Source organism: Streptomyces sp. NRRL F-2664 (assembly GCF_000719345.1).
Taxonomy (GTDB): Bacteria; Actinomycetota; Actinomycetes; order Streptomycetales; family Streptomycetaceae; genus Streptomyces.
The window spans coordinates 113,473-168,402 of record NZ_JOFX01000039.1 but is presented as its reverse complement, the minus strand read 5'-3'; the positions used below and the strand labels follow the sequence as shown (position 1 = coordinate 168,402).

The following is a 54,930-nucleotide window of genomic DNA, read 5'->3' as shown; positions in this document are numbered from 1 at the left end:
AAGGCTTCGAGCTGGAGCGTGATCGAGGGGTGGCCGGGCTCGTCGGCGCAGGCGAAGTGCGACCAGAGGCCGGTGACCTTGACGGTGCCCTCGGCCTGGGCGGCGACGGCCGCGCCGACCAGGGCCTCCCAGTCGGCCGGCTGGCAGCCGTTGCGGCCGAGGCCGGTGTCGGCCTTCAGCTGGATGCGGGCGGTGCGGCCGGCCGCGCGGGCGGCCTCGCGGACCTCGTCGAGGGCCCACATTCCGCTGACGGAGACGTCCAGGTCGGCTTCGACGGCCTCCCGCCAGGGCCCGCCCGGGGTCCACAGCCAGCACATGACGGGGCCTTCGAGTCCGGCGGCGCGCAGCGCGAGGGCCTCCTCGGGGGTGGCGGTCCCGAGCCAGGTCGCGCCGGCCTGCCGGGCGGCCCGGGCGCACTCCACTGCCCCGTGTCCGTAGGCGTTCGCCTTGACGACGGCCATCAGCGCGGAGCGGGGCGCCCGGTCGCGCAGGGCGCGCACGTTCTCCCGTACGGCGTCAAGATCGATCTCTGCGTACACGCGCGTCGGTGTCTCGTTCATCGCGGACAGTCTCTCAGAATCCCTGTCGGGTCCTGGTGCGGGCGGCCGAAGAGTCTCGCGGGGCCGGGCGTGCGGGGCGGGCCGGGTGCGGTTCGCCGCTGCGCGGAGCCTTCTCCCCGCCCCGCCCTTTCCCCGTTTCCCGGGCTCCGCCCGCACCCGCGCCTCAAACGCCGGCGAGGCTGCACCAGCGGCCCCGCCGGGCACCGATCAGCCCCGCCGGCGTTTGGGCGCGGGGTGCGGGGTGGAGCCCCGGGAACCCGGCCCCGCCCAACAGATCCGGCCCGCCCAGCCCACACCAGCCCCCGCCTGCGTTTGAGGCGCGGGGTGCGGGGTGGAGCCCCGGGGGTCAGGGGTGGGTGGTGTCCTGCCAGGCTGCGGGGAGGGCTTCGGCCACCTCGTGCGCCAGCAGCGGGCGGCTGCCCGAGCGGCGGGCCGCCAGGCCGTGGAGGTACGCGCCCACCGAGCCGGCGTCCGAGCCGGACAGCCCGGCCGCCAGGAGGGAGCCGGCCAGTCCGGACAGCACGTCCCCGCTGCCGGCGGTGGCCAGCCACGGCGTGCCCGTCGGGTTGACCCGGACCGGCCCGCCGCCGGGTGAGGCGACCAGCGTCGTGGACCCCTTCAGCAGCACCGTCGCCCCGTACCGCTCCGCCAGCCGCCGTACGGCCCCCAGCCGGCCCGCCTCCACCGACTCCCGGGAGACTCCCAGGAGCGCCGCCGCCTCCCCCGCGTGCGGGGTCAGCAGGGTCGGGGCGGTGCGCGCGCGCAGCACCGCGGGGTCCAGGCCGCGCAAACCGTCCGCGTCGACGAGTACCGCCGCGTCACCCGTCAGGAGGTCGGCGACCTCACCGGCGCGCCCCTCCCCCAGCCCCGGGCCGATCACCCATGCCTGGACCCGCCCGGGCCCGATCAGCGTCTCGGGGTAGCGGGCGAGGACGGCGTCCGCCGCCGGGCCGACGTAGCGCACCGCGCCCGCGCCGCCGCGCAGGGCCCCGGCCACCGCCAGCACCGCCGCTCCCGGGTACTGCACCGATCCGGCGACGATGCCGACGACACCGCGCCGGTACTTGTCGCTGGACGCCGCCGGCTCCGGCAGCAGGCGTGCCGCGTCCGCGTGCTGGAGGGCCTCCAGCTCCGGCTCCGGCAGCTCCAGCCCGATGTCGACGAGGTGCAGCGCGCCCGCCCGGGTGGCGCCGGGGTCGATGAGCAGGCCCGGCTTGTACGCCCCGAAGGTCACCGTGACGTCTGCCGTGACGGCGGGGCCCGCCACCTCGCCGGTGTCGGCGTCCACTCCGCTGGGCAGGTCCACGGCGACCACCGGTGCCCCGGCCGGGATCCGTTCGGCCAGTGCGGCGCCGGCCGGCCGCAGACCGCCCCGCCCGCCGATCCCGAGCAGGCCGTCCACCACCAGGTCCGCCCGGTGCGGCAGGTGGCGTTCCACCCGCCCGCCGGCGGCCCGCAGCGCGGCCAGGCCGCCCGCGTGCATCCGTTCGGGGTCCATCGGCACGGCCGTCACCCCGGCCCCGCGCCGCGCCAGGCGCGCACCGGCGTACAGGGCGTCGCCGCCGTTGTCTCCGGGGCCGACGAGCAGCACGACGCGCGCCCCGTAGACGCGGCCGCGCCGCCGTGTCAGCAGTCCCGCGCACACGGCGGCCAGTCCGGCCGCCGCGCGCAGCATCAGGGCGCCTTCCGGCAGCCGGGCCATCAGCTCCCGCTCGGCGGCCCGTACGGTCTCCACGCTGTAAGCAGTACGCATGGGATCAACCCTCGGCGATCACCACGGCGGAGGCCACACCGGCGTCGTGGCTGAGCGAGATGTGCCAGGACTTCACGCCCAGCGCCAGCGCCCGTGCCCGGACGGTCCCCGACACCCGCAGCCGCGGCTGTCCGCTGTCCTCCACGTAGACCTCGGCGTCGGTCCACAGCAGTCCGGCCGGTGCGCCGAGCGCCTTGGCCAGCGCCTCCTTGGCGGCGAAGCGGGCAGCGAGCGAAGCGGTCCCGCGCCGCTCGCCGCTCGGCAGCGTCAACTCGGCCTCGACGAACAGCCGTCCGGCGAGGCCGGGTGTGCGCTCCAGCGCCGCGCCGAACCGTTCGATCTCCGCCACATCGATCCCGACGCCGACAATCACAAGGACTACCCCACTACCCGACTACTCCACGGTCACGGACTTAGCGAGGTTACGCGGCTGGTCCACCTCGTTGCCGCGGGCGGTGGCCAGTTCGCAGGCGAACACCTGCAGTGGCACCGTCGCCACCAGCGGCTGCAGCAGCGTGGGCGTCGCCGGGATGCGGATCAGGTGGTCCGCGTACGGGACGACGGCTTCGTCGCCCTCCTCGGCGATCACGATGGTCCGTGCCCCGCGGGCCCGGATCTCCTGGATGTTCGACACGATCTTGTCGTGGAGGACGGAGCGGCCGCGCGGGGAGGGGACGACCACCACCACCGGCAGGTCCTTCTCGATGAGGGCGATCGGTCCGTGCTTGAGTTCGCCCGCCGCGAAGCCCTCGGCGTGCATGTACGCCAGCTCCTTGAGCTTGAGCGCGCCCTCCAGCGCCACCGGGTAGCCCACGTGCCGTCCGAGGAAGAGCACGGTGTCCTTGTCGGCGAGGGAGCGCGCGAGCCGGCGTACCGGCTCCATGGTCTCCAGGACGGTGTCCACGGCCGCGGCGATGTCCGACAGTTCGCGGACGACGGCCTCGATCTCGTCGCCCCACTTGGTGCCGCGGACCTGCCCGAGGTAGAGGGCGACCAGGTAGCAGGCCACCAGCTGCGTCAGGAACGCCTTGGTGGAGGCGACGGCGACCTCCGGGCCGGCGTGCGTGTAGAGCACGGCGTCCGACTCGCGGGGGATCGTCGATCCGTTGGTGTTGCAGATGGCCAGTACCTTGGCACCCTGCTCGCGTGCGTGGCGCAGCGCCATCAGGGTGTCCATGGTCTCGCCGGACTGGGAGATGGCGACCACGAGCGTCCGCTGGTCGAGGATCGGGTCGCGGTAGCGGAACTCGCTCGCCAGCTCCGTCTCGCACGGGATGCGGGTCCAGTGTTCGATGGCCAGCTTCGCGATCATGCCGGCGTGGTAGGCGGTGCCGCACGCCACGATGACGACCTTGTCGACCTCCCTGAGCACCGAGGCGGGGATGCGGACCTCGTCCAGGCTCAGCGAGCCGCCGGCGTCGATCCGGCCCAGGAGGGTGTCGGCGACGGCCTTCGGCTGCTCGGCGATCTCCTTGAGCATGAAGTAGTCGTATCCGCCCTTCTCGGCGGCGGAGGCGTCCCAGTCGACGTGGTAGGCGCGCACCTCGGCGACCGAGCCGTCGAAGTGGGTCACCGTGACGCCTTCGCGGCGGAGTTCGACGACCTGGTCCTGGCCCAGCTCGATCGCGGACCGCGTGTGGGCGATGAACGCGGCCACGTCGGAGGCGAGGAAGTTCTCGCCCTCGCCGACGCCGACCACCAGGGGGGAGTTGCGGCGGGCGCCGACCACCACGTCCGGTTCGTCGGCGTGCACGGCCACCAGGGTGAACGCGCCGTCGAGGCGGCGGCACACGTGCCGCATGGCCTCGGCGAGGTCGCCGGTGGCGGAGAAGTGCTCGGCGAGCAGGTGTGCGACGACCTCGGTGTCGGTCTCGGAGTCCAGCCGGTGTCCGCGCTCGGCGAGTTCGGCCCGCAGCGCGGCGAAGTTCTCGATGATGCCGTTGTGGACGACGGCGACCCGCCCCGCATTGTCGAGGTGGGGGTGGGCGTTGGCGTCGGTGGGTCCGCCGTGGGTCGCCCACCGGGTGTGCCCGAGTCCCGTGGAACCGGCCGGCAGCGGGTGCGCGACCAGTTCCTTCTCCAGATTGACGAGCTTGCCGGCCTTCTTGGCGGCGGCCAGGCCGCCGTCGGCGAGTACGGCGACGCCGGCCGAGTCGTAGCCGCGGTACTCCAGTCGCTTGAGTCCGGCGATGACCACATCGAGCGCAGACTGCGCTCCCACGTAACCCACAATTCCGCACATAGGGCGCAGCGTACGCCCCGTCCGGCCGTCTGCCCCGTAGCCGAACAAGACGAAAACCCCGCTCCGGCGGGTGGCCGGAGCGGGGTTGACGGTGTGTCGGGCGGCGCCTCAGCCGAGCTTCTTCACCTGGGCGTCGATGACGTCCTTCGGCAGCGCCGGCTTGCCGCCGACGTTCTGCACGGAGAACGTGGCGAGGGTGTTGCCCTTGCGGACCACGATCAGCTGGGCGGCCATGGGGGCCTCCGCGTCGCCGAAGTCCGCGAGGAACGAGGCTGCCTCGTCGCCGGCCGCGACGGCCTCGCCCGGCGTGACCTTGTTGACCTTCACGGTCTCGCCGTCCTGCGTCATCGTGTAGCCGCCGGCGCAGGCGGTGCCCGCGGTCTTGAAGGCGGCGAAAGCCTCCGCGGCGCCCTTGCCGTCGTAGGACGTCAGGGTCACGGAGGTGCCCGTGGCACCGGTGAGCATCTCCAGGCCGGCCTTGAGCTTGTCCGCCTCCGAGGCGCTGGGGTCGGCGGCCTTGCCGGACGTTCCCCCGACCTGGGTGCGGGCCACACCGGTGGAGGTGCCCTGGGGGGCCATCGAGGCGGCCTGGACGACCGGCTTGCACTCGGCCTTGTCGGTCGTGGCCGTGAGGGCCGCGAGCTGGGCCGCGGTGGGCGCCTTGACGACGGAGTCCTTGGGCGCCTCGGCCTGGGTCAGCAGGAGCGCGGCCAGCTCGGCGTCGGTCTTGCCCTTGGCGGCCGGGGCGGCCGACGTCGCGGCGGCATCGGACGGCTTGGCGTCGGCCTTGTCGGCCTTGTCGGAGCCGCAGGCGGTGGCCAGCACGGCCAGCGACAGCGCGGACGCGGTCATGACAGAACGACGGACGAAAGCGTTACGCACGAGAAGACTCCCCCACAAACAACGAAAACGGCGCGCAGGAGCGGCACCCGTCGCCCGGGCGCGGCTCTGAACTGCTGTAGGAGCAATCTACTGGTCCGATGATCAGCGGCCCGCGCATTTCGCGGGCCGCCCCACATCGTGACCTGCATGAGACCTGTCAGCCGAGCTTCTTCAGCTGGGCGTCGACGAAGGGCTGCGCGGTGGCGGGCTTGGCGTCGAACCGGACCGCGTGGACGACGACGAGGTTGTTGCCCTTGCGGAAGGCGACCATCTGGCTGCGCAGCACTTCGCCCTCGTCCTCGGAGGTGATCGCCCAGGCCGCGGCCTCGTCGCCGGCGGTCACGGCCGACGGCGTGACCGACTTGACCGTGGTCTTCTCCCCCTTCGCCGTGGTCACGAACCCGCCCCCGCAGGCCTGGCCGGCAGCCTTCAGCGAGGCGAGCGCCTCCTCGGCACCCTTGCCGTCGTAGGAGGCGAGCTGCACGGACGTCGCGGCGATACTCATCGGATCGGCCGGGTCGGACGGCTTGCCGATGCCGATGCGCTCCGTCGTGGTGACCGCCTTGCCCGTCGGGGCCAGGCCGCCCGCCTGGGCGAGCGGCATGCACTGCGGCTTGTCGGTGGTGACCTCGGCGGCCGTGGCCACGTCGTCCGCCCCGGCCTTCCTGATCTTGACGTCGCGGACGTCCCCGTCGGCCAGTGTGAGCTTCTCCAGCTCGGCGGCGGCGAGGGCCTTGACCTCGGGCGTGGGCGAGGGGGACGGTGCGGCCGCGGACGGCTTCGCGTCCTGCTGCGCCGCGCCGCCGCCCGAGGGGCCGCAGGCTGCGGCCAGCAGGGCCAGGGACGCACAGGAAGCCGCCAGGAGGGCGCGGCGGGCGGAGGCGGTGGGCAAGGAGGGCTCCCGGAAAGCGGCGGAACGATCAACTGGAATGACGCGCTCCGCACTCTACGTTTCACCCGCCCGCCCGCCACCGGCGTGCCTGACCTGCGGGCGGATCGTGATCCGAGCGAAACCGCGATCGCCCCGAATCGAGACGGGAGGGCCGGTCCCGGCCTCCACCACGTGACCGACCCCACCACCCACGACGGCCCCCGAGCCCCGACAATGGCGGTGTGATCACTTCGCCGCCACGAAGCAACACGCCCGAGGGTGCAACGGAGCACGCCGGCCGGGAGGGGCAGCACCCGCGCCCCGCGCACCGCCGGGGCCCGGAGGTCTCCCCGTACGTCGACCTCACGCGGGCCGAGTGGAGCGCCCTGCGCGAGCGGACGCCGCTGCCGCTCACCGCCGAGGAGGTGGAGCGCCTGCGCGGTCTGGGCGACGTCATCGACCTCGACGAGGTCCGCGACGTCTACCTGCCGCTGTCGCGCCTGCTGAACCTCTACGTCGGTGCCACCAGCAACCTGCGCGGCACCCTCAACACCTTCCTCGGCGATGCCGGCAACGGCCACGGCGCCCAGGCCGGCACCCCGTTCGTCATAGGCGTCGCCGGTTCGGTCGCCGTCGGCAAGTCCACCGTGGCGCGCCTGCTCCAGGCCCTCCTCGCCCGCTGGCCCGAGCACCCGCGGGTGGAGTTGGTCACCACCGACGGCTTCCTGTACCCGATGAAGGAGCTGCAGCGGCGCGGGCTCACCTCCCGCAAGGGCTTCCCCGAGTCCTACGACCGCCGCGCGCTGACCCGTTTCGTCGCCGACATCAAGGCCGGCAAGGACGAGGTGCGGGCCCCGGTCTACTCGCACCTGATCTACGACATCGTGCCGGGCGAGGAACTCGTCGTACGCCGCCCGGACATCCTCATCGTCGAGGGCCTCAACGTGCTCCAGCCGGCGCTGCCGGGCACCGACGGGCGCACCCGCGTCGCCCTCGCCGACTACTTCGACTTCAGCGTGTACGTGGACGCCCGCGCCGAGGACATCGAGCGCTGGTACCTCAACCGCTTCCGCAAGCTGCGCGGGACCGCCTTCCAGAACCCCTTCTCGTACTTCCGCAAGTACACGCAGGTCTCCGAGGAGGAGGCCATGGAGTACGCGCGGACGATGTGGCGGACGATCAACAGGCCCAACCTCCTGGAGAACGTGGCGCCCACCCGCGGCCGCGCCACCCTCGTGGTGCGCAAGGGCCCGGACCACAAGGTGCAGAAGCTCAGCCTGCGCAAGCTGTAGTGGCTAGGGTGCGGGGATGCTGCATCTACGGATGATCACCCCGCACCACCTGACCGAGCAGGTGGTGGAGCTGATCGACCGGACCGTCGGCACCGCGCACCTGGTCGTCCTCGCGGGCGCCGCCCGCGACCCCGCGGGCGATCTCGTGCTGTGCGACGTGGCCCGCGAGTCGGCCGACGAGCTGCTCCAGGAGGTGCGCGCGCTCGGCATCGACCGGACCGGTTCGATCGCCGTGGAGAACATCGACCTGTCGATCTCCCGGCGCGCCGACGAGGCGGAGAAGGAGGCTCCGGGCGAGGCCGCCGACGCGGTGGTGTGGGAACAGCTGGCCGAGTCGACGCACGAGGAGTCCACCCTCACCATCACCTACGCCGCCTTCATGGTCATCGCGACGATGATCGCGGCCTGCGGTGTCGTGCTCGACAACGCCGTCCTCATCGTGGGCGCCATGGCCGTCGGCCCCGAGTTCGGTCCGCTCGCCGGTGTCTGCACCGGCCTCGTGCAGCGCAGGCCCCGGCTCGCCTGGCGTTCCCTCATCGCGCTGGTGGTCGGTTTCACCGCCGCGATCGTGACGACGACCGCGTTCAGCCTGGTGATGGACGCGCTCGGCCTGTTCCACGAGCACATGCTGGAGAACGACCGGCCGAACACCAGCTTCATCTGGCAGCCCGACCCGTTCTCCTTCGTCGTCGCGCTGCTCGCCGGCGTGGCCGGCATGCTGTCGCTGACATCGGCGAAGGCGGGCGCCCTGGTGGGCGTGGCGATCTCCGTCACCACCGTGCCGGCGGCCGCCAACGCCGCCGTCGCGCTGAGCTACGGCGACCTCGGCCAGATGTGGGGCTCGGGCATCCAGCTGGCACTCAACCTGGCCGGCATCATCCTCGCCGGGACCCTCACCCTCGTCTGCTGGAAACTGCTGTGGCGCACCCCGCAGAACCGGGTGATCCGGAAACCGGGTGCGCCACGCAGGCCTGGAGCGGGTGCCTTCTAGCCGAGCGCCGATTTCACGGCGTCCGCGAGCCGGCCCGCGACGGCGCGGGCCTGCTCGATGTCGGCGGCCTCGACCATCACCCGTACGAGCGGCTCCGTACCGGACGGACGCAGCAGCACCCGGCCGGTGGTGCCCAGCTCCCGCTCCGCGTCGGCCACCGCCGTCGCCAGCTCGGCGGACGTGCCGACACGGGACTTGTCCACGTCCGGGACGTTGATCAGGACCTGCGGCAGCCGCTGCATGACGCCCGCCAGCTCGGCCAGGGACCTGCCGGTGGCCGCGACCCGGGCCGCGAGCAGCAGGCCGGTGAGCGTGCCGTCGCCGGTGGTCGCGTGGTCGAGGATGATCACGTGGCCGGACTGCTCGCCGCCCAGCGCGTAGCCGTGCTCCTTCATCGACTCCAGCACGTACCGGTCGCCGACCGCGGTCTGCACGACCTGGATGCCCTCGGCCTCCATGGCCAGCTTGAAGCCCAGGTTGGACATGACGGTCCCGACCACGGTGTTCTCGCGCAGCTGGCCGGCCTCGCGCATGGCCAGGGCCAGCACCGCGAGGATCTGGTCGCCGTCGACCTCGGCGCCGCTGCCGTCCACCGCCAGGCAGCGGTCCGCGTCCCCGTCGTGCGCGACGCCGAGGTCGGCGCCGTGCTCGACCACGGCCGCCTTGAGCAGGTCGAGGTGGGTGGAGCCGCAGCCGGCGTTGATGTTCAGGCCGTCCGGCTCGGCGCCGATCGTGATGATCTCGGCGCCGGCCCGGGCGAACGCCTCGGGCGAGACGTAGGCGGCCGCGCCGTGCGCCTCGTCCAGGACAATCTTCAGGCCGTCGAGGCGGTTGGGGAGGACCCCGATGAGGTGGGAGACGTACTTCTCGAAGCCCTCGGTGTAGTCCGAGACCCGGCCGACGCCGGCGCCGGTGGGACGGTCCCAGGGGGCGCCGGTGCGGTGCTCCTCGTAGACGGACTCGATGCGGTCCTCCAGCTCGTCGGCGAGCTTGTGGCCGCCGCGGGCGAAGAACTTGATGCCGTTGTCGGGCATGGCGTTGTGGCTGGCGGAGAGCATCACGCCGAGGTCGGCACCCAGCGCACCGGTGAGATACGCCACCGCCGGGGTGGGCAGCACACCGACGCGCAGGACGTCCACGCCCGCGCTCGCGAGGCCGGCCACGACCGCGGCCTCGAGGAATTCACCGGAGGCCCGCGGGTCCCGGCCGACCACGGCGGTCGCCCGGTGGCCTTCGAAGGTGCCCGCCTCGGCGAGTACGTGGGCAGCCGCCACGGAGAGGCCGAGCGCGAGCTCCGCCGTCAGATCCGCGTTGGCGACGCCGCGTACACCGTCCGTCCCGAAGAGTCGTCCCACTGTTGTCCTCCCGAGTTTGCGCTTCGCGTATGACCGCTTGTGTCAGGTATGTGCCGCTTGTGGCGGTAAACGAACCGCCCCGGCAGCACAGAGAGTGCTGCCGGGGCGGTTTCGTTGCAGAACAGCAGGCGCAGATTAGCGCTTGCTGTACTGCGGAGCCTTACGGGCCTTCTTGAGACCGGCCTTCTTGCGCTCGACCGCACGGTCGTCGCGGGAGAGGAAGCCGGCCTTCTTCAGCGCCGGGCGGTTGTTGTCCACGTCCGCCTCGTTCAGCGCGCGGGCCACGCCGAGGCGCAGGGCGCCGGCCTGACCGGAGACGCCGCCACCCGAGATGCGGGCGATGACGTCGTAGCGGCCGTCGAGCTCCAGGAGCTTGAAGGGCTCGTTGACTTCCTGCTGGTGCACCTTGTTGGGGAAGTAGTCCTCAAGGGTGCGACCGTTGATCTTCCACTTGCCGGTGCCCGGAACGATCCGGACGCGGGCGATGGCGTTCTTGCGACGGCCCAGGCCGGCAGCCGGCTGGGGGTCGCCGAAGCGACCGGCAAGGGACTCGGAGGTGTAGTCGCCCTCGACGACGACCTCGGACTCGGTGGTGTACTCCTCGACGCCCTCGAACTCGTCGACGGGGGTCTCGGCGGTGGTCTCGGCCACGATGCTCCTCAGAATTCTCTGTGACTTAGGGGGTGGCCGGAACTACTGCGCGACCTGGGTGATCTCGAACGGCACCGGCTGCTGCGCAGCGTGGGGGTGCTGGTCGCCCGAGTAGACCTTCAGCTTCGAGAGCATCTGACGGCCCAGGGAGTTCTTGGGGAGCATGCCCTTGACAGCCTTCTCGACGGCCTTCTCCGGGTTGTTCGCCAGCAGGTCGTCGTAGCGCACGGAGCGCAGACCGCCCGGGAAGCCGGAGTGGCGGTAGGCCATCTTCTGGGAGGCCTTGTTGCCGGACAGGTGCACCTTGTCGGCGTTGATGATGATGACGAAGTCGCCCATGTCCATGTGGGGGGCGTAGGTCGGCTTGTGCTTGCCCTTGAGGAGGGTGGCGGCCTGGGTCGCCAGACGGCCGAGGACAACGTCCTGGGCGTCGATGACGAGCCACTGGCGCGAGATGTCGCCGGGCTTGGGGCTGAACGTACGCACGCGTATGCCTTCGCTTCTTCAGTGGTGGGTCGTCCCAAAGGGCGCTAGCCCCACGGGAAGGGTCCTGACAGGGTCACCACGGACGATCACGACAGCCCTCGCTCGCTCCGGGGACGCAACCCGTGTGAGCGGCCAACTGCTGGTCATCGGTCCGGTGGACCGGCGCAAGGCCCTTTCACGTGAGAATGAGAGCCAATACGCATAACAAACCAGCAGGATACCCAAGCAGACCCGTACGGGTCAAAACGCGGTCCGCGATGCCGATTCTGCTGGCGTCGCGGCGCACTCCGGTTCGGTCCTGGGTGGGGACCCCGCAGTTGTTACGGGCTCCAGAATAACCCGACCGGAGCGCAGCGCACGACGCGCCAGCAGGATCGCGAGCCCGCACAGGGTGGCGCAGTCCTTGAACGCACGCCGTTTGTGGGCCAGCTCCGACGGCCACGGGACCAGGGCCAGCTGCGGCGTCAGGGCCAGCCAGAACCAGGGCGAACGGGCCGTCGAGCCCCTCCGAACCACCGACGCCAGCAGCAGCGGCAGCACCACGAGGAGGTAGTGGTCGAAGGACGGCCGCGACACCAGGAATGCGGCGAGCATCACCATGCAGGCGGTCTCCACGAGCCGCAGCTCACCGCCGTCCCCGTCCCCCTCGGGACGCCGCCAGCGCACGCGGGCCGCCCACAGCCCCACCGCGGCCCCCGCGAAGGCCACCAGCACCGCGAGCGGCTGCGGCACCCCCAGCCGGGGCAGCACCGCGATCGGCGAGGCGTCCCAGGGCAGCGCGTACGCGTCCTGCCCCTGGAGCAGGAACGGCAGGGTCTTGGTGAAGAACAGCGACGGACTGGGCATCATCAGCGCCCCGGCCAGTGAGATCGCCAGCGGCACCAGCACCAGCGCGGCCAGTCCCCGCCACTGGCGGGCCAGCAGGAACAGCAGCCCGATCGGCACCAGCATGGGCTTGCACGCAATGGCCAGCCCCACCACCAGCCCCGCCCTCCCCCACGACCCCCGGTGCGCGAGCAGCAGCGCCACGGGCAGCGCGGCCGCCGAGATCGCCGTCCAGTTGCCGATCAGCACCAGGTTCACGTACGGCTTGTAGGCGAGGGCGAACACGGCGAGGACGCCGACCGCGAAGCGCGAGCGCAGCGGCACCGAGAACAGCCGCAGCGCCGCCAGCCAGCCGATGCCCAGCAGTCCCGACATCCCGACCGGGAGGATCCAGCGCAGCACCCCGCGCGGCACCAGCGCCTCCGGCACCGCCATGAGCACGGCGCTGGGCAGGTAGAGGAAGCGCTTGTCCTCGTACGGGGACCCGCCCTCCAGCAGGGTCTGCGCCGCTTTGACGACGAAGGCGTTGTCGGAGCCCCAGTTCGCCCGCAGGCTCGTGGAGACGCAGATCCCGAGGAGCACCGCGAGCGAGACCACCTGCAAGGACCGGGGGGCCGGCCTCAGCAGCCAGTCCACCGGCCGGTCCCAGGACCTCGGCGCCTCCCACCTCATGAGCCGGATGCCAGGCCTCAGGCCCACGACGCCCCTCCCTCTCCGCTAGCGCTTGCGTTCGACCCTGCGTTCGTCCCAGACGGGCTCCTGAGTCTCCCGCACAACACCGTCCGAACCGAAGACCAGGTAACGGTCAAATGTGCGCGCGAACCATCGGTCGTGCGTGACGCACAGCACGGTCCCCTCATAGGACTCCAGACCGTCCTGCAGGGCCTCCGCGGACTCCAGGTCGAGGTTGTCGGTGGGCTCGTCCAGCAGCAGCGCGGTGGTGCCCGCCAGCTCCAGCAGCAGGATCTGGAAACGCGCCTGCTGACCGCCCGAAAGCTTCTCGAACGGCTGCTCCGCCTGGCGCTCCAGCTCGTAGCGGCGCAAAGCCCCCATCGCCTGCCCCAGGGGCTTGGCCGCCTCCGTCCACAGGATCTCGACGAGGGTGCGGCCGAACAGCTCCGGATGGGCGTGGGTCTGTGCGAAGTGGCCCGGGACCACCCGTGCGCCCAGCTTCCAGTCGCCGGTGTGCTGGACGTCCTCGCCCGCCAGCAGCCGCAGGAAGTGCGACTTGCCGGAGCCGTTGGAACCGAGGACCGCGACCCGCTCCCCGTAGAAGATTTCCAGGGAGAAGGGCTTCATCAGCCCGGTGAGTTCCAGGTTCTCCACGGTCAGGGCGCGCACACCGGTACGACCGCCCTTGAGCCGCATTCTGATGTCCTGCTCCCGGGGCGGCTCCGGCGGCGGGCCGGCCTCCTCGAACTTCTGGAAGCGGGTCTGCATCGCCCGGTAGCGGGAGGCCATGTCCGGGCTGCTCGCGGCCTGGTTGCGCAGCCGCAGCACCAGGGCCTTCAGCCGGGCGTGCTCCTCGTCCCAGCGCCGCTTGAGCTCCTCGAAGCGGGCGAAGCGCTCCCTGCGGGCCTCGTGGTAGGTGCCGAAGCCCGCGCCGTGCACCCAGACGTCGGAGCCGGTCGGGCTCGCCTCCAGGCTGATGATCTTCTCGGCGGCCTGGGTCAGCAGCTCCCGGTCGTGGGAGACGAAGAGGACCGTCTTGCGGGTCGCCCGCAGCTGCTCCTCCAGCCAGCGCTTGCCCGGGACGTCGAGGTAGTTGTCCGGCTCGTCGAGCAGCAGCACCTCGTCCGGCCCGCGCAGCAGCGCCTCCAGCACCAGCCGTTTCTGCTCACCGCCGGAGAGCGAGCGCACCTCCCGGAACTGGGCGGAGTCGTACGGGATGCCGAGCGCGGCCATGGTGCAGACGTCCCACAGCGTCTCCGCCTCGTACCCCTGCACGTCGGCCCAGTCGCTGAGGGCCTGGGCGTAGGCCATCTGCGCGGCCTCGTCGTCGACCGTCATGATCAGGTGCTCGGCCCGGTCGACGGCCTTCGCCGCCTCGCGGATCCGCGGCTGGGCCACCGAGACCAGCAGGTCCCGTACGGTCGTCTCGTCCCGCACGGAACCCACGAACTGGGACATCACGCCGAGGCCGCCGCTGATGGTCACGCCGCCGCCGTGCGGCTGGAGCTCCCCGGAGATCAGCTTCAGCAGGGTGGTCTTCCCGGCGCCGTTCGCCCCGACCAGGGCGACCACCGCCCCCTCCCCCACACGGAAGGAGACGTCGGGGAGCAGTACCCGCCCGTCGGGAAGGTAGTACTCCAGATGGCTGGCTTCGAGGTGTCCCATGCCGGGCATTGTCCCGGTCGGCGCGCGATCCGCCCAAACCATTTGCCTCTGCTCAGCAGCAGCCGGCGCCCGGCAGGGTCCGCATGTTGCGCGCCTGCCTGCTGCGGGCGGCGAGCAGCTCGTCGGCCGGGTAGCCGACCTCCTCCAGGGTCAGCCCGTGCGGCTTGACCACGTGGACCGAGGAGTCCCGTACGCCGGCCGCGAGCACCTTGCCGGGCCAGTCGACGGGCCGGTGACCGTCGCCGACGTGCAGCAGGGCGCCCACGAGGGAGCGGACCATGTTGTGGCAGAAGGCGTCGGCGCGGACGGTCGCGGTGACGATGCCGTCCTCGGCGCGCTCCCAGCTGAGCTGCTGGAGCGTGCGGATGGTCGTGGCGCCCTCGCGCTTCTTGCAGTAGGCGGCGAAGTCGTGCTCGCCCAGCAGCGCGGTGGCCGCCTCGTTCATGGCGGCCACGTCGAGGGGCCACTGGTGCCAGAGCACGTGGCCCCGGCGCAGCGGGTCCACTCCGCCCTGGTGGTCGCCGACGCGGTAGGCGTAGCGGCGCCAGATGGCGGAGAAGCGCGCGTTGAAGCCCTCGGGGGCCTCGGCGACCCTCCACACCCGTACGTCGTGCGGCAGCCGGCCGGCGAGGCGGCGCAGCAGCTTGTCGTGGTGCTCGGCCCACACGTCCTCGGCGAGGTCGAACTGCGCGACCTGCCCGCGGGCGTGCACGCCCGCGTCGGTACGCCCGGCCACGGTCAGCTCGACCGGCTCCTTCAGCCGCATCACGGTCTGCAGGGCGCTCTCCAGCTCTCCCTGGACGGTCCGCAGCGTGCGCTGCTTCGCCCAGCCGGAGAAGTCCTTGCCGTCGTAGCTCAGGTCCAGCCGTACCCGGACGTGCCCGGGCTCCACCTCGTCACTCACGCGACCGATCCTCTCAGAATCACCCATATGCAGAACGGGCCCGCCCCGGAAGGGGGCGGGCCCGTTCAGAGCCGGTCAAGCAAGCTCGATCCCTTGGCGGGATCAGGCCTCCTTGGTCTCCTCGGCCGGAGCCTCGGTCTCGGTGGCCTCGGCCTTGGCCTCCGCCTCCTTGACCGCGCGCTTGGTGGCGGCCTCGGCCTCACCGGTGGCCTGCTGGGCGACCGTCAGGGCCTCGACGAGCTCGATCACGGCCATCGGGGCGTTGTCGCCACGACGGTTGCCGATCTTGGTGATGCGCGTGTAACCACCGGGGCGGTTCTCGTAGCGCGGGGCGATCTCGGTGAACAGCGTGTGCACGATGCTCTTGTCCGTGATCGTCTGCAGCACCAGGCGACGGTTGTGGATGTCGCCCTTCTTGGCCTTGGTGACCAGACGCTCGGCGTAGGGACGCAGGCGGCGGGCCTTGGCCTCGGTGGTGGTGATGCGGCCGTGCTCGAAGAGCGCCTTCGCGAGGTTCGCGAGGAGGTGCTTCTCGTGTGCGGCGGAGCCGCCCAGGCGGGCACCCTTTGCGGGACGCGGCATTGTTACTCCTTCATATCTGCACCGGCCGTGTCAGGTACCGGTGTCAGTTCCCTCAGGCGGTCGCGAGAGGGTGGGTGCGGGGGGCGGGGCCCCCCGCAAGCTTTCTCAGTACTGCTCGGTCTCGACGAAACCGGCGTCCGCGTCGTCGTCGGCGCCGAAGGCGTCGGCGGCGGCGGTCGGGTCGAATCCGGGCGGGCTGTCCTTGAGGGCCAGGCCCATGCCGGCCAGCTTCGCCTTGACCTCGTCGATCGACTTCGCACCGAAGTTGCGGATGTCGAGCAGGTCGGCCTCGGAGCGGGCGACGAGCTCACCCACGGAGTGGATGCCCTCGCGCTTGAGGCAGTTGTACGACCGAACGGTGAGCTCCAGCTCCTCGATCGGCAGCGCCAGGTCGGCGGCCAGGGCGGCGTCCGTCGGGGACGGGCCCATGTCGATGCCCTCGGCGTCGATGTTGAGCTCGCGGGCCAGACCGAACAGCTCGACCAGGGTCTTGCCGGCGGACGCCATGGCGTCGCGCGGGCGCATGGCCTGCTTGGTCTCGACGTCGACGATCAGCTTGTCGAAGTCGGTGCGCTGCTCGACTCGGGTCGCCTCGACCTTGTAGGTGACCTTGAGGACCGGGCTGTAGATGGAGTCGACCGGGATGCGGCCGATCTCCTGGCCCAGCTGCTTGTTCTGGACGGCGGAGACGTAGCCGCGACCGCGCTCGACGGTCAGCTCCATCTCCAGCTTGCCCTTGCCGTTGAGCGTGGCGAGGACGAGGTCCGGGTTGTGCACCTCGACACCGGCCGGGGGCGCGATGTCCGCGGCGGTGACCAGGCCGGGGCCCTGCTTGCGCAGGTACATCACGACCGGCTCGTCGTGCTCCGAGGAGACGACCAGCTGCTTGATGTTGAGGATGATGTCCGTGACGTCTTCCTTGACGCCCGGCACGGTGGTGAACTCGTGCAGGACGCCGTCCACGCGGATGCTGGTGACAGCGGCACCCGGGATGGAGGACAGGAGGGTACGGCGCAGGGAGTTGCCGAGGGTGTAGCCGAAGCCCGGCTCCAGCGGCTCGATCACGAAGCGCGAGCGGTACTCGTCAACGACCTCTTCGGTCAGCGACGGACGCTGAGCGATAAGCATGTCTGTGTTCCTTCATTCGTGGACGCCCACTATTTGACGCCCGACGGGGGCCGTACCCGGGGGTACGGCTACTGCAAGGGTACGGGCGGCACGTCCCCCGAAGGGGTCGTACCGCCCGGACACTCAAGAACGCACAGGTGCGTCCGCTGCGTCAGACGCGGCGGCGCTTCGGCGGGCGGCAGCCGTTGTGCGGGGTGGGGGTGACGTCCTGGATCGAGCCGACCTCGAGGCCGGTGGCCTGGAGGGAGCGGATCGCGGTCTCACGGCCGGAGCCGGGACCCTTGACGAAGACGTCGACCTTGCGCATGCCGTGCTCCTGCGCGCGGCGGGCGGCCGACTCGGCGGCCATCTGCGCGGCGAAGGGGGTGGACTTGCGCGAGCCCTTGAAGCCGACGTGGCCGGCGGAGGCCCAGGAGATCACGTTGCCGGACGGGTCCGTGATCGAAACGATGGTGTTGTTGAACGTGCTCTTGATGTGGGCGTGCCCGTGAGCGACGTTCTTCTTTTCCTTGCGGCGCACCTTCTTGGCAGCGCCCTGACGACCCTTGGGGGGCATCTAAATCTCCTACGGGAGGTGGTCGGTCCTACAGCGCAAGACCGCTGAACAGGACTACTTCTTGCCCGGCTTCTTCTTACCGGCGATCGCGCGACGCGGGCCCTTGCGGGTACGCGCGTTCGTGCTGGTGCGCTGACCGTGCACCGGGAGGCCGCGACGGTGGCGGATGCCCTGGTAGCACTGGATCTCGATCTTGCGGCGGATGTCGCCCTGGATCTCGCGGCGGAGGTCACCCTCGGTACGGAGGTTGGCGTCCACGTACTCGCGGATCTTGACGAGGTCCTCTTCGGCCAGGTCACGAACGCGGGTGTTCGGGTTCACGCCGGTGGAGGCGAGGATCTCCTTGGACCGGGTGCGCCCGATACCGAAGACGTAGGTGAGTGCGATCTCCACACGCTTTTCGCGCGGGATGTCAACACCGGAAACGCGTGCCATTCAATGGCTCCTGTGTGTTCGGGGGTCTTCCACAGAACCGATCCCGACCGCCGACCACCCGTGCCGGGTGGTGGTACGTCCGGGTCCCCGGCCCCCGCCGGAGGTGCCGCCGGCCCGGTGAGGGGCTGGGCGGGTTCTGCGTATGTACGTTTTCTTACGTCGCGCGAAGAACTGCGTTAAGGCAGGTCGGTCGGCGTGCGTCAGCCCTGGCGCTGCTTGTGGCGCAGGTTGTCGCAGATGACCATGACCCGGCCGTGACGGCGGATCACCTTGCACTTGTCGCAGATCTTCTTGACGCTCGGCTTGACCTTCATGTGGGTGAGGTTCTCCGGGTCAGTGCCACCACCCGCACCGGGACGGACGCCCAGGCAGGAGTGAGAGCAAGATCTACTTGTATCGGTAGACGATCCGGCCACGCGTCAGGTCGTAGGGAGAGAGCTCCACGACGACCCGGTCATCGGGAAGGATGCGGATGTAGTGCATGCGCATCTTCCCGCTGATGTGCGCGAGGACCTTGTGACCGTTCTGAAGTTCCACCTTGAACATGGCGTTCGGGAGGGACTCGATCACGGTGCCCTCGATCTCGATGGCACCTTGCTTCTTGGCCACGCTTCGCCTTTCGAATCGGCTACCTTGATCGGCTCCATGCACCATGCGGACATGGAAGTGCACGAGAGCCGACGAGTCAGTCTACGTCAGGGCACCCAGAAAGACGAATCCGGAAAGTTTGCCCCAGAGTCTAGATCATTAACCGAGGGGGTCCGGGGCCGTGGTGACCCCGTACTCCGCCAGCTTCGCCCTGCCGCAGTCCGGGCTGGTCAGGACGATCGGACCGGCCTCCGTCAGCGCGACCGAGTGTTCCCAGTGGGAGGACCAGGTCCCGTCCGTCGTGATGACGGTCCAGTCGTCCGAGAGGACCTCCGTCTGGGCGGTGCCGAGGGAGACCATCGGCTCGATCGCCAGGCAGACGCCCGGAACCAGCTTGATCCCTTTGCCCCGCTTGCGCGAGACGTAGTTGAGCAGGTGGGGGTCCATGTGCATCTCGGACCCGATGCCGTGGCCGCCGTAGTCCTCGATGATTCCGAACTTGCCGCGGCTGTGGTCACCGGTCGCCGGGCGGGGCTGGCGCTTGATGTACGTCTCGATCGCCTTGGAGATGTCCACCAGGCGGTTGCCCGCCTTCATGGCGGCGATGCCCGCCCACATGGACTCCTCCGTCACCCGGGACAGCTCCACCAGCTCGGGCGCGTGACCGGTGCCGACGAAGGCGGTGTACGCCGCGTCGCCGTGCCAGCCGTCCACGATCGCACCGGCGTCGATCGAGATGATGTCGCCGTCCTTGAGGACGGTCTTGTCGTCCGGGATGCCGTGGACGACGACCTCGTTCACCGAGGTGCAGATCGTCGCGGGGAAACCGCCGTAGCCGAGGAAGTTCGACTTCGCCCCGGCGTCCGCGATGACCTTGCGGGCCACCATGTCCAGATCCCGCGTCGTGGCGCCCGGCACGGCCGCCTCACGGGTCGCCGCATGGATCGCTGCGACGACCAGCCCCGCCTCGCGCATCTTCGCGATCTGCTCGGGGGTCTTGATCTGCACCATGTGGGCGTGCCTTCCGTTTTCTGCGGCTGAACCGCCGCCGCTCTCGCGGACGTGGTCGCTGTCCGCCGTGGTTGCTCAATTATCGGCTGATGTGGTGCCGGGGCGCGCCATGCAGACGGCCGCGGTGCCCCGAGGGGACACCGCGGCCGTACCTGCACACCAAGGGGTGACTACTTCTGAAGGGCGTCCATGGCGCGCTTCGTGACGTCCGACACCTCGCCGAGGGCCGGGATGGTCACCAGCAGGCCCTGGGCCTTGTAGTAGTCGATGATCGGCTCGGTCTGCGTGTGGTAGACCTCCAGCCGGTTGCGGACCGTGTCCTCGGAGTCGTCGCCGCGCTGGTACAGCTCGCCGCCGCAGGTGTCGCAGACACCCTCGGCCCTCGGCGGGGCGTACGTCACGTGGAAGACGTGCGCGGAGTCGTTGCGGCAGATCCGGCGGCCGGCGATGCGCTTGACCACCTCGTCCTCCTCGACCTCCAGGTCGAGGACGGCGTCCAGCTTCATGCCCGCGGCCTGGAGCATCACGTCGAGCGCCTCGGCCTGCGAGACGTTGCGCGGGAAGCCGTCGAGCAGGAAGCCGTGCACGGCGTCGGGCTGCTCCATCCGGTCCTTCGCCATACCGATGGTCACCTCGTCGGGGACCAGGTCGCCGGCGTCCATGAACGCCTTCGCCTGCTTGCCCAGCTCGGTGCCCTGGCTGATGTTGGCCCGGAACAGGTCGCCCGTGGAGATGTGCGGGATCGACAGGTTCTTGGCAAGGAACGCGGCCTGCGTTCCCTTGCCCGCACCGGGCGGTCCGACGAGGACGATTCGCATCAGCGGAGGAACCCTTCGTAATTACGCTGCTGGAGCTGGCTCTCGATCTGCTTCACGGTTTCCAGACCCACACCCACGATGATGAGGATGCTCGTCCCGCCGAACGGGAAGTTCTGGTTCGCTCCGAAGCCGGCCAACGCCATCGTCGGCACAAGAGCGATGAGACCCAGGTACAGCGACCCCGGCCAGGTGATCCGGTTGAGTACGTAGCTCAGGTACTCGGCGGTGGGTCGACCGGCGCGGATACCCGGGATGAACCCACCATACTTCTTCATGTTGTCTGCAACTTCCTCGGGGTTGAACGAGATCGCCACGTAGAAGAACGCGAAGAAGACGATCAGGAGGAAGTAGACCGCGATGTAGTACGGGTGGTCGCCCTTGACGAAGTGCTTCTGGATCCAGGTGGCCCAGCCGGCGGTGGACCCGCTGAACTGCACGACCAGCGCCGGGATGTAGAGCAGCGACGAGGCGAAGATGACGGGGATGATGCCCGCCTGGTTCACCTTGAGCGGGATGTAGGTGGAGGTGCCGCCGTACGCGCGGCGGCCGATCATGCGCTTCGCGTACTGGACCGGGATCCGGCGCTGCGCCTGCTCGACGAAGACCACCAGGCCGACCATCGCGAGGCCGACCAGCATGACGACGCCGAACTCGACCCAGCCGTCGGCGATCTTGCCCTGGAGCTTGATCTGCCAGAGGGCGCCGATGAAGCCGGCGGCGATCGAGATGAACATCAGGATCGACATGCCGTTGCCGATGCCGCGGTCGGTGATGAGCTCACCGAGCCACATGACGACGCAGGTACCGGCGGTCATGGTCACGACCATGACGACCGTGGTGAAGATCGACCGGTCGGGAACGATCTGGCTGGCGACCTGGCAGCCCTGGAACAGGGCGCCGGTGCGGGCGGTGGCGACGAGGCCGGTGCCCTGCAGGATCGCGAGCGCGACCGTCAGATAGCGCGTGTACTGAGTGATCTTCGCCGTGCCGGACTGGCCCTCTTTCTTGAGGGTCTCCAGCTTCGGGATGACCACGGTCAGCAGCTGCAGAATGATGCTCGCCGTGATGTACGGCATGATGCCGAGCGCAAAGATCGTGATCTGCAGCAGCGCGCCGCCGCTGAACATGTTGACGAGGCCGAACAGACCATTGCTGCTTCCGGCCTGTTCCACGCAGATCTGTACGTTCTTGTAGCTCACGCCGGGGACCGGGACGTGGGACCCGAGCCGGAACAGCACGATGATGCCGAGCGTGAAGAGCAGCTTCTTGCGCAGGTCGGGCGTCTTGAACGCCCGGGCGAACGCGGTGAGCACGGTGCCTCCTGCGACCCCCGCGCTACTGCGTCAGAGGTGACGGTCTGAGGGATCGACGTATACGACAAAGCAATGGTGCACGCCACCTTACCGGCGAGTGTGCCCCCCGTGGAACGACCAACCGGGGATGCCCCATATGTGAGGCACCCCCGGTCGGGTTTTGAGCTATTCAGCCACCGAAATCGTCTTAGACGAGCTCGGTGACGGTACCGCCGGCAGCGGTGATCTTCTCCTTGGCGGATGCGGAGACGGCGTCAACCGAAACCTGCAGCGCCACGGAGAGCTCGCCCTGGCCCAGGACCTTGACGAGGCTGTTCTTGCGAACCGCGCCCTTGGCGACCAGGTCGGCCACCGTGACCTCTCCACCCTCGGGGTAGAGGGCACCGAGCTTGTCCAGGTTGACGACCTGGAACTCGGTGCGGAACGGGTTCTTGAAGCCCTTCAGCTTCGGCAGGCGCATGTGGAGGGGCATCTGCCCACCCTCGAAGCGCTGCGGAACCTGGTAGCGGGCCTTCGTACCCTTCGTACCACGACCAGCCGTCTTACCCTTCGACGCCTCACCGCGACCCACACGGGTCTTCGCGGTCTTGGCACCGGGGGCGGGACGGAGGTTGTGAGCCTTCAGCGGGCTGTTCTCAGCCATGATTAGTCAACCTCCTCAACCGTCACGAGGTGGCGGACGGTGTGCACCATGCCGCGGAACTCGGGGCGGTCCTCCTTGACGACCACGTCGTTCAGGCGCTTGAGCCCGAGCGAACGCAGGGTGTCGCGGTGGTTCTGCTTGCTGCCGATGTACGACTTCGTCTGCGTGATCTTGAGGCGGGCCATCAGACACCCGCCCCTGCACGCGCACGGAGAAGAGCCGCGGGGGCGACGTCCTCGAGCGGCAGACCGCGGCGGGCCGCGATCTCCTCGGGACGCTGCAGGCCCTTGAGGGCCTCCACGGTCGCGTGCACGATGTTGATCGCGTTGTCGGAGCCGAGCGACTTCGACAGGATGTCGTGAACGCCGGCGCACTCCAGAACGGCGCGCACCGGGCCACCGGCGATAACACCGGTACCGGGGGAAGCAGGCTTCAGCAGGACGACGCCCGCGGCCTTCTCGCCCTGGATCGGGTGCGGGATGGTGCCCTGGATGCGGGGAACCTTGAAGAAGTTCTTCTTGGCTTCCTCGACGCCCTTGGCGATGGCCGCGGGAACTTCCTTGGCCTTGCCGTAACCGACACCTACGGTGCCGTCACCGTCACCCACCACGACGAGCGCGGTGAAGCTGAAGCGACGACCACCCTTGACAACCTTGGCGACACGGTTGATCGCGACAACGCGCTCAACGTAAGCGGTCTTCTCGGCGGCAGCGCCACCGTCGCGACCCTTCCGGTCCCGCCGCTCGCCGCCACCGGCACCGCTTCCGCGGCGCTGGGGTCCAGCCATTGGATTACCTCTCTCTGTTACGTCCGTGAGTCCCGGAACCGGGGCTTAGAACTTCAGCCCGGCTTCGCGGGCGGCGTCAGCCAGAGCGGCAATGCGCCCGGCGTATCGGTTGCCACCGCGGTCAAAGACGACGGTCTCGACACCCGCGGCCTTGGCACGCTCGGCGACGAGCGCGCCGACAGCCTGGGCCTGGGCGCTCTTGTCGCCTTCGCCACCGCGGATCGAAGCGTCCAGGGTCGACGCCGACGCCAGGGTGTGGCCCTGGAGGTCGTCGATGACCTGAGCAACGATGTTGCGGTTGGAACGCGTCACGACGAGGCGCGGACGCTCCGCCGTACCCGAGACGTTCTTGCGGATGCGGATGTGGCGGCGAGCCTTGGCAGCGCGCTTGTACGCGTCGCCCTTGGCGATCTTCACACCGTATGCCATGGCTACTTACCAGCCTTTCCGACCTTGCGGCGGATGACCTCGCCGGCGTACTTGACACCCTTGGCCTTGTACGGGTCGGGCTTCCGCAGCTTGCGGATGTTGGCGGCGACCTCGCCGACCTTCTGCTTGTCGATGCCCTCGACCGAGAACTTCGTCGGCGACTCGACCTTGAAGGAGATGCCCTCGGGCGCCTCCACCAGGATCGGGTGGCTGTAGCCGAGCTGGAACTCCAGGTCGGAGCCCTTCGCGGCCACGCGGTAGCCGACACCGCTGATCTCGAGAGCCTTGACGTATCCCGTGGTCACACCGGTGATCATGTTCGCCACCAGCGTGCGGGACAGGCCGTGCAGGGCCTTGTTCTGACGCTCGTCGTTCGGACGGGTGACGTTCAGAACGCCGTCCTCGTCCTTGACAACTGCGATGGGCGCCTTGACGGTGTGCGCGAGGGAACCCTTGGGGCCCTTCACGTTGACCGTCTGGCCATCGATGGTGACGTCCACACCGGCGGGAACCTGGATGGGGAGCTTGCCGATTCGCGACATTGCTTTTCCTCCGTTCCCGACTACCAGACGTAGGCGAGGACTTCCCCACCTACGCCCTTCTTGCCTGCCTGCTGGCCGGTCAGGAGACCGTGGGACGTGGAGATGATCGCCACGCCCAGGCCGCCGAGGACCTTCGGCAGGTTGGTGGACTTCGCGTACACGCGCAGACCGGGCTTCGAGATCCGCTTGATGCCCGCGATGGAGCGCTCACGGTTCGGCCCGAACTTCAGCTCGAGGACGAGGTTCTTGCCGACCTCGGCGTCCTCGACCTTCCAGCCGGTGATGAAACCCTCCTGCTTGAGGATCTCCGCGATGTGCGACTTGATCTTGCTGTGCGGCATCACGACGGTGTCGTGGTACGCCGAGTTAGCGTTACGCAGACGCGTGAGCATGTCTGCGATGGGGTCAGTCATGGTCATGAAGTGGCCTTCGGCCTCTCTCGCCGGGGTTTCCTGTATGCGCCATCCCTCTCCCCGCTCGGTGGCGGGACGGGTGCGGCACGGGGACCTACGGCGTAGTAAGTCGATAGGGCGGCGGACGCCCAACCCCACAAGCCTACGGCATGCGGGCAGGGCGGTCCGCCGACCTGATGCTTACCGAGAGCGTCTGGAAAACCTCAACACCCAAAGGGCGTGGGGATTACCAGGAGCTCTTGGTCACGCCCGGCAGCTCGCCACGGTGAGCCATCTCACGGAGGCACACGCGGCAGAGGCCGAACTTGCGGTACACGGAGTGGGGGCGACCGCAGCGCTGGCAGCGGGTGTACGCACGCACACCGAACTTGGGCTTACGGGCAGCCTTCGCGATGAGAGCCTTCTTCGCCATCTCGCTTACGCCTCCTTGAAGGGGAAGCCGAGGTGACGAAGGAGCGCGCGGCCCTCAGCGTCGTTGGTCGCCGTGGTGACCACGGTGATGTCCATACCCCGGGTACGGTCGATCTTGTCCTGGTCGATCTCGTGGAACATGACCTGCTCCGTGAGACCGAAGGTGTAGTTGCCACGGCCGTCGAACTGCTTCGGCGACAGACCACGGAAGTCACGGATACGCGGCAGCGCGAGCGACAGCGTACGGTCCAGGAACTCCCACATACGGTCACCACGGAGGGTGACGTGGCAGCCGATCGGCTGACCCTCGCGCAGCTTGAACTGCGCGATGGACTTGCGGGCCTTCGTGACGGCCGGCTTCTGACCGGTGATCGTCGTCAGGTCGCGGATGGCACCGTCGATCAGCTTCGAGTCACGGGCGGCGTCGCCGACACCCATGTTCACGACGATCTTGACGAGGCCGGGGATCTGCATGACGTTCTCGTAGGAGAACTCCTCACGCAGCTTGCCCGCGATCTCCTCGCGGTACTTCGTCTTCAGACGCGGAGTGGTAGCCATCAGATGTCCTCACCCGTGCGCTTGGCAACGCGGATCTTGTTGCCCTCGTCGTCGAAGCGGTAACCGACGCGGGTGACGACCTTCTTGCCGTCCTTCTCCACGACCAGCTGGACGTTGGACACGTGCACCGGAGCCTCGGTGATCACGATGCCGCCCGCCTGGTTCTGGCCGGCCTTGGTGTGCTTCTTGACCCGGTTGACACCCTCGACGAGGACGCGGTTCTCCGCGGGGAAGGCGACGATGACCTTGCCCTGCTTGCCCTTGTCCTTACCGGTGATGACCTGGACCAGGTCGCCCTTCTTGATCTTCATGCTTACAGCACCTCCGGCGCGAGCGAGATGATCTTCATGAACTTCTTCTCGCGCAGCTCACGGCCGACGGGGCCGAAGATACGGGTGCCGCGAGGGTCGCCGTCGTTCTTCAGAATGACGGCGGCGTTCTCGTCGAAGCGGATGTACGAGCCGTCCTGGCGGCGGCGCTCCTTGACGGTGCGAACGATGACCGCCTTGACGACGTCACCCTTCTTCACGTTGCCACCGGGGATCGCGTCCTTGACGGTGGCGACGATGACGTCACCGATGCCCGCGTAGCGGCGACCGGAGCCACCGAGAACACGGATGCAAAGGATCTCCTTGGCACCAGTGTTGTCGGCGACACGCAGTCGCGACTCCTGCTGGATCACGTCTATCTCCTGTTTGTCTGCCGGTTCCCGGCCGGGGCTTCACTGCTGTGAGCGGAGCCCCGACCGAGCCTGGCGGAACGAACCCGAGGGAAACCCCTCAGGTGCTTACTTGGCCTTCTCGAGGATCTCGACGATGCGCCAGCGCTTGCTCGCCGACAGCGGACGCGTCTCCATGATGAGGACGCGGTCGCCGACGCCGGCAGCGTTCTGCTCGTCGTGCGCCTTGAGCTTGTTCGTACGGCGGATGACCTTGCCGTACAGGGCGTGCTTCACGCGGTCCTCGACGGCGACGACGACGGTCTTGTCCATCTTGTCGCTGACGACCAGACCCTCACGGGTCTTGCGGAAACCGCGCTCGGTCTTGTTCTCAGTCACGTTGTTCTCGCTCATCAGGCGCTCTCCACCGTCTCGATGCCGAGCTCACGCTCGTGCATCAGGGTGTAGATCCGGGCGATGTCCTTGCGGACGGCCTTGAGCCGGCCGTTGTTCTCCAGCTGACCCGTGGCCGCCTGGAAACGGAGCTTGAACAGCTCTTCCTTGGCCTCACGCAGCTTGGCAACGAGCTCCTCGTTGCCGAGCTCGCGCAGTTCCGACGCCTTGGTACCGGCCGCCATCACGACTCACCTGCCTCGCGCTTGACGATCCGGCACTTCATCGGCAGCTTGTGGGCCGCACGAGTCAGAGCCTCACGCGCAATCTTCTCGTTCGGGTAGGACAGTTCGAACATGACCCGACCCGGGTGCACGTTCGCGATCCACCACTCCGGGGAACCCTTACCGGAACCCATGCGGGTCTCGGCAGGCTTCTTCGTGAGCGGGCGGTCCGGGTAGATGTTGATCCAGACCTTGCCACCACGCTTGATGTGGCGGGTCATCGCGATACGAGCCGCCTCGATCTGGCGGTTCGTCACGTAGGCGGGGGTCAGCGCCTGGATGCCGTACTCGCCGAACGAGACCTCAGTACCGCCCTTGGCCATACCGCGGCGCTTCGGGTGGTGCTGCTTGCGGTGCTTGACCCTACGAGGGATCAGCATGTCGGTCAGGCCTCCGTTCCGGTGCTCTCGGCCGGAGCGGCGGCGGGAGCGTCGGCCTTGGGGGCCTCGGCACCAGCAGCCTGCTGCGGCTTGCGGCCACCACGGCCGCCGCGCTCGCCACCACGGCCACCACGGCCGGCGGGACGGTCGCCAGCGCCGGCACCGCGGGCCGGGCGGTTACCCGCACGGGCCGCAGCGTTCTCGGCGCGAACCTCGGCGATGTTCTTGACGTCGCCCTTGTAGATCCAGACCTTCACGCCGATGCGGCCGAAGGTGGTCTTGGCCTCGAAGAAGCCGTAGTCCACGTTCGCGCGCAGCGTGTGCAGCGGCACACGACCCTCGCGGTAGAACTCGGACCGGGACATCTCGGCGCCGCCGAGACGGCCACCACACTGGATCTTGATGCCCTTGGCGCCGGCCTTCATGGTGCCCTGCATGCTCTTGCGCATGGCACGGCGGAAGGAGACGCGGGAGGACAGCTGCTCGGCGACGGCCTGGGCCACCAGCTGAGCGTCGAGCTCCGGGTTCTTGACCTCGAGGATGTTGAGCTGGACCTGCTTGCCGGTCAGCTTCTCCAGGTCACCGCGGATGCGGTCCGCCTCGGCGCCGCGGCGGCCGATGACGATGCCAGGACGGGCGGTGTGGATGTCCACACGCACGCGGTCACGGGTGCGCTCGATCTCAACCTTCGAGATGCCGGCGCGCTCCATGCCGGACGTCATCATCCGACGGATGGCGACGTCTTCCTTGACGTAGTCCTTGTACAGCTTGTCGGCGTACCAGCGGGACTTGAAGTCCGTGGTGATGCCGAGTCGGAACCCGTGCGGGTTTACCTTCTGGCCCATTACCGGGAACCTTCCTTGCTGCTGACGACCACGGTGATGTGGCTGGTCCGCTTGCGGATCCGGTAGGCACGGCCCTGGGCGCGCGGACGGAACCGCTTCAGGGTCGGGCCCTCATCCACGTACGCCTCGCTGATGACCAGCGTGGAGGCGTCCGGGTGGTTGTAGTTGTGTGCGGCGTTGGCAATGGCGCTGTCCAGCACCTTGCCGACCGGCACGCTCGCGGCCTGCGGGGCGAAACGCAGGACCGCCTGAGCCTCCGTGGCATCCATGCCACGGATGAGGTCCACCACTCGGCGGGCCTTCATGGGCGTGACGCGGATGTACCGCGCCTGGGCCCTGGCTTCCATGGTTGTCCCTTCGGTGTAAGTCATAGTCGTAACCACCCCGCGATTAGCGGCGCTTCGACTTCCGGTCGTCCTTGACGTGGCCGCGGAAGGTGCGAGTCGGCGAGAACTCACCGAGCTTGTGGCCGACCATCGACTCGGTGACGAACACCGGGACGTGGGTCTTGCCGTTGTGCACCGCGATCGTGTGACCCAGCATGCTGGGGATGATCATCGAGCGACGGGACCAGGTCTTGATGACGTTCTTGGTGCCGGCTTCGTTCTGGGCGTCCACCTTCTTTACGAGGTGGTCGTCGACGAAGGGCCCCTTCTTGAGACTGCGCGGCATCTAAACCCGCTCCTAGCGCTTCTTGTTCGTCTTGCGGCGGCGGACGATGTACTTGCTCGAAGCCTTCTTCGGCGAGCGAGTACGACCCTCCTTCTGACCCCACGGGGAGACCGGGTGGCGACCACCACTGGTCTTGCCCTCACCACCACCGTGCGGGTGGTCAACCGGGTTCATCGCGACACCGCGGACGGTCGGGCGGACGCCCTTCCAGCGCATGCGGCCGGCCTTGCCCCAGTTGATGTTCGACTGCTCGGCGTTGCCGACCTCGCCGACCGTGGCGCGGCAGCGCGCGTCGACGAGACGGATCTCGCCGGACGGCATGCGGAGGTGGGCCATCACGCCCTCCTTCGCGAGCAGCTGCACGGAGGCACCAGCGGAACGCGCGAACTTGGCGCCGCCACCGGGGCGGAGCTCGATCGCGTGGATCGTGGTACCGACCGGGATGTTGCGGAGCGCGAGGTTGTTGCCCGGCTTGATGTCGGCCGTGGGGCCGTTCTCGATCCGGTCACCCTGCTGCAGGCCGCGCGGCGCGATGATGTAGCGCTTCTCGCCGTCGGCGTAGTGCAGCAGCGCGATGCGCGCGGTGCGGTTGGGGTCGTACTCGATGTGCGCGACCTTGGCCGGCACGCCGTCCTTGTCGTGACGACGGAAGTCGATCACGCGGTAGGCGCGCTTGTGGCCACCGCCCTGGTGGCGAACGGTCACACGACCGGTGTTGTTACGGCCGCCCTTGCTGTGCAGCGGGCGGACCAGCGACTTCTCCGGCGTGGACCGCGTGATCTCGACAAAGTCGGCGACGCTGGAGCCACGACGGCCCGGGGTCGTCGGCTTGTACTTGCGGATACCCATTTCTCAGTCCTCGTCCGATTCCGGACGACTAGACCTCCGTTAGGAGGCCTGGCCGCCGAAGATGTCGATACGGTTGCCCTCGGCAAGGGTCACGATGGCGCGCTTGGTGTTGGCGCGCTTGCCGAAACCGGTCTTGGTGCGCTTGCGCTTACCCTGACGGTTGATCGTGTTGACCCCGGTGACCTTGACCGAGAAGACCGCCTCGACGGCCTGCTTGATCTGGGTCTTGTTGGCGCCGGGCGCGACGATGAACGTGTACTTGTTCTCGTCCAGCAGCGCGTAGCTCTTCTCCGAGACGACCGGCTTGATCAGCAGGTCGCGCGGGTCGGTGAAGGTCTTGCTGGTAACGGTCGCCTCAGACATCAGGCGTCGCTCCCTTCGGTCTCGTCGGCCTTGGGGCCAGACACGAAGGACTCGAGCGCGGCCTGGGTGAAGACCACGTCGTCAGAGACGATCACGTCGTACGTGTTCAGCTGGCCCGGCTCCAGGATGTGAACCTGGGGCAGGTTGCGGGCGGACAGCCACGCCAGCTCGTCAGAGCGCTCGGCGACCAGGAGCAGGTTCTTGCGCTCCGAGATCTTGCCGAACAGCGTCTTGGCGGCCTTGGTGGAGGCGGCACCCTCGACCACGCCGGTGACGACGTGGATGCGGGAGTGACGCGCACGGTCCGAGAGGGCACCGCGGAGGGCGGCGGCCTTCATCTTCTTCGGGGTCCGCTGCGAGTAGTCACGCGGCTGCGGGCCGTGGACGACGCCACCGCCTGCGAACTGCGGAGCGCGGGTCGAACCCTGACGGGCGCGGCCGGTGCCCTTCTGGCGGTACGGCTTGCGGCCACCACCACGGACTTCACCGCGGGTCTTGGTCTTGTGCGTGCCCTGACGGGCAGCGGCCAGCTGCGCGACGACGACCTGGTGGATCAGCGGAACGCTGGTCTTCGCGTCGAAGATCTCCGCGGGGAGCTCGACGGTACCGGCCTTGTCGCCTGCCGGCGAAAGGATGTCAATGGTGCTCATTAACCTCAAGCCCCCTTGGCCGCGGTACGGACCAGGACGAGGCCGCCGTTCGGACCGGGGACTGCGCCCTTGATGAGGAGCAGACCCTTCTCCGCGTCTACCGCGTGGATGGTCAGGTTCTGGGTGGTGACGCGCTCGTTACCCATGCGACCGGCCATGCGCATGCCCTTGAAGACACGCCCAGGGGTGGCACAGCCACCGATCGAACCGGGGGAGCGGTGCTTGCGCTGCACACCGTGACCGGCGCCGAGGCCCCGGAAGTTGTGCCGCTTCATGACACCGGCGAAGCCCTTGCCCTTGCTGTTGCCCGTGACGTCAACCTTGACGCCGGACTCGAACACCTCAGCAGTGATCTCCTGGCCGAGCGTGTACTCGCTGGCGTCGGAGGTGCGGAGCTCCACCAGGTGGCGGCGGGGGGTCACGTCGGCCTTGGCGAAGTGGCCCTTGAGGGGCTTGTTCACCTTGCGCGGGTCGATCTCGCCGAAGGCGATCTGGACCGACTCGTAGCCGTCGATGTCGTTCGTACGGACCTGGGTAACGACGCAGGGCCCGGCCTTGACGACGGTCACCGGGACGACACGGTTGTTCTCGTCCCAGACCTGGGTCATGCCGAGCTTCTCGCCCAGGACGCCCTTGATCTGCTTTGCCATCTTCTCCGCGCCTCTCAGAGCTTGATCTCGATGTCAACGCCGGCCGGAAGGTCCAGGCGCATCAGCGAGTCAACGGTCTTGGGCGTCGGGTCGAGGATGTCGATCAGGCGCTTGTGCGTGCGCATCTCGAAGTGCTCGCGCGAGTCCTTGTACTTGTGCGGCGACTTGATGACGCAGTACACGTTCTTCTCAGTGGGCAGCGGCACCGGGCCCGCGACCGACGCACCAGTGCGGGTCACCGTCTCGACGATCTTCTTCGCCGAGGAGTCGATGACCTCGTGGTCGTAGGCCTTGAGCCGGATGCGGATCTTCTGTCCCGCCATGGCTACTCCGTAGTCCTGTCTCTATGTGGAAACGCTCTGGCTCCCGGTCGGCTGCGGAACGGGGTCCCGCGGCCTCTCCTCCGACCCCCGCGGTCGGGCGTGTCGCACTCCCTCCACAGAAAATTCCCATACGGAAATTCCCTCGTCCAAGGGGGTACGGTCCCATGACCGCGATTCGGGGGAGAAACACCCACCGAGTGCCTGGTGGGCACCGTGCTGACACTTCCCAGAAGATTCCCGTACTTCCGTCCCCATTGCTGCCCCGAGGGGCAGATTAAGGACGACGAGTACTGTGGGACTCGCTTCCGGTCCTCCCGGCGGGAGGCGCGCAGCATCGGCACTCAACCGAGCAACTTGAACAGTCTGCCATACGGGACACGCACCTGGCCAATCGGGCCGAAGACAATACCCCGCCACGCTGCGTGGTCAAACTGCGCCGCACCCCCCGCCCGGCGGGCCCCTCCAGGTCAGGAGCGGGTGACCGTCCCGCAGCCCTTGCCGTCCCCGATCTTCCTGCTGCGGTCGTACGGGTCCACCGCCTGCCCGGTGCCCTGCGGCCCCGCGGGCAGGTCCGCCGTGAACTGCGGGTGGAGGAAGCCGTCGGCCGCCTCGCACTCCACGTTCGACCACTCCGAGTGGTAGGCGCGCAGCTGGAGTCGGCCCCGGGTGGTCTCCCAGCGGGCCGGGTCGAGCAGGGCGAAGGTGGTCTGCCGCCGCACGATCGTGCGCTGCACCTCCGAGCCCCCCTGTGCGGGCGTCACGGGGTGGACGAAGGTGTAGTCCGCCACCACGAGCAGCTCGCCGGGCTCCCCCTGCTCCGCGCGCATGCTGCCGCGCACCTTGACGACCTCGCCGACCGGCTTGACCCGGGCGGGGTCGAAGCGGGTGAACAGCAGGACGGGCGTGTCCTTCGCGGTGGGAGCCTTCAGGTACTGCTCCACGTCCTTCAGCAGGTCGGGCTGGCGGGGGTCGAGGAGCGCGATCGCGGAGGCGGGCCGCTCCCCCCGCAGGGTCGCCGGGTCCAGGTTGGCCGCGACCAGGAACTGCCGGGCCTTCTGGAGCGCGTCCGCGACCGTCTCCGCGGACATCCCGGCCACGGACGTCACCGCGGGGAGCTCGATCCCGGCGGCGCCGTCCGCCCACTGCAGGGCCGGGGAGCCGCGGAAGGGCTCCCGCAGGGTCGGCCGGTCCGGCGGCAGCGACGGGGGTGCGGCGGTCGGGCGTACGGACTCCGCGGGCAGCGGGCCCGCCGTCCGCGCCTCCTCGCGGGCCTCGGCCTTGCCCGTGATGCGGTCGATGACCAACTCGGGCCGCACGGCGATCAGCGCGAGCCCGGCGATGGGCACGACGGCGGCCGCGGCCTTGAGCCGGCCCGGCCCGCGGCGTTCGCGCCGTGCGGGCCCGGTGCGCCACCCGGGCGGCTCCTGGCCCTGGGTGGCGCGCAGTCGCGCGGTGACCATCCGCGCCCGTGCGGACGGCTCCCTCGGCGCGTCCCCCGCCCCCTGCGCGGCCTGCTCCGCGAACCGGGCCCACTCCTCGTCGGAGACGCCGGGTGTGCCGTTGTCGTCGTTGTTCCCCATGCCTGTCCTCCCCTTGGTTCCTGCGTCCGCCCGCACATGCGTGAGGGGCTCCGCACCGGGTGGTGCGGAGCCCCTCAGCTGCGCAAAGACGTTTCTTCCGTCAGTTGAAGTAGCCGGTGATGTCCGCGATGAGATCCACGGAACCGGAGTTGTTGTAGAAGCTGACCTTGCCGTCCACGACGGGCACGACCACCAGGTTGGGGATCGTCAGGCCGCGGGTGAAGTTCAGGTTCGACGCGCTCGTACGGGTCGTGCCGCTGGGGAAGACCGACACGAAGCTGGACTCCGTCGGGTTCGTCGCGGTCACGTTGAGCACCACGGCCTTGATGCCGGTGGCCGGGACTCCCCCGACGCCCGCCACGGGCAGGGTGACCACGCCGCCGCCGGTGACCGGGCCCTGGCGGACGCCGGTGCCGGTGCGGGTGTCCATCAGGCGCTTCGGGCCGAAGGTGAAGTTCAGGTTCGACGCGCTGGAGCGGGTCGTACCGCTCGGGTACACCGACACGAAGCTGGGCTGCGTCGGGTTCGTCGCCGTCACGTTCAGCACGACGGCCTTGACACCGACGGCCGGGATGCCGTCGACGCCCGCCACCGGGAGGGTGACCACGCCGCCGCTGCCGACCGGGGCGGCCGGGACACCGGTGCCGTTGCGGGTGTCCATCAGGCGCTTCGGGCCGAAGTTGGTCTGCGTGGCGCCGTCACCGGTTGCGGTGAAGTTCAGGTTCGACGCGCTGGAGCGGGTCGTACCGCTCGGGTACACCGACACGAAGCTGGGCTGCGTCGGGTTCGTCGCCGTCACGTTCAGCACCACCGCGGTGGGCGTGCCGCCGGTGGCGGCGGCCACCGGCAGGGTGACGACCTCGCCGCTGCCGACGGGGCCCCTGCGGACGCCGAGGCCCTCACGGGTGTCCATGAGGCGCTTCGGGGAGAGCGGAACGAACTCGGCCCCCTTGACCTCCGCCTCGACGGTGACCGGCAGGCTTGTGGAGACCTTGCCGTTCGCGGCGGTCGCCCGGACCCGGACCTCGTGCTTGCCGTCGGTCACGACGGCGGTCGCCTTGCGGGCGGCGCCGTCGGTCACCGCGGTGGCCTCGCCGTCCACGAGCAGTTCGAACTTGGCCAGCCGGCCGGTGGCCGTGCTGGTGGTCCAGTCGACCGTGAGGGCGGCGCCGCTCGGGAGGGTGGCGCCCGGCGTGGCCGTCGCCCCGTTCACGGAGGCGACCTTCAGCTGGGCGGCGGGTCCCGTCTGACGGAGCGCTTCGAGCTGCGGGTAGAGAGAGTTGCCCGGGCACTGGGTGTTGAAGCCGTCGCGGTGACCCGAGAGCGACTTGAACTCGTACTGCTGGCCGGCGGTGAAGCTTTTGCCGGAGAAGTTCGTCTGGGTGGCGCCCGCGGTCAGCGTGGCGGTGCCGTTCATGTCGCCGTCGTACTGGCCCAGCTTGTACGCCGTGACCTTGGATATGCCGTCGAGCGCGGCGGCGGAGGCGCCGGCGCTCGTGTAGTCGCCGAGGACGGAGACGCTCGTCGACTCGGCGTTCCAGCCGTAGGTGTGGGCGCCCTGGACGGGCTGGTCCACACCGCCCTGGCGGCCCTCGAAGACCGTTCCGCACTTGTCGACGAGGAAGTTGTAGCCGAGGTCGCGCCAGCCGTTGCCCTTGACGTGGTAGACGTGCAGGCTGCGGACGATCGCCGCGGACTCGGAGCACTCGTACGGCGTGGTGGCGGCGGTGTGGTGGACGAAGACCGCCTTGATCTTCCCGCCGGGCAGGTAGACCGGGCCCTCGTTGTTCAGGGACTCGTCGGCGCCCCACTGCACGCGCGAGACCACGTCCGGCCGCGGGGCGGTCGATTCCGGTCCCGGCGTCGACGGCGCGGGGTCCACGGCGGGGAGGGCGAAGGCGGCCGGGGCCAGGCCCAGATCGCTCTTCTTCTTCGCCTTCGCGGCGCCGGCACCCGGGTCCACCAGGTTCAGCTCCATGCCGGCAGGCAGCGTGCCACCGCCGGTCACCCGTACCTCGGCGCCGTCGGACGGGCCGACCCAGACCGGTTCGGTGGCACCGCGCAGGCCCGGGCGCTTGCCGTCGAGGCCGGACTCGGCCTGCTCCAGCACGACCCACTTCGACCACTTGCCGCTGTCGGCGTCGCGGGTGCGGGCCTCGATCTTGCCCTTCACCTCGGCCTCGGGGTCGGCCCAGGAGACGCCGAGGAGCCCGAACGGCTCGGTGTCCTGCTGGGAGAGGACGGCCTCTCCCCTGCCCTTGGGCTTGAGGGCGAGCTTGTGCAGCTCTCCCGCGACCGGGCCCTTCTCGCGGGCGCGGGCGCTGTAGGGCGACACCTCGTCCCCGTCGGACCCGCCCGTGCCGCTGGCGACGCCCTGGATGCCCAGGACCGCCACGACGCCGAGCGCGGCGGCCAGAGCCGTCCCGCGCACACGACCTATCTTCAAGTTGTCCCCAACCCCTATGCCGATCCGGCCAGGTGACACCACTGGCCGACCGGATCCTACTGGCCGCGCGCACGGCTGATCGGGGCGGGACGGGGGCTGCGGGCGTGATGCGCGTCGCAGCCGGATCGTACTGAGGTGCTATTCCACCGACTTGTCCTTGAAGGGTGCCTTCCGGCCGCAGATCGCGGGCCAGTCCTTGGCCACGATGTTGGCGCACCAGATCTCGCCGTCGTCCTTGAACTGCTTCCACAGCTTGACGTCGAGGTCCTCGCAGTCCTTGTTCGGAGCGAAGCGCGGGCACGTGCCGTTGGGCAGCTTGATGTTGTGCGCGCGCCAGGCGTCCAGGCCCATGAGGTCGGTGTCCTCGTGCGTCGGCATGTAGCGGTTGGCCGACCAGGAGGCGCCCATCGTGGCGAACAGCGCGACCGCGCACACCATGCCGGCCGAGAGCTGACGGATCGTCCGGGGCGCGAGGACCCGCGCCGAGGGGTCGGCGGAGGCGGGCCGCAGCGTCCGCTCGGTCCACCCCGAGCCCCGCTGGACCGCCGCCATCACCCCGAGGACGGCGAGGATCATCAGCGAGTACATGATGATCCAGGTGGTCCGGGGGAAGAGCTGGACCGCCTTGTCCTGCGCCATGTGCGAGGCGAACCAGAAGCGGGCCAGCCAGGCTCCGGCGAGGACGGCTGCCGCGGTGCGGACCATGACGTGGCGCAGTCCGAGGCCGATGCCGAGGCCGACACCGAGGATCAGCAGCAGGGCGAAGCCGGTCTGGCCGGCCATCTCGCCGGAGACCGGCCACTGGTTGTACTTGATGTAGCCGGTCCGGTCCGAGATCCAGCCGAGGACGTAGCCGGGGTCCGCGTACACGCCGAGGTAGGCGTACCGGTCGGGGGTCTGCGAGCCCAGCCGGACCATCTGGTACAGCAGCGGGGCGCCGATGATCCCGGCCGTGGCCAGGACGGAGCCGACGAACAGCGCCGCCCGCTTCACCGCCGGCGCGCCGGCCCGCCACGGGAAGAGGAAGAGGAAGAGCACGGCGGCGCCGGGCGCGGCCCAGACGAACCAGCCCGAGTACCACAGGAACAGCACGCCGAAGATCGCGCCGAGGCCGGCGCCGCGCAGGACGAGCGCCTTCGGGGTGCGGCCGGCCGACCGGCGCAGCTCGCGGAAGCAGTACCCGAGGAGCGGCAGCAGCACGATCATCACGACGTGGCTGTACGGGCGGACCGGGTCGAGGAAGAGCAGGGCCGACGGGACGGCGATCAGCAGGGCCCAGAAGGGGCGCAGCAGCAGCCGCCACGCCAGGTACGCCATGGGGCCGACCAGGGCGCTGCAGATGATCTGCAGGTCGTGCAGGGCGAATCCCGCGGTGCCGAGGCCGTCGTAGCGGACCTTGGACCACAGGGCGATCAGCGCGGGGAACGCGGGCGGGTAGATGCCGGACACGCCCTCGCCCGACAGGAAGGAGTTGGCCATCTCCACCAGGACGCTCGGGTCGCCCTCCTGCCCGCCGAGCGGGTGCGGGGTTCCGCGCAGGGCGACGACGACGCCGCCCGCCACGACACCGGTGGCCAGCCCGGCGAGGGCGGCGCAGACCAGCCGCTTGACGAGCTGGTGGCGCCGGGCCGAGCCCCGGTGGGCCGTATGAAGAAGCAGTCCGAGCAGCGGGAGCCCGAGCACCGCCACGTACAGCTGCAGTTTGGCGAGTCCGCTGACCTGGCCGATGCGGTTCATCGGGTTGACGCCGACGTGCCGGCTGAGCCATGTGAATCCGAGCGCCGCCACCACGCTGACGACCACCTCGGCCAGGATCTGCACCCACCGCCGGGACAGCCACACCCGCATGCGTGCGGGGGACGGGCTGCCGGTGCCCTGCGGCGGTTCGGAGGTGCGCCGGGCCGGGGCGCCGGCCTCGCCGACCTCCTCGGGGGCCAGGTGTGTCATCTCGGTCCGTTTCGTGGTGGGCGGCGGTCGATCAGTTCTGGCCGGAGGTGAAGGCGTGCTTCGCCAGGGTGCGGGCGCCCGCCTTGTTGCCGCTGCGCAGGGCTCCGGGGAGCATCGTCAGCGCGTGCAGCCGGGAGGCGCTGTGGAAGCGCGCCGCGCGGGCCGCCTTCGGCCAGCCGCGGGCGTCCATACGGGCCGCGACCGCGGAGAAGTACCGCTCGGCCTCGGCGAAGCGGGTGCCGGAGAAGGCCTGCACGGACGACTCGCTGACGGCGTGCCGGCGGTACTGGAAGACGGTCGTGGAGTTGTCGATGACCATCTGCTCCCCGGCTTCGAGGAGATCGACGACGAGCGCGAGGTCCTGGATCACCGAGTAGTCGTCGCGGAAGTTCACCTTGCGCAGCACCTCGCCGCGCCAGGCGATGGAGGGGAAGTAGAGCCAGTTGCCGCGCAGCACGCTGGCGGCCAGCTCCTCGCCGCCCATCAAGCGGCGGCCCTTCACCTGGGGGGCGTAGAGCCGCTTCTTGGTGTTGTCCGCCAGGCCCTGGGCCACCTGTCCGGTGCCGTCGATCACCTCGACGCCCGGCTGCACCATGCCGATGCCGGGCTGTGCCTCGACGATCGCGCGGACGGTCTCCAGGTAGTGCGGGTGCAGGAGGTCGTCGCAGCCCATGATGACCACGTAGTCGGCCTCGGAGAGCTGCACGCACTTCTGGAAGTTCTTGGTGATGCCGAGGTTCTGCTCGTTGCGCGTGTAGTGGACGCGGTCGTCGCCGAGCCCGGCGAACCAGCCCGGTACGTCGGGCTCCTTGCCGTCGTCGATGACGACGAGGCGGAAGTCCCGGTCGGTCTGCGCCAGGACGCTGCGGACGGCGTCCTGCATCAGCTGCACGTCCCCGTAGTAGGGGAGCATGAAGTCGAGCGTCACCATGGGGCGTCAGGCCTTCACGGAGTCGGAGTCGGCCTTGGCGCCGGCGGCCGGGGCGGCCTCGGGCTCCGGCGCCGTGCCGGCGGCGGAAACCGCTCCCAGGCGCTCGTCGTTGTGGCGCGTGCCCTCGTTGATGGCGACCGTCCGGGCGAGGTCGGTGATCTTCTTCTCCAGCGAGCGGAACCGCAGGAAGGTGTTGAGCGTGAGGAAGCCCATCGCGAGGACCATCACGTAGAGCACCAGGTCGGTGCCGCGGCCGACGCCGAGCTGCTGGGCGAGCCAGGTGACGTCGGTGGGGCGGAGCACGGCGTAGACGTTGACGACGACGAACAGCGAGAAGGCGATGCGCTTCCAGGCGCGGTTCTTCGCCTGACTCCACGTCCGGATGAACACCAGGGCCATCGACACGGAGCCGACGATCAGGACGAGCTGGATCCAGAAGTACTTCATCGACGCCCACGCTCCCGCAGCGAAATGTCAAAGATGATGTTCACGCCGTTGATGAGGGACTGGCCCTTGGAGCGCGAGTATTCGGTGTAGAGGATGTCCACCGGGACCTCGGTGACCCGCAGGTCGGAACCCGCCAGGAAACCGACGAGCTCGGACGCGTGCGCCATGCCGTTCATGGTGATGTTCAGCTGCTCGGCGGCCTTGCGGCTGAGGACGCGCAGACCGTTGTGCGCGTCGGTGAGCTTGAGCTTGCGGGCCGTGGGGCTGACGGCGGCGGCCGTGCGCAGGACGACCTGCTTGATCCACGGCACCTGGCCGTTCTGCTCGATGAAGCGGGAGCCCAGCACCACGTCGGCCTCGTCGCGCCGCAGCACGCCGACCATCGTCTCGACGTCCTTGGTCTGGTGCTGGCCGTCGGCGTCGAAGGTCGCGAAGTAGCGGGAACCGGGCTGGGCGAGCGCGTACTTCAGACCGGTCTGGAGGGCCGCGCCCTGACCGAGGTTGACCGGGTGGCGGACCAGGTGGGCACCCGTGGTCGCTATGTGCTCGGCCGAGGCGTCGGTGCTGCCGTCGTCGACGACGACGATGTTGGGGAACGTCTTGCGGGCCCCCTCGACCACGTCGGCGATCACCTGGCCCTCGTTATAGGCCGGTATGACCAGCCAGACATCGTCGTATTGGGACACGGTAGCTCCAGCGGAATGTGGCACGTACGAGTGCTCGGTGATCGGTGTGACGTCTTGTGCCGGCATGGTCATCTCCCTGCGGTGCCCGCGCCCGGGGCGCCGGCGCCGGCCGTCTGCCGGGGGGCTTCACCGGCTGCGGCCGCGGCTCCGGGGAAGCTCAGCCTGAGGGCTGCCAGCATAGCGAGCACGGTGGCCGTCGATCCCAGGGCGTAAGCGGCGATCACGCGCACGGACACCTCACCGGGGATCAGGGTGACGCCCAGCAGGACCGCGGTTCCGACGGCCCAGCAGAGCAACTGCAGGTTGTGGCGCTTGAATACCATGAGCGCCTGCCCGAGGACCATCGCGAACATGTACGCCACGGTGCCGGCGGACAACAGGAAGAAGTCGAAGCGTCCCAGCACCGGGTCCTCGATGCCGAACAGCACCTCGATGAGCCAGGGGCCGAGAGCCGTGGCGGGCACGCCGCCGAGCAGGCCGAGCGCTGCGACGACCAGCGCGATGCGGCGCAGCATCGCCCAGAAGGCGGCCCGGTCGCCGGCGGTGAAGGCGGCGGTGAGGCCGCTGAGCAGCGAGGCCTGGAGCGAACCGAAGACGAAGAGCGGTACGCGGGCCAGGACCAGGGCGCTCAGCAGCGCCGCGATCAGCGCGCTGTCGGCCGGGGCCAGCAGCTTGGTGCTCATCACGGCCGCGTTCACGACGAGCTGCGACAGCAGGGTGGCGCAGACGAGCAGCCCGAGCCCGCCGCACAGTTCGCGCCAGGCGATGTGCTCGCCGGGGCCCGCCGCGCGCAGCAGCGCCGGCAGCGTCACGAGCGTCGCCACGACGGGCGCGACGGCCAGGACGAGGCTGAACGCGAGGGCCGAGTGCAGCCCGAACAGGGCGCACGCGAAGGCGAGCACGATCCGCAGGCCGCCGTCGACGGCGAGCTGGGTGCCGTACGCGCCGAAGCGGCCGAGGCCGGCCAGCACACCGCGGGTGAGGTAGCAGACGGCCATGCCGGTGAAGGCGCCGCCGAGCGCGGCCACCAGGGCGCGGTCCCCGTGGAAGAGCAGGTCGGCGAGGGGGCCGGCGGCGACGGCGAGGACCAGCAGGGTCGTTGCGAGGATCCCCGCGGTGAGCAGGGTGGCGCGGCGCAGCACCGGGGCGGCGCCGTGGCCCAGGACCACGCGGGCGGAGACGATCCGGGTGAGTTCCTGTTCGACGGGGAAGAACACGCCGATGCCGATGGACATCACGATCGTCCACAGCACCGAGACGTTGGCCAGGTCCTGCGTCGACAGACTGTGTCCGGCCACGCCGAGGTGGACGTACGAGGCCGCGCCGAGCACGACGGTGCCGCCGGCCACCGCGACGGTGCCCGGCGGCAGCGCCGCGCTCAACTTGTTCAGCAGGGTTTTCATCCCGTACGGCCGTTCCGGGCCGCCTTCGCGAGTGCGGCGAATCCGGGGGTGGCGAGTGCCTGCGCGAGCTGTTCGCGCCAGTCGGGGAGCGGCTCCAGGCCGGCCTGCTCCTTCCAGGCGTCGTGCGCGAGCACGCTGAAGGCGGGGCGGACGGCGGGGCGGACGAACGCCTCGGAGGTGGTCGGCCGGATCCGCTCGGGGTCCAGACCGCTCAAGCGGTAGGTCTCGCGGGCCAGTCCCATCCAGGTGGTGCGGCCGCTCGCGGTGCCGTGGTAGATCCCGCCCATGGCGTGGCCGCGCAGCGCGGCCAGACCCAGCTCGACCAGGTGCTGCGCGAGCGCCTTGGACCACGTGGGCTGGCCGTGCTGGTCGTCGACCACGTCCAGGGTGTCCCGCTGCGCGGCCAGCTTCAGCATCGTGGCGACGAAGTTCGGCCCGTGCTCGCCGTAGAGCCAGGCGGTCCGTACGACGTACCCGTCCTGCGGCAGCAGCTCGGTCACGGCCTGCTCGCCGACCAGCTTCGAACGCCCGTAGGCGTTGACCGGGCCCGTCCCGGCGTCCTCGCGGTAGGGCTCGGCGGCGTCGCCGGGGAGCACGTAGTCGGTGGAGACGTGGATCAGGCGCACGTGCGCGGCGGCGCAGGCCTCGGCCAGGACGCGCACGCCGGTGCCGTTGACGGCGGTGGCGGCCTCCTCGGCGGTCTCGGCGCCGTCCACGTCCGTCCAGGCGGCGCAGTTGACGACCACGGTGGCGTCCTCGACCGCGGCCCGGACCGCGTCCGGGTCGGTGATGTCGAGGTCGGCGCGGCGCAGGCCCACGGCCTCGATCCCGGCGCGCTGCAGGACGCTCAGGACGTCCTGGCCGAGCATCCCGGCGGCGCCGGTGACCAGCCAGCGGCCGGCGAACGAGTTGGTCCTCACTTCTGCAGGGCCGCCTTCGCCTTCAGCGGCTCCCACCAGGCGCGGTTCTCGCGGTACCAGTCGATGGTGGCCTTGATGCCGTCCTCGAAGGTGACCTGCGGGGTGTAGCCCAGCTCGGCGCCGATCTTGCTGATGTCGATGGAGTAGCGCAGGTCGTGGCCCTTGCGGTCCTCGACGTGCTCGACCATGTCCCAGCCGAGGCCCGCCGCCTCCAGCAGGACGCCGGTCAGCTCCTTGTTGGTGAGCTCGGTGCCGCCGCCGATGTTGTAGACCTCGCCGGCCCGGCCCTTGCGCATGGCCAGGTCGATGCCGCGGCAGTGGTCGGAGACGTGCAGCCAGTCGCGCACGTTGCCGCCGTTGCCGTACAGCGGGACCTTCTTGCCGTCCATCAGGTTCGAGACGAACAGCGGGATGACCTTCTCCGGGAACTGGTAGTGCCCGTAGTTGTTCGAGCAGCGGGTGACCACCACGTCCATGCCGTGCGTGCGCGCGTAGGCCAGCGCCAGCAGGTCGGAGGACGCCTTGGATGCGGAGTAGGGGGAGTTGGGCACCAGCGGCCACTCCTCGGTCCAGGAGCCCTCGCTGATGGAGCCGTAGACCTCGTCGGTGGAGATGTGGACGAAGCGGCCGACGCCGTGCTTGCGGGCGGCGTCCAGCAGCACCTGCGTGCCGACGACGTTCGTCATGACGAAGGGGCCCGCCCCGGCGATCGACCGGTCCACGTGCGACTCGGCGGCGAAGTGCACGACCACGTCGTGGCCGGCCATCACCTGGTCCACGGCCTCGGCGTCGCAGATGTCGCCCTTGACGAAGCGGTAGCCGGAGTGGTCCGCGACCGGGGCGAGATTGGCCTCGACGCCCGAGTAGGTCAGCTTGTCGAAGACGGTGATCTGCGCCGTGGCGTCTGCACCGAGCTGCTGGCGGACGAATTCTGAACCGATGAAGCCGGCGCCGCCGGTCACGAGGATGCGCATAATACGAAGAGTCTAGCCGCCTGCCGAACGTCACACGCCGGACGGTCGGACCGCCCCGGCCCTCTCGCATAGGGTTCACCCATGCGTGGAATCCTTTTGGCCGGTGGCACCGGATCGCGACTCTGGCCGCTGACTCGGGCCGTCTCGAAGCAGCTGCTGCCCGTCTTCGACAAGCCGATGATCTACTACCCGCTCTCCACCCTGGTGATGGCGGGCATCAGCGAGATCCTGATCATCACCACCCCTGAAGACCGCGACCAGTTCGAGCGCCTGCTCGGCGACGGTTCCCAGTTCGGACTGCGGCTGGAGTACGCCGTCCAGGAGCGCCCCGAGGGCATCGCCCAGGCGTTCGTGCTCGGCGCCGACTTCATCGGCGACGAGTCCGTCGCGCTGATCCTCGGCGACAACATCTTCCACGGCAGCGGCCTCGGCACCCGCCTCGCCCAGCACACCGACGCCAAGGGCGGCCGGGTGTTCGCGTACCCGGTGGCCGACCCGACCGCCTACGGCGTCGTGGAGTTCGACGAGACGGGCCAGGCCATCTCCATCGAGGAGAAGCCGGTCAAGCCCAAGTCCCGCTACGCGGTGCCGGGTCTGTACTTCTACGACAACCGGGTCGTGGAGATAGCCAAGGGGCTCAAGCCCAGCGCCCGCGGCGAACTGGAGATCACCGCCGTCAACGACGCGTACCTCCAGGCCGGCGAACTGAACGTCACCATCCTCGACCGCGGCACCGCGTGGCTGGACACGGGCACCTTCGTCTCGATGGTCCAGGCCTCCGAGTTCGTCCGCGTGATCGAGGAGCGCCAGGGCTTCAAGATCGGCTGCATCGAGGAGGCGGCCTGGCGGGCCGGCCTGATCGACAGCGCCCGGCTGCGCGCGCTCGCCGAGCCGCTGACCAAGAGCGGCTACGGCACGTACCTCCTGGCCCTGCTGGACGAGGAGGAGGGCAAGTGAAGTTCCGCGAACTCTCCATCGCGGGCGCCTTCGAGGTGACCCCGCAGCTGCACGGCGACCCCCGCGGCCTGTTCACCGAGTGGTACCGCTTCGACCGCCTGGCGGAGGTCGTCGGCCACCCGCTGAACCTGGCCCAGGCCAACCTCTCCGTCTCCGCCGCCGGCGTGGTCCGCGGCATCCACTTCGCCGACGTCCCGCGCGGCCAGGCCAAGTACGTGACCTGCGTGCGCGGCGCCGTGCTCGACGTCATCGTCGACCTCCGGGTGGGCTCCCCCACCTTCGGCCGGTGGGAGGGCGTCCGCCTCGACGACGTCGACCGCCGCGCCGTCTACATCCCCGAGGGCCTCGGCCACGGCTTCTGCGCCCTGACCGACGACGCCACGCTGTCGTACCTGTGCTCGGAGACGTACAACCCGACCGGCGAGCACTCGGTGCACCCGCTGGACCCGGACCTCGGCATCGAGTGGCCGGCCGAGGCCCCGCAGCTGTCCGCGCGCGACGAGGCCGCGCCGTCGCTGGCCGAGGCCATCGCGACCGGCCTGCTGCCGGACCACGCCGCCTGCGTCGAGTTCACCGAGTCCCTGCGCGTGAACTGACGCGCCGCCCGCACGCAGCAGGAGGGCCGCACCCCGCAAGGGGTGCGGCCCTCCTTCGTGTCCGGCCCGGGCCGCAGCCCCGGGCACCGACCACGCCGAAGGGCCCCGTCCCACCGCCGAGGCGATGGGCCGGGGCCCTCCGTGCAACTTGGTGCTCGTCGAACGAGCTACCAGGTCAGAACACGAATTACTTCGTGATCTTGGTGACCTGGCCGGCGCCCACGGTACGACCACCCTCACGGATGGCGAACTTCAGGCCCTCCTCCATGGCGACCGGCTGGATCAGCGCGACCGACATCTCGGTGTTGTCGCCCGGCATGACCATCTCCGTGCCGGCCGGCAGGGTGACGACACCCGTGACGTCCGTGGTACGGAAGTAGAACTGCGGACGGTAGTTGTTGAAGAAGGGGGTGTGACGGCCACCCTCGTCCTTCGACAGGATGTAGGCCTGGGCCTCGAACTCGGTGTGCGGGGTGACCGAACCGGGCTTGATGATGACCTGGCCGCGCTCGACGTCCTCGCGCTTGATGCCACGGAGGAGCAGACCGACGTTCTCACCGGCCTGGCCCTCGTCGAGCAGCTTGCGGAACATCTCGATACCGGTGACCGTGGTGGTGGTCTTCTCTTCCTTGATACCGATGATGTCGACGGTCTCGTTGACCTTCAGGACACCACGCTCGATACGGCCGGTGACGACCGTACCGCGACCGGTGATCGTGAAGACGTCCTCGACGGGCATGAGGAACGGCTTCTCGGTGTCACGCGGCGGGGTCGGGATGGCCTCGTCGACGGCGGACATGAGGCCGAGGAGCTTCTCGCCCCACTCCTTGTCGCCCTCGAGCGCCTTCAGCGCGGAGACGCGGACGACCGGCAGGTCGTCGCCCGGGAACTCGTACTCGGAGAGCAGCTCACGGACCTCGAGCTCGACGAGCTCCAGGATCTCCTCGTCGTCCACCATGTCGGCCTTGTTCAGGGCGACGACGATGTACGGAACGCCGACCTGGCGGGCCAGGAGCACGTGCTCCTTGGTCTGCGGCATCGGGCCGTCGGTGGCGGCGACCACGAGGATGGCGCCGTCCATCTGCGCGGCACCCGTGATCATGTTCTTGATGTAGTCCGCGTGACCCGGGCAGTCGACGTGGGCGTAGTGACGCGCCTCGGTCTGGTACTCGACGTGCGCGATGGAGATGGTGATACCGCGCTGGCGCTCCTCAGGAGCCTTGTCGATCTGGTCGAAGGCCGAGGCCTCGTTCAGGTCCGGGTACGCGTCGTGCAGCACCTTGGTAATGGCGGCCGTGAGGGTCGTCTTACCGTGGTCAATGTGACCGATGGTGCCGATGTTGACGTGCGGCTTAGTCCGCTCGAACTTCGCCTTCGCCACGGGGGTCCTCCTGGAGAGTGGTTCTGTACGCCTTACAGATCGGCGCCAGGTGATCTTTGCTGGAAAGCCGGCCGGTCCCCGGGGCAACGGGAGTGGCTCCTGTTGCCCCAGAGGCTGCCGGTGACAAGCCTAAAGCGTGTACTCCGAAGAGTTACTCGCCCTTGGCCTTCGCGATGATCTCCTCGGCGACGTTCCGGGGAACCTCGGCGTAGGAGTCGAACTGCATCGAGTAGCTGGCGCGACCCGAGGTCTTGCTGCGGAGGTCGCCGACGTAGCCGAACATCTCCGACAGGGGCACGAGGCCCTTGACGATCTTGGCTCCGTGACGGTCCTCCATGGCCTGGATCTGGCCACGGCGGGAGTTGATGTCGCCGATGACGTCACCCATGGACTCCTCCGGCGTGGTGACCTCGACGGCCATCATCGGCTCGAGGAGCACGGGCGAAGCCTTGCGCGCGGCCTCCTTGAAGGCCTGCGAACCGGCGATCTTGAAGGCGAGCTCGGAGGAGTCGACCTCGTGGTAGCCACCGTCGAGAAGCGTGACGCGGACGCCCGTCATCTCGTAGCCGGCCAGGATGCCGAACTGCATGGCCTCCTGCGCACCCGCGTCCACCGAAGGGATGTACTCCTTCGGCACACGACCGCCGGTGACCTTGTTCACGAACTCGTACGCCGGGCCGTCGGCCTCGGTGATGGGCTCGATCGCGATCTGCACCTTGGCGAACTGACCGGTACCACCGGTCTGCTTCTTGTGGGTGTAGTCGTGGCGCTCGACGGCCTTGCGGATCGTCTCACGGTACGCGACCTGCGGCTTGCCGACGTTGGCCTCGACCTTGAACTCGCGCTTCATACGGTCGACCAGCACCTCGAGGTGCAGCTCGCCCATACCGCCGAGGATGGTCTGGCCCGTCTCCTCGTCCGAGTGAACGTGGAAGGAGGGGTCCTCCTCCGCGAGACGCTGGATGGCGACACCCAGCTTCTCCTGGTCACCCTTGGACTTGGGCTCGATGGCGACCTGGATGACCGGAGCCGGGAAGTCCATGGACTCCAGGATCACGGGCTGCTTGTCGTCGCACAGCGTCTCACCGGTGGTGGTCTGCTTCAGGCCCATCACGGCGACGATGTCGCCGGCGCCCACCGAGTCGATCTCCTCACGCTTGTTCGCGTGCATGCGGTAGATCTTGCCGATGCGCTCCTTCTTGCCCTTGACGGAGTTCAGCACCGCGGTGCCGGCCTCCAGGCGGCCCGAGTAAACCCGGACGAAGGTGAGCTTGCCGAGGTGCGGGTCGCTCATGATCTTGAACGCGAGCGCGGCGAGGGGCTCCTCGTCCGACGGCTTGCGCTTCACGACCGTGTCGGCGTCGCGGACGTCGTGGCCCTCGATGGCCTCGATGTCCAGCGGCGACGGCAGGTAGCGGACGACGGCGTCGAGCAGGGGCTGGACGCCCTTGTTCTTGAACGCCGTGCCACAGAACACCGCGGTGATCGTGGGCTCGCCCTTGCCCTTGCCGGAGCCGAGGATGATGCGACGGACGGCGGCGTGCAGCTGCTCCTCGGTCGGCTCGTCGCCGTTGAGGAAGAGCTCCATGATCTCGTCGTCGTTCTCGGCGACGGTCTCGACCAGCTTGCCGCGCCACTCTTCAGCGGCCTCGGTGTGGCTGGCCGGGATGTCGACGATGTCGTACATCTCGCCCTTGGTGGCCTCGGCGGACCAGACGAGCGCCTTCATGCGAACCAGGTCGACGACACCCTGGAAGTCGGCCTCGGCACCGATGGGGAGCTGCATGACGATCGGGACGGCGCCGAGGCGGTCCTTGATCATGTCGACGCAGCGGTGGAACTCGGCACCGGTACGGTCGAGCTTGTTGACGAAGCAGATGCGCGGGACGCCGTAGCGGTCCGCCTGACGCCAAACGGTCTCGGACTGCGGCTCCACACCGGCGACACCGTCGAACACGGTGACGGCACCGTCGAGCACGCGGAGCGAACGCTCCACCTCGACGGTGAAGTCGACGTGGCCCGGGGTGTCGATGATGTTGATGGTGTGGTCGACGTCCTCGAGCGGCCAGTGGCAGGTCGTCGCGGCGGACGTGATCGTGATGCCGCGCTCCTGCTCCTGCTCCATCCAGTCCATCGTGGCGGCGCCGTCGTGGACCTCACCGATCTTGTACGACACACCGGTGTAGAACAGGATGCGCTCGGTGGTGGTCGTCTTGCCCGCGTCGATGTGGGCCATGATGCCGATGTTGCGCACCTTGGCCAGGTCAAGCGAAGTGGTAGCCATAAGGCTTCGGTCTTCTCTCGGTCTCGATGTGGGGTGGGACTACCAGCGGTAGTGCGCGAAGGCCTTGTTGGACTCGGCCATCTTGTGCGTGTCCTCGCGCTTCTTGACGGCAGCGCCAAGACCGTTGGAGGCGTCGAGCAGCTCGTTCATGAGGCGCTCGGTCATGGTCTTCTCACGGCGGGCGCGGGAGTAACCCACGAGCCAGCGGAGCGCCAGGGTCGACTGGCGACCCGGCTTGACCTCGACGGGGACCTGGTAGGTCGCGCCACCGACACGGCGGGACTTGACCTCGAGGGACGGCTTGACGTTCTCCAGCGCGCGCTTCAGCGTGATGACCGGGTCGTTGCCGGTCTTCTCGCGGAGGCCTTCCATGGCGCCGTAGACGATGCGCTCGGCGGTGGAGCGCTTGCCGTTCAGGAGGATCTTGTTGATGAGCGAGGTCACCAGAGGAGAGGCGTAGACCGGGTCGATGATGACCGGGCGCTTCGGGGCGGGGCCCTTACGAGGCATTCTTACTTCTCCTTCTTGGCGCCGTAGCGGCTGCGGGCCTGCTTGCGGTTCTTGACAGCCTGGGTGTCAAGCGCACCGCGGATGATCTTGTAACGAACACCCGGCAGGTCCTTCACACGGCCACCACGCACGAGCACGATCGAGTGCTCCTGCAGGTTGTGTCCCTCACCCGGAATGTAAGCGGTGACCTCGATGCCGGAGGTCAGACGCACACGCGCGACCTTACGGAGCGCCGAGTTCGGCTTCTTCGGGGTGGTCGTGAACACACGCGTGCAGACGCCGCGACGCTGGGGCGAGGCCTCGAGCGCGGGAGTCTTTGTCTTCTCGACCTTGTCCTGCCGGCCCTTGCGGACCAGCTGCTGGATCGTAGGCACTACTTCTCCGGTTTCTGTGTGCCGTGTAGTGAAGCTAACCTGGAACTTTGCCGACCCACGCGGTCGGGTGTGTCGGACCCTGCACACTTCCACCGAGGTGAGAGGGGCACGGATCGCGGTGTGGTCTTCTCGGCTCACCGCGGGTCTTGAGCGCACGCGGGAGCCCAGGGCACACCCCAGGCACAAGGTCAGAGCGTACCTACCTCACAGAGGTAGGTCAAAACAAATGCCCAGCACGAAAACCCGCCGCGCGCAAGCGGTAGAGGGCCGTTCGGCCCGACACCGCTCGCCGCCGCCCTAAACTGACGCTTTGCCCGGACGCCGGGCGCCCGCGAGCCGATCAGCAGGGAGCAGCACATTGGGGACCGTGGCACCCGAGCCGACCGCCCTCGACGCCCGGCCCTCCGCCCCGGAACGCCCCGGGTCGGCCGTCCGCAGATCCGTTCGCAGATCTGTCCGCCGGTCCGCCCGCCTGCGCGGACCCCTGCTGGCCTTCCTCCTGACCGCGACCGCCTTCACCGCCGCCTGGGCCGCCCGCGGCACCTTCCCCTTCGGCAACACCGGGCGGGCCCTCAACGACCAGGCCAACCAGTACGTGCCCTTCCACCGGGCCCTGTGGGACCTGGCCCACGGGCAGGCCGCCGGGGACCTGCTCTTCAGCTGGCGGGGCGGATTCGGACAGCAGTTCCTGTCCGACTACCACACCTACCTCGGCAATCCTTTCTCCTGGATGGCCGTCCTGGTCCCCCGCGCCCACGTGGACCTCGCCGTCTTCGCCGTCACCCCGGTCACCATGGGGGCCGCGGCCGCCGTGATGACGGTCTACCTCGGCAAACTGCACGCCGGGCCCTGGTGGCAGCGGGGCGTGCTCGGGGCGACGTACGGCCTGTGCGGGTGGGCGCTCAGCGACGCCTCGTACATCCCGATGTGGCTCTGGGGCCTGGTCGCCCTCCCCCTGCTCGGCATCGCCGTCGAGTGGTGCCTGGAGGGGCGTCGCTGGCCGGGTGCGGCCCTGCTGGTCTCGCTCGCCTGGTTCGGGAACTTCTACACCGCGATGATGGCCACGATGGCCGCCTGCGTCCTGCTGGCGATCCGTCTCGCCACCCGCGACACCACGGCCCGCGAGCGGCTCCTCGCCCTGGGGCGGGCCGCCACGGCCGCCGGCACCGGCATCCTGCTCACCCTGCCCCTGCTGCTGCCCTCGTTCCTGTCCAGCGGGGCCGCCCAGCCCACCAGGGCCGCCGCCTTCGACCCCGTGCGCATCGAGGTCTTCTTCGCCGGCATGCTGCCCGCCACCCACCTGTGGGGCGGCCGCCCCCGGCTCTACGTGGCCTCGCTCGGCCTGATCCTGGCCGGCTCCTTCCTCCTCAACACCGCCGTCGCCCGCCGGACCCGCCTGGTGTGGGCGGCCGCCACCGCGCTGGTCCTCGCCTCCTTCCAGTTCCCGCCCACGCAGTACGTGTGGCACGGCCTGGCGGTGCCCAACGGCAACCCGTACCGGGAGACCTTCGTCTTCAGCGGGATGGTGGTCGTCCTGGCCTGGCTGGCGCTGGCCAACCGGCCCCGCCCGCGGCATCTCGCCCTGATGGCGGGCGTGCTGGTCGCGGCCGCCTTCGTGCTCCGCCGCACCGACGACTTCGGCGGCTGGACCTGGCCCGCGGTGCTCGGCGGCGGGAGCGTCTCCCTCCTGGCTCTGGTGCTGCTGCGGCTCGGCGAGAAGCGCCGCTTCCTGGTCCCGGTGGCCGCCGTGCTGATGACCGCAGTCGTCCTGGCCGAGTCCACCGCGGCGGCGGCCGGCGCCGACGCCCGGCGGGCCCGGGAGCGCTGGGCGAAACCCGTGCCCACCTCGAACGAGTCGATTTCCCGGCACTTCGAGGCCGTTCTCGGCGCCGGGGACTGGCCCGCCCACCGCACCGACTCGGGCGCGCCGCAGACCGCCTACAACGACGCCCTGGCGCTGCGCGCGGAGGGCCCGCAGTACTACAGCAGCTACCTCCCCGAAGCCACGTACAAGGCGCTGGAGCCCCTCGGCTACGGCTTCAAGAACGACGGCCGGACCTTCTTCGGCGCCGACAACCCGGTGCTCGACGCGATCTTCTCGATCGGCGCCCGGGTGCGGCCGGGGGCCGCCCCGAACAGCTGGACGGCCGAGCGGTTCCCGGCTCCCCCGCTGGTCACCGTCCGCACCGCCCCGTACACCTCCCCCCACCCCGCGGACAGCGTCTACGCCCGCCAGGAGAGCGTCCTGGGCGCCACCGTCTACGAGGTCCCCGCGGTCACCCCCGGCGGCAGCTCCGGGGACCGGACGTACGCGGCCCGCTGCCGGCCGGGCTCGGAGGCCTACTGGTACTCCCCCGGTGTCGACGGCACCCTGCGCACCGCAGGAACCGAGAAGCCGCTGGAGGGCCGGAGGACCGGAGTGGTCCCGCTCGGCCCCGTCCCCGCGTCGGGCACGCTCGCCGTCACGGTGCAGAGCCGTGCACAGGACGCCGACGCGGGCGCCCACCCGCTGGGCTGCCTGGACCGCGCGGCCCTGGGGGCGGCCGTCGACCGCCTGAAGGCCACCGGGGCCACCGCGGTCGAGGTCGGCGGTCACTCGATCGGGGCCACTCTCCCGCCGGGCACCCGCGGCACGGCGGTCGTCGCCACCACGGCCGTCCCGGGCTGGAGCTGCTCCGCCCCGGTCACGCCCTTCCACGGCCTCCTGGCCGTGGACCTCCCCGCCGGCACGACCCGCTTCTCCTGCACCTTCACCCCGGAGGGACTCACCGCAGGCCTGGCCGGCGGCGCACTGGCCCTCCTCGTCCTCGCCGCCGTCCCGACGGCCGCCCGCCTGCGCCGCCACCGCTGACCGGCCGTCCTCCCCCGGGCTCACGCCCGCGGGGAGGACGGCATACGAAGAGGCCCCCGCCGCTCCTCTCGGAGCAGCGGGGGCCTCTTCATACGAGCTGTCAGCCGTTGTACGGGCCGTAGTCGTAGTCCTCCAGCGGGACCGCCTGGCCGGAGCCGGTGCCGAAGGGCGAGTAGTCGATGTCGTCGTAACCGACGGCCGAGTACATCGCGGCCTTCGCCTCCTCGGTGGGCTCCACCCGGATGTTGCGGTAGCGGGCGAGGCCCGTACCGGCCGGGATGAGCTTACCGATGATGACGTTCTCCTTGAGGCCGATCAGGGAGTCGGACTTGGCGTTGATCGCCGCGTCCGTCAGGACCCTGGTCGTCTCCTGGAAGGACGCCGCCGACAGCCACGACTCGGTCGCGAGCGAGGCCTTGGTGATACCCATCAGCTGCGGACGGCCGGAGGCGGGGTGACCGCCCTCGGTGACCACACGACGGTTCTCGGTCTCGAACTTCGACCGCTCGACCAGCTCGCCCGGCAGGAGCTCCGCATCGCCGGACTCGATGATCGTCACGCGGCGCAGCATCTGCCGGATGATGATCTCGATGTGCTTGTCGTGGATCGACACGCCCTGCGAGTTGTAGACCTTCTGGACCTCGCCGACCAGGTGGACCTGGACGGCACGCTGGCCGAGGATGCGCAGCACGTCGTGCGGGTTGGTGGCACCCATGGTGAGCTTCTGGCCCACCTCGACGTGGTCGCCCTCGTGCACGATGACCTTGGCGCGCTTCGAGATCGGGAACGCCGTCTCGTCGCTGCCGTCGTCGGGCGTGATGACGATCTTCTTCGTCTTCTCCGTCTCCTCGATCCGCACGCGGCCGGCGGCCTCGGAGATCGGGGCGACACCCTTCGGGGTACGGGCCTCGAAGAGCTCGACGACACGCGGCAGACCCTGCGTGATGTCGTCACCGGCCACACCACCGGTGTGGAAGGTACGCATCGTCAGCTGGGTACCGGGCTCACCGATGGACTGGGCGGCGATGATGCCGACCGCCTCACCGATGTCGACCAGCTTGCCGGTGGCGAGGGAGCGTCCGTAGCAGAAGGCACAGGTGCCGACCGCGGACTCGCAGGTCAGGACCGAGCGGGTCTTGACCTCCTCGACGCCGTTGGCGACCAGGGCGTCGATCAGGACGTCACCGAGGTCGACGTTGGCCGGCGCGATGACCTTGCCGTCGATGACGACGTCCTCGGCCAGCATGCGGGCGTAGACCGAGGTCTCGACGTCGTCGGCCTTGCGCAGCACGCCGTCCTCGCCGCGGACGGCGATCTTCAGCTTCAGGCCGCGCTCGGTGCCGCAGTCCTCCTCGCGGATGATCACGTCCTGCGAGACGTCCACCAGACGACGGGTCAGGTAACCCGAGTCGGCGGTACGCAGGGCGGTGTCCGCCAGACCCTTACGGGCACCGTGCGTGGAGATGAAGTACTCCAGAACGGTGAGGCCCTCACGGAAGGACGCCTTGATCGGACGCGGGATGGTCTCGTTCTTCGCGTTCGACACCAGACCACGCATACCGGCGATCTGCCGCATCTGCATCATGTTTCCTCGGGCACCCGAGTCAACCATCATGAAGATGGGGTTCGTCTTGGGGAAGTTCGCGTTCATCGCCTCGGCAACCTCGTTGGTCGCCTTGGTCCAGATCGCGATGAGTTCCTGCGTGCGCTCGTCCTTGGTGATCAGACCGCGCTCGTACTGCTTCTGGACCTTCTCGTCCTGCGCCTCGTAGCCCGCGACGATGGTCTTCTTGGCCTCGGGCACGACGACGTCGGAGATGGCCACGGTGACGCCCGAACGGGTCGCCCAGTGGAAGCCGGCCGCCTTCAGGTTGTCGAGCGTCGCCGCCACGATGACCTTGGGGTAGCGCTCCGCCAGGTCGTTGACGATCTCGGAGAGCTGCTTCTTGCCCACCGAGTAGTCGACGAACGGGTAGTCCTCGGGCAGCAGCTCGTTGAAGAGCGCGCGGCCCAGGGTGGTGCGCAGGCGGAAGCTGTCGCCCGGCTGGAACTCCTGCTCGCCCTCCTCGGCGACCGGCGGCACCCAGCCGCGCGGCGGGATGGTGCCCACCGGGAAGCGGATGTCGACGGACGACTGCAGCGCGAGCTCGCCGGCGTCGAACGCCATGGTCGCCTCGGCTGTCGAGCCGAACGCGCGGCCCTCGCCCTTGGTGTCACGGAGGTCACCGTCGGTGGTCAGGAAGAACAGACCGAGGACCATGTCCTGGGTCGGCATCGTGACCGGACGGCCGTCGGCCGGCTTCAGGATGTTGTTCGAGGACAGCATCAGGATGCGGGCCTCGGCCTGCGCCTCCGCGGAGAGCGGGAGGTGCACGGCCATCTGGTCACCGTCGAAGTCCGCGTTGAACGCGGTGCAGACGAGCGGGTGGATCTGGATGGCCTTGCCTTCGACCAGCTGGGGCTCGAAGGCCTGGATGCCGAGGCGGTGCAGCGTGGGCGCACGGTTCAGCAGCACCGGGTGCTCGGCGATGACCTCTTCGAGCACGTCGTAGACGACCGTGCGGCCGCGCTCGACCATGCGCTTGGCCGACTTGATGTTCTGCGCGTGGTTCAGGTCGACCAGGCGCTTCATCACGAACGGCTTGAAGAGCTCCAGCGCCATGGCCTTGGGCAGGCCGCACTGGTGCAGCTTCAGCTGCGGACCGACGACGATCACGGAACGCGCGGAGTAGTCCACGCGCTTGCCGAGAAGGTTCTGACGGAATCGACCCTGCTTGCCCTTCAGCATGTCGCTGAGGGACTTCAGCGGGCGGTTGCCGGGGCCCGTCACCGGGCGGCCGCGACGACCGTTGTCGAAGAGCGCGTCCACGGCCTCCTGGAGCATGCGCTTCTCGTTGTTCACGATGATCTCGGGCGCACCGAGGTCGAGAAGGCGCTTCAGGCGGTTGTTGCGGTTGATCACGCGGCGGTACAGGTCGTTCAGGTCGGAGGTCGCGAAGCGGCCACCGTCCAGCTGCACCATCGGACGCAGGTCCGGCGGGATGACCGGCACGCAGTCGAGCACCATGCCCTTGGGCTTGTTGCTGGTCTGCAGGAACGCGGAGACGACCTTGAGGCGCTTGAGCGCACGGGTCTTCTTCTGGCCCTTGCCGGTGCGGATGATCTCGCGGAGGCGCTCGGCCTCCTCCTCGAGGTCGAAGGACTCCAGGCGCT

61 protein-coding genes (2 of these 61 cut by a window edge) are annotated in these 54,930 nt (G+C 69.4%); 5 read left to right on the top strand and 56 right to left on the bottom strand.

The features are described 5' to 3' along the window. The 6 genes from alr to IF89_RS0128075 all read right to left on the bottom strand — a co-directional run. A protein-coding gene (gene alr / locus IF89_RS0128100) for an alanine racemase (protein ID WP_030773885.1) crosses the window boundary here: on the bottom strand, positions 1 to 560 show its 5' portion. It extends 577 nt beyond the left edge of the window; only the first 560 of its 1,137 coding nucleotides appear in the window; the start codon lies at positions 558 to 560; its stop codon lies beyond the left edge, outside the window. A 346-nt stretch (positions 561 to 906) separates the two neighbouring features. Beyond that, the gene (locus tag IF89_RS0128095) at positions 907 to 2,313 is read right to left on the bottom strand and encodes an NAD(P)H-hydrate dehydratase (RefSeq protein WP_030773882.1); all 1,407 of its coding nucleotides are present in this window, start codon (positions 2,311 to 2,313) and stop codon (positions 907 to 909) included. 4 nt (positions 2,314 to 2,317) lie between these two features. Beyond that, positions 2,318 to 2,686: a holo-ACP synthase gene (locus tag IF89_RS0128090; protein ID WP_030773879.1), complete on the bottom strand. Its 369-nt coding sequence runs from the start codon at positions 2,684 to 2,686 to the stop codon at positions 2,318 to 2,320. 21 nt (positions 2,687 to 2,707) lie between these two features. Further along, on the bottom strand, positions 2,708 to 4,555 hold the full coding sequence (gene glmS / locus IF89_RS0128085; RefSeq protein ID WP_030773876.1) for a glutamine--fructose-6-phosphate transaminase (isomerizing): 1,848 nt from the start codon (positions 4,553 to 4,555) through the stop codon (positions 2,708 to 2,710). Positions 4,556 to 4,663: 108 nt separating this feature from the next. Then, complete coding sequence (locus IF89_RS0128080; RefSeq protein ID WP_043194481.1) at positions 4,664 to 5,407, bottom strand: hypothetical protein; 744 nt, start codon at positions 5,405 to 5,407, stop codon at positions 4,664 to 4,666. A 187-nt stretch (positions 5,408 to 5,594) separates the two neighbouring features. Beyond that, positions 5,595 to 6,329 carry a sensor domain-containing protein gene (locus IF89_RS0128075; RefSeq protein ID WP_051807719.1) on the bottom strand — a complete coding sequence of 245 codons (735 nt, stop codon included), beginning with the start codon at positions 6,327 to 6,329 and terminating at the stop codon, positions 5,595 to 5,597. A 221-nt stretch (positions 6,330 to 6,550) separates the two neighbouring features. On the opposite strand from IF89_RS0128075, the gene coaA reads away from it, so the two are divergent. Both coaA and IF89_RS0128065 read left to right on the top strand, forming a co-directional pair. Further along, positions 6,551 to 7,600, top strand: coding sequence for a type I pantothenate kinase (gene coaA, locus IF89_RS0128070; RefSeq protein ID WP_030773867.1), 1,050 nt, complete (start codon positions 6,551 to 6,553; stop codon positions 7,598 to 7,600). 16 nt (positions 7,601 to 7,616) lie between these two features. Beyond that, complete coding sequence (locus IF89_RS0128065; RefSeq protein WP_030773864.1) at positions 7,617 to 8,591, top strand: DUF389 domain-containing protein; 975 nt, start codon at positions 7,617 to 7,619, stop codon at positions 8,589 to 8,591. On the opposite strand, the gene glmM is transcribed toward IF89_RS0128065, so the two are convergent. From glmM to rfbB, 45 genes are all read right to left on the bottom strand, one after another. Further along, positions 8,588 to 9,946: a phosphoglucosamine mutase gene (glmM, locus tag IF89_RS0128060; protein ID WP_030773861.1), complete on the bottom strand. Its 1,359-nt coding sequence runs from the start codon at positions 9,944 to 9,946 to the stop codon at positions 8,588 to 8,590. The genes IF89_RS0128065 and glmM overlap by 4 nt on opposite strands. A 135-nt stretch (positions 9,947 to 10,081) precedes the next feature. Next, entirely contained in the window at positions 10,082 to 10,597 is a 516-nt protein-coding gene (gene rpsI, locus IF89_RS0128055; RefSeq protein ID WP_030773858.1) for a 30S ribosomal protein S9, read from the bottom strand. A gap of 42 nt (positions 10,598 to 10,639) precedes the next feature. Then, entirely contained in the window at positions 10,640 to 11,083 is a 444-nt protein-coding gene (gene rplM, locus IF89_RS0128050) for a 50S ribosomal protein L13 (RefSeq protein ID WP_030773854.1), read from the bottom strand. A gap of 240 nt (positions 11,084 to 11,323) precedes the next feature. Next, positions 11,324 to 12,607, bottom strand: coding sequence for a glycosyltransferase family 87 protein (locus IF89_RS0128045; RefSeq protein ID WP_234327890.1), 1,284 nt, complete (start codon positions 12,605 to 12,607; stop codon positions 11,324 to 11,326). An 18-nt stretch (positions 12,608 to 12,625) separates the two neighbouring features. Continuing rightward, positions 12,626 to 14,254, bottom strand: a complete 1,629-nt coding sequence (locus IF89_RS0128040; RefSeq protein ID WP_078628565.1) for an ABC-F family ATP-binding cassette domain-containing protein — start codon at positions 14,252 to 14,254, stop codon at positions 12,626 to 12,628. Positions 14,255 to 14,297: 43 nt separating this feature from the next. Next, the gene (truA, locus tag IF89_RS0128035) at positions 14,298 to 15,149 is read right to left on the bottom strand and encodes a tRNA pseudouridine(38-40) synthase TruA (RefSeq protein WP_030773843.1); all 852 of its coding nucleotides are present in this window, start codon (positions 15,147 to 15,149) and stop codon (positions 14,298 to 14,300) included. 102 nt (positions 15,150 to 15,251) lie between these two features. Then, positions 15,252 to 15,731, bottom strand: coding sequence for a 50S ribosomal protein L17 (gene rplQ, locus IF89_RS0128030; RefSeq protein WP_030773841.1), 480 nt, complete (start codon positions 15,729 to 15,731; stop codon positions 15,252 to 15,254). 105 nt (positions 15,732 to 15,836) lie between these two features. Next, positions 15,837 to 16,859, bottom strand: coding sequence for a DNA-directed RNA polymerase subunit alpha (locus tag IF89_RS0128025; protein ID WP_007265920.1), 1,023 nt, complete (start codon positions 16,857 to 16,859; stop codon positions 15,837 to 15,839). 151 nt (positions 16,860 to 17,010) lie between these two features. Next, entirely contained in the window at positions 17,011 to 17,415 is a 405-nt protein-coding gene (gene rpsK, locus IF89_RS0128020) for a 30S ribosomal protein S11 (RefSeq protein WP_003956432.1), read from the bottom strand. A gap of 54 nt (positions 17,416 to 17,469) precedes the next feature. Then, a complete protein-coding gene (gene rpsM, locus IF89_RS0128015) occupies positions 17,470 to 17,850 on the bottom strand; it encodes a 30S ribosomal protein S13 (RefSeq protein WP_007265919.1) in 381 nt (126 codons plus the stop codon). A gap of 200 nt (positions 17,851 to 18,050) precedes the next feature. Then, the gene (rpmJ, locus tag IF89_RS0128010) at positions 18,051 to 18,164 is read right to left on the bottom strand and encodes a 50S ribosomal protein L36 (protein ID WP_003956441.1); all 114 of its coding nucleotides are present in this window, start codon (positions 18,162 to 18,164) and stop codon (positions 18,051 to 18,053) included. 73 nt (positions 18,165 to 18,237) lie between these two features. Continuing rightward, a complete protein-coding gene (gene infA, locus IF89_RS0128005; RefSeq protein ID WP_003956442.1) occupies positions 18,238 to 18,459 on the bottom strand; it encodes a translation initiation factor IF-1 in 222 nt (73 codons plus the stop codon). A 138-nt stretch (positions 18,460 to 18,597) separates the two neighbouring features. After that, entirely contained in the window at positions 18,598 to 19,449 is an 852-nt protein-coding gene (map, locus tag IF89_RS0128000) for a type I methionyl aminopeptidase (protein WP_030773839.1), read from the bottom strand. Positions 19,450 to 19,619: 170 nt separating this feature from the next. Continuing rightward, positions 19,620 to 20,267, bottom strand: coding sequence for an adenylate kinase (locus IF89_RS0127995; RefSeq protein WP_030773837.1), 648 nt, complete (start codon positions 20,265 to 20,267; stop codon positions 19,620 to 19,622). After that, complete coding sequence (gene secY / locus IF89_RS0127990; RefSeq protein ID WP_030026339.1) at positions 20,267 to 21,580, bottom strand: preprotein translocase subunit SecY; 1,314 nt, start codon at positions 21,578 to 21,580, stop codon at positions 20,267 to 20,269. Before secY ends, IF89_RS0127995 begins: the two co-directional genes overlap by 1 nt. 187 nt (positions 21,581 to 21,767) lie before the next feature. After that, positions 21,768 to 22,223: a 50S ribosomal protein L15 gene (rplO, locus tag IF89_RS0127985; RefSeq protein ID WP_030773835.1), complete on the bottom strand. Its 456-nt coding sequence runs from the start codon at positions 22,221 to 22,223 to the stop codon at positions 21,768 to 21,770. Positions 22,224 to 22,225: 2 nt separating this feature from the next. Then, entirely contained in the window at positions 22,226 to 22,408 is a 183-nt protein-coding gene (gene rpmD / locus IF89_RS0127980; RefSeq protein WP_005313525.1) for a 50S ribosomal protein L30, read from the bottom strand. Continuing rightward, entirely contained in the window at positions 22,408 to 23,010 is a 603-nt protein-coding gene (gene rpsE, locus IF89_RS0127975; protein ID WP_007265914.1) for a 30S ribosomal protein S5, read from the bottom strand. Before rpsE ends, rpmD begins: the two co-directional genes overlap by 1 nt. A gap of 45 nt (positions 23,011 to 23,055) precedes the next feature. Beyond that, positions 23,056 to 23,439 carry a 50S ribosomal protein L18 gene (gene rplR, locus IF89_RS0127970; RefSeq protein ID WP_030026334.1) on the bottom strand — a complete coding sequence of 128 codons (384 nt, stop codon included), beginning with the start codon at positions 23,437 to 23,439 and terminating at the stop codon, positions 23,056 to 23,058. 2 nt (positions 23,440 to 23,441) lie between these two features. Further along, positions 23,442 to 23,981, bottom strand: a complete 540-nt coding sequence (rplF, locus tag IF89_RS0127965) for a 50S ribosomal protein L6 (protein WP_030773832.1) — start codon at positions 23,979 to 23,981, stop codon at positions 23,442 to 23,444. A gap of 20 nt (positions 23,982 to 24,001) precedes the next feature. After that, positions 24,002 to 24,400: a 30S ribosomal protein S8 gene (gene rpsH / locus IF89_RS0127960; protein WP_007265911.1), complete on the bottom strand. Its 399-nt coding sequence runs from the start codon at positions 24,398 to 24,400 to the stop codon at positions 24,002 to 24,004. A 220-nt stretch (positions 24,401 to 24,620) separates the two neighbouring features. Further along, the gene (locus tag IF89_RS0127955) at positions 24,621 to 24,806 is read right to left on the bottom strand and encodes a type Z 30S ribosomal protein S14 (RefSeq protein ID WP_003956452.1); all 186 of its coding nucleotides are present in this window, start codon (positions 24,804 to 24,806) and stop codon (positions 24,621 to 24,623) included. Between the two features lie 5 nt (positions 24,807 to 24,811). Next, complete coding sequence (gene rplE / locus IF89_RS0127950; RefSeq protein ID WP_030026331.1) at positions 24,812 to 25,363, bottom strand: 50S ribosomal protein L5; 552 nt, start codon at positions 25,361 to 25,363, stop codon at positions 24,812 to 24,814. Then, positions 25,363 to 25,674, bottom strand: coding sequence for a 50S ribosomal protein L24 (gene rplX, locus IF89_RS0127945; RefSeq protein WP_030026329.1), 312 nt, complete (start codon positions 25,672 to 25,674; stop codon positions 25,363 to 25,365). Before rplX ends, rplE begins: the two co-directional genes overlap by 1 nt. A gap of 2 nt (positions 25,675 to 25,676) precedes the next feature. Further along, entirely contained in the window at positions 25,677 to 26,045 is a 369-nt protein-coding gene (rplN, locus tag IF89_RS0127940; RefSeq protein WP_003956455.1) for a 50S ribosomal protein L14, read from the bottom strand. A gap of 105 nt (positions 26,046 to 26,150) precedes the next feature. After that, the gene (gene rpsQ, locus IF89_RS0127935) at positions 26,151 to 26,435 is read right to left on the bottom strand and encodes a 30S ribosomal protein S17 (RefSeq protein WP_030773830.1); all 285 of its coding nucleotides are present in this window, start codon (positions 26,433 to 26,435) and stop codon (positions 26,151 to 26,153) included. Beyond that, complete coding sequence (rpmC, locus tag IF89_RS0127930; RefSeq protein ID WP_030773828.1) at positions 26,435 to 26,659, bottom strand: 50S ribosomal protein L29; 225 nt, start codon at positions 26,657 to 26,659, stop codon at positions 26,435 to 26,437. Before rpmC ends, rpsQ begins: the two co-directional genes overlap by 1 nt. Then, complete coding sequence (gene rplP / locus IF89_RS0127925; RefSeq protein ID WP_030653642.1) at positions 26,659 to 27,078, bottom strand: 50S ribosomal protein L16; 420 nt, start codon at positions 27,076 to 27,078, stop codon at positions 26,659 to 26,661. Before rplP ends, rpmC begins: the two co-directional genes overlap by 1 nt. Before the next feature lie 5 nt (positions 27,079 to 27,083). Beyond that, entirely contained in the window at positions 27,084 to 27,923 is an 840-nt protein-coding gene (gene rpsC, locus IF89_RS0127920) for a 30S ribosomal protein S3 (RefSeq protein WP_007265905.1), read from the bottom strand. Continuing rightward, a complete protein-coding gene (rplV, locus tag IF89_RS0127915) occupies positions 27,923 to 28,270 on the bottom strand; it encodes a 50S ribosomal protein L22 (RefSeq protein WP_007265904.1) in 348 nt (115 codons plus the stop codon). The genes rpsC and rplV overlap by 1 nt, the downstream gene beginning before the upstream one ends. A 43-nt stretch (positions 28,271 to 28,313) precedes the next feature. After that, on the bottom strand, positions 28,314 to 28,595 hold the full coding sequence (gene rpsS / locus IF89_RS0127910) for a 30S ribosomal protein S19 (RefSeq protein WP_007265903.1): 282 nt from the start codon (positions 28,593 to 28,595) through the stop codon (positions 28,314 to 28,316). A 12-nt stretch (positions 28,596 to 28,607) separates the two neighbouring features. Continuing rightward, positions 28,608 to 29,444, bottom strand: coding sequence for a 50S ribosomal protein L2 (gene rplB / locus IF89_RS0127905; protein WP_007265902.1), 837 nt, complete (start codon positions 29,442 to 29,444; stop codon positions 28,608 to 28,610). 39 nt (positions 29,445 to 29,483) lie between these two features. Continuing rightward, on the bottom strand, positions 29,484 to 29,807 hold the full coding sequence (gene rplW / locus IF89_RS0127900) for a 50S ribosomal protein L23 (RefSeq protein ID WP_007265901.1): 324 nt from the start codon (positions 29,805 to 29,807) through the stop codon (positions 29,484 to 29,486). After that, complete coding sequence (gene rplD / locus IF89_RS0127895) at positions 29,807 to 30,457, bottom strand: 50S ribosomal protein L4 (RefSeq protein WP_030773825.1); 651 nt, start codon at positions 30,455 to 30,457, stop codon at positions 29,807 to 29,809. The genes rplW and rplD overlap by 1 nt, the downstream gene beginning before the upstream one ends. Positions 30,458 to 30,462: 5 nt before the next feature. After that, positions 30,463 to 31,107 (bottom strand): 50S ribosomal protein L3, encoded by a 645-nt coding sequence (gene rplC / locus IF89_RS0127890; RefSeq protein ID WP_007265899.1) that lies wholly within the window; start codon positions 31,105 to 31,107, stop codon positions 30,463 to 30,465. Positions 31,108 to 31,121: 14 nt separating this feature from the next. Further along, positions 31,122 to 31,430 carry a 30S ribosomal protein S10 gene (gene rpsJ / locus IF89_RS0127885; protein WP_003948644.1) on the bottom strand — a complete coding sequence of 103 codons (309 nt, stop codon included), beginning with the start codon at positions 31,428 to 31,430 and terminating at the stop codon, positions 31,122 to 31,124. 467 nt (positions 31,431 to 31,897) lie between these two features. Next, positions 31,898 to 33,010 carry a hypothetical protein gene (locus tag IF89_RS0127880; protein ID WP_030773821.1) on the bottom strand — a complete coding sequence of 371 codons (1,113 nt, stop codon included), beginning with the start codon at positions 33,008 to 33,010 and terminating at the stop codon, positions 31,898 to 31,900. A 100-nt stretch (positions 33,011 to 33,110) separates the two neighbouring features. Next, positions 33,111 to 35,441: a peptidoglycan recognition protein gene (locus IF89_RS41015; RefSeq protein WP_051807717.1), complete on the bottom strand. Its 2,331-nt coding sequence runs from the start codon at positions 35,439 to 35,441 to the stop codon at positions 33,111 to 33,113. Positions 35,442 to 35,594: 153 nt separating this feature from the next. Continuing rightward, entirely contained in the window at positions 35,595 to 37,403 is a 1,809-nt protein-coding gene (locus tag IF89_RS0127870) for a hypothetical protein (RefSeq protein ID WP_030773816.1), read from the bottom strand. 31 nt (positions 37,404 to 37,434) lie between these two features. Continuing rightward, positions 37,435 to 38,334, bottom strand: a complete 900-nt coding sequence (locus IF89_RS0127865; protein WP_030773815.1) for a glycosyltransferase family 2 protein — start codon at positions 38,332 to 38,334, stop codon at positions 37,435 to 37,437. 6 nt (positions 38,335 to 38,340) lie between these two features. Next, positions 38,341 to 38,781, bottom strand: coding sequence for a DUF2304 domain-containing protein (locus IF89_RS0127860; protein WP_078628564.1), 441 nt, complete (start codon positions 38,779 to 38,781; stop codon positions 38,341 to 38,343). After that, positions 38,778 to 39,467 carry a glycosyltransferase family 2 protein gene (locus IF89_RS0127855; protein ID WP_030773811.1) on the bottom strand — a complete coding sequence of 230 codons (690 nt, stop codon included), beginning with the start codon at positions 39,465 to 39,467 and terminating at the stop codon, positions 38,778 to 38,780. Before IF89_RS0127855 ends, IF89_RS0127860 begins: the two co-directional genes overlap by 4 nt. 68 nt (positions 39,468 to 39,535) lie before the next feature. Continuing rightward, on the bottom strand, positions 39,536 to 40,870 hold the full coding sequence (locus tag IF89_RS0127850) for a hypothetical protein (RefSeq protein ID WP_199820572.1): 1,335 nt from the start codon (positions 40,868 to 40,870) through the stop codon (positions 39,536 to 39,538). Then, complete coding sequence (rfbD, locus tag IF89_RS0127845) at positions 40,867 to 41,739, bottom strand: dTDP-4-dehydrorhamnose reductase (RefSeq protein WP_043194494.1); 873 nt, start codon at positions 41,737 to 41,739, stop codon at positions 40,867 to 40,869. Before rfbD ends, IF89_RS0127850 begins: the two co-directional genes overlap by 4 nt. 47 nt (positions 41,740 to 41,786) lie before the next feature. After that, complete coding sequence (rfbB, locus tag IF89_RS0127840) at positions 41,787 to 42,764, bottom strand: dTDP-glucose 4,6-dehydratase (protein WP_030773803.1); 978 nt, start codon at positions 42,762 to 42,764, stop codon at positions 41,787 to 41,789. Positions 42,765 to 42,845: 81 nt separating this feature from the next. Between rfbB and rfbA the strand changes: the two genes are divergently transcribed. Beyond that, entirely contained in the window at positions 42,846 to 43,721 is an 876-nt protein-coding gene (rfbA, locus tag IF89_RS0127835; protein ID WP_030773801.1) for a glucose-1-phosphate thymidylyltransferase RfbA, read from the top strand. Beyond that, positions 43,718 to 44,317: a dTDP-4-dehydrorhamnose 3,5-epimerase gene (rfbC, locus tag IF89_RS0127830; protein WP_030773799.1), complete on the top strand. Its 600-nt coding sequence runs from the start codon at positions 43,718 to 43,720 to the stop codon at positions 44,315 to 44,317. Before rfbA ends, rfbC begins: the two co-directional genes overlap by 4 nt. A gap of 187 nt (positions 44,318 to 44,504) precedes the next feature. Here the strand turns inward: rfbC and tuf are convergent, their stop codons facing one another. The 4 genes from tuf to rpsL all read right to left on the bottom strand — a co-directional run bounded on the left by tuf (position 44,505) and on the right by rpsL (position 48,866). Then, positions 44,505 to 45,698, bottom strand: a complete 1,194-nt coding sequence (gene tuf / locus IF89_RS0127825) for an elongation factor Tu (RefSeq protein WP_030653602.1) — start codon at positions 45,696 to 45,698, stop codon at positions 44,505 to 44,507. 151 nt (positions 45,699 to 45,849) lie between these two features. Continuing rightward, a complete protein-coding gene (fusA, locus tag IF89_RS0127820) occupies positions 45,850 to 47,982 on the bottom strand; it encodes an elongation factor G (RefSeq protein ID WP_030773796.1) in 2,133 nt (710 codons plus the stop codon). Positions 47,983 to 48,021: 39 nt separating this feature from the next. Then, a complete protein-coding gene (gene rpsG, locus IF89_RS0127815; protein ID WP_007265894.1) occupies positions 48,022 to 48,492 on the bottom strand; it encodes a 30S ribosomal protein S7 in 471 nt (156 codons plus the stop codon). A gap of 2 nt (positions 48,493 to 48,494) precedes the next feature. After that, on the bottom strand, positions 48,495 to 48,866 hold the full coding sequence (rpsL, locus tag IF89_RS0127810) for a 30S ribosomal protein S12 (RefSeq protein WP_007265893.1): 372 nt from the start codon (positions 48,864 to 48,866) through the stop codon (positions 48,495 to 48,497). 367 nt (positions 48,867 to 49,233) lie between these two features. Here rpsL and IF89_RS0127805 point away from each other — a divergent pair, with 367 nt between their 5' ends. Beyond that, entirely contained in the window at positions 49,234 to 51,717 is a 2,484-nt protein-coding gene (locus IF89_RS0127805; protein WP_234327889.1) for a YfhO family protein, read from the top strand. Positions 51,718 to 51,817: 100 nt separating this feature from the next. Here IF89_RS0127805 and IF89_RS0127800 read toward each other — a convergent pair whose 3' ends face one another. After that, positions 51,818 to 54,930, bottom strand: the 3' portion of a protein-coding gene (locus IF89_RS0127800) for a DNA-directed RNA polymerase subunit beta' (RefSeq protein ID WP_030773790.1). 787 nt of this gene lie beyond the right edge of the window; the window shows 3,113 of its 3,900 coding nt (coding positions 788–3,900); its start codon lies beyond the right edge, outside the window; its stop codon occupies positions 51,818 to 51,820.

Excerpts from the sequence above, each read along its gene's own strand:
- IF89_RS0128095 (WP_030773882.1), bottom strand. The coding sequence starts at position 2,313 with ATGCGTACTGCTTACAGCGTGGAGACCGTACGGGCCGCCGAGCGGGAG.
- rplP (WP_030653642.1), bottom strand. The coding sequence starts at position 27,078 with ATGCTGATCCCTCGTAGGGTCAAGCACCGCAAGCAGCACCACCCGAAG.
- IF89_RS0128025 (WP_007265920.1), bottom strand. The coding sequence starts at position 16,859 with ATGCTTATCGCTCAGCGTCCGTCGCTGACCGAAGAGGTCGTTGACGAG.
- rplQ (WP_030773841.1), bottom strand. The coding sequence starts at position 15,731 with ATGCCGCGTCCCGCAAAGGGTGCCCGCCTGGGCGGCTCCGCCGCACAC.
- rplE (WP_030026331.1), bottom strand. The coding sequence starts at position 25,363 with ATGGCTACCACTCCGCGTCTGAAGACGAAGTACCGCGAGGAGATCGCG.
- IF89_RS0128065 (WP_030773864.1), top strand. The coding sequence starts at position 7,617 with ATGCTGCATCTACGGATGATCACCCCGCACCACCTGACCGAGCAGGTG.
- rplF (WP_030773832.1), bottom strand. The coding sequence starts at position 23,981 with ATGTCGCGAATCGGCAAGCTCCCCATCCAGGTTCCCGCCGGTGTGGAC.
- rfbB (WP_030773803.1), bottom strand. The coding sequence starts at position 42,764 with ATGCGCATCCTCGTGACCGGCGGCGCCGGCTTCATCGGTTCAGAATTC.
- rpsQ (WP_030773830.1), bottom strand. The coding sequence starts at position 26,435 with ATGAGCGAGAACAACGTGACTGAGAACAAGACCGAGCGCGGTTTCCGC.
- fusA (WP_030773796.1), bottom strand. The coding sequence starts at position 47,982 with ATGGCTACCACTTCGCTTGACCTGGCCAAGGTGCGCAACATCGGCATC.
- rplW (WP_007265901.1), bottom strand. The coding sequence starts at position 29,807 with ATGTCTGAGGCGACCGTTACCAGCAAGACCTTCACCGACCCGCGCGAC.
- rplX (WP_030026329.1), bottom strand. The coding sequence starts at position 25,674 with ATGAAGATCAAGAAGGGCGACCTGGTCCAGGTCATCACCGGTAAGGAC.
- rpsS (WP_007265903.1), bottom strand. The coding sequence starts at position 28,595 with ATGCCGCGCAGTCTCAAGAAGGGGCCCTTCGTCGACGACCACCTCGTA.
- rpmD (WP_005313525.1), bottom strand. The coding sequence starts at position 22,408 with ATGGCCCGCCTCAAGATCACGCAGACGAAGTCGTACATCGGCAGCAAG.
- map (WP_030773839.1), bottom strand. The coding sequence starts at position 19,449 with ATGGTGCAGATCAAGACCCCCGAGCAGATCGCGAAGATGCGCGAGGCG.
- IF89_RS0128080 (WP_043194481.1), bottom strand. The coding sequence starts at position 5,407 with ATGACCGCGTCCGCGCTGTCGCTGGCCGTGCTGGCCACCGCCTGCGGC.
- IF89_RS0128040 (WP_078628565.1), bottom strand. The coding sequence starts at position 14,254 with ATGCCCGGCATGGGACACCTCGAAGCCAGCCATCTGGAGTACTACCTT.
- IF89_RS0127870 (WP_030773816.1), bottom strand. The coding sequence starts at position 37,403 with ATGACACACCTGGCCCCCGAGGAGGTCGGCGAGGCCGGCGCCCCGGCC.
- rplO (WP_030773835.1), bottom strand. The coding sequence starts at position 22,223 with ATGGCTGAGAACAGCCCGCTGAAGGCTCACAACCTCCGTCCCGCCCCC.
- rplB (WP_007265902.1), bottom strand. The coding sequence starts at position 29,444 with ATGGGTATCCGCAAGTACAAGCCGACGACCCCGGGCCGTCGTGGCTCC.
- rpsG (WP_007265894.1), bottom strand. The coding sequence starts at position 48,492 with ATGCCTCGTAAGGGCCCCGCCCCGAAGCGCCCGGTCATCATCGACCCG.
- rpsE (WP_007265914.1), bottom strand. The coding sequence starts at position 23,010 with ATGGCTGGACCCCAGCGCCGCGGAAGCGGTGCCGGTGGCGGCGAGCGG.
- rpmC (WP_030773828.1), bottom strand. The coding sequence starts at position 26,659 with ATGGCGGCCGGTACCAAGGCGTCGGAACTGCGCGAGCTCGGCAACGAG.
- rpsC (WP_007265905.1), bottom strand. The coding sequence starts at position 27,923 with ATGGGCCAGAAGGTAAACCCGCACGGGTTCCGACTCGGCATCACCACG.
- IF89_RS0127955 (WP_003956452.1), bottom strand. The coding sequence starts at position 24,806 with ATGGCGAAGAAGGCTCTCATCGCGAAGGCTGCCCGTAAGCCCAAGTTC.
- rplV (WP_007265904.1), bottom strand. The coding sequence starts at position 28,270 with ATGGAAGCCAGGGCCCAGGCGCGGTACATCCGCGTCACGCCCATGAAG.
- rpsH (WP_007265911.1), bottom strand. The coding sequence starts at position 24,400 with ATGACCATGACTGACCCCATCGCAGACATGCTCACGCGTCTGCGTAAC.
- rpsM (WP_007265919.1), bottom strand. The coding sequence starts at position 17,850 with ATGGCACGCGTTTCCGGTGTTGACATCCCGCGCGAAAAGCGTGTGGAG.
- IF89_RS0127850 (WP_199820572.1), bottom strand. The coding sequence starts at position 40,870 with ATGAAAACCCTGCTGAACAAGTTGAGCGCGGCGCTGCCGCCGGGCACC.
- IF89_RS0127995 (WP_030773837.1), bottom strand. The coding sequence starts at position 20,267 with ATGCGAATCGTCCTCGTCGGACCGCCCGGTGCGGGCAAGGGAACGCAG.
- rpsK (WP_003956432.1), bottom strand. The coding sequence starts at position 17,415 with ATGCCCCCCAAGGGTCGTCAGGGCGCTGCCAAGAAGGTGCGCCGCAAG.
- IF89_RS0127880 (WP_030773821.1), bottom strand. The coding sequence starts at position 33,010 with ATGGGGAACAACGACGACAACGGCACACCCGGCGTCTCCGACGAGGAG.
- rfbD (WP_043194494.1), bottom strand. The coding sequence starts at position 41,739 with ATGCTCGGCCAGGACGTCCTGAGCGTCCTGCAGCGCGCCGGGATCGAG.
- rplC (WP_007265899.1), bottom strand. The coding sequence starts at position 31,107 with ATGGCAAAGCAGATCAAGGGCGTCCTGGGCGAGAAGCTCGGCATGACC.
- rplD (WP_030773825.1), bottom strand. The coding sequence starts at position 30,457 with ATGAGCACCATTGACATCCTTTCGCCGGCAGGCGACAAGGCCGGTACC.
- IF89_RS0127865 (WP_030773815.1), bottom strand. The coding sequence starts at position 38,334 with ATGGTGACGCTCGACTTCATGCTCCCCTACTACGGGGACGTGCAGCTG.
- glmS (WP_030773876.1), bottom strand. The coding sequence starts at position 4,555 with ATGTGCGGAATTGTGGGTTACGTGGGAGCGCAGTCTGCGCTCGATGTG.
- rfbA (WP_030773801.1), top strand. The coding sequence starts at position 42,846 with ATGCGTGGAATCCTTTTGGCCGGTGGCACCGGATCGCGACTCTGGCCG.
- rplR (WP_030026334.1), bottom strand. The coding sequence starts at position 23,439 with ATGGCATACGGTGTGAAGATCGCCAAGGGCGACGCGTACAAGCGCGCT.
- IF89_RS0127860 (WP_078628564.1), bottom strand. The coding sequence starts at position 38,781 with ATGAAGTACTTCTGGATCCAGCTCGTCCTGATCGTCGGCTCCGTGTCG.
- rpsJ (WP_003948644.1), bottom strand. The coding sequence starts at position 31,430 with ATGGCGGGACAGAAGATCCGCATCCGGCTCAAGGCCTACGACCACGAG.
- rpmJ (WP_003956441.1), bottom strand. The coding sequence starts at position 18,164 with ATGAAGGTCAAGCCGAGCGTCAAGAAGATCTGCGACAAGTGCAAGGTG.